A 55673-nucleotide genomic window follows, 5' to 3' on the forward strand; every position below is an offset into this window, starting at 1 on the left:
AACCCCGAAGGGGCGGCCGCCAGGCCGGGCTTGACATCCGGACCACAGCCCCCACAATCCACCAAACCACGGGGATGACCCCCACCACAACACAACAACATCAGTAACACGCACCTTGAAAACTCAAGAGTGAAACCACAAAAGCGAGCCGGGAGTCGGCCGAACCCGCGACACAACGTCAACGAGGACGAGGCAGATGTTTGGCGATGAACAACCCATCGGCAGACACGCAGACCTCGCCCCCAGCTGTGATCGAACCACGGGTAAAGATCTTCCGTCCGTCCACATCGGTCTGAACCCCTGTGACGGTCAACGGCTCGAACAGCGGAGTCGGCCGGTGGTAGCGCAGTGTCAACTCCGCCGTCATACCGGAGAGCCCGGCCCAGTGGTTGGCCACCCCGAGAGTGTGGTCGAGGATCAACGCCGAGATTCCGCCGTGCACATGACCGGGCGGCCCCTGGTACGGCAAACCGAGCGTCAGGACTCCACGCACCGAGCCGTCGGACTGACCGGTCAGCTGCAGCGGCGGTGCGATCGCGTTCTCCGGACCGGTCACGGGATCGTGGCGGGTCGTGCCCTCCCCCGCCCACATGTCCACCATCCGCTCGTTCATCGCCGGTGCGTGCGCGTCGAGGTGGTCAGCCGCGGAGTTGAGCTGGTCGGCGATCCGGCTCATCTCCGCCGTCGATCCGCTTCCGGCGCGCAACAGCGACGCGATCACCCGACGGGCTGCAGCGACCGCCGCGTCGACGCCGTCCTGGTGCGGATCGGCGGTCAGTTCCTGGGCCGCGGTCATGCCGTCACCTCCGCGGTCGCGTGGGTCAGCACCGGTGCGCCGTCGCGCTCCGGGCACGTCGAGCGGAGCGCGAGTCGATCGCTCTCGCGCCACACCTCGGTTCGGATGGTTTCGCCGGGCAGCAGCGTTCCGGCGAATCGCGCGGAGAACACGCGCAGACGGGTGGCGTCGCCGTCGAGCAGTCCGTCCACGATCGCCTTCGCGACCAGTCCGTAGGTCGCCAGGCCGTGCAGGATGGGCCGCTCGAAGCCCGCTGTGCGGGCGAATCCGGGATCGGCGTGCAGCGGGTTCATGTCGCCGTTGAGCCGGTAGCGCAGCGCCTGATCCGGTGCGGTGGGCGAGTTCAGCACCGCGTCCGGCTCGCGTTCCGGCAGTGCGGCGGAGACCTCCGGGCCGGGGTCACCGCCGAAGCCGCCTTCGCCGCGCGCCCAGATCTGCATGGTCGTCGTCCACAGCGCCGCACCGGTGTGGTCGACCGCGGTCGATTCGAGCACGATCAGCGCCGCTCTTCCCTTGTCCCGCACGGCGGTAACTCGGTTGCTGACCGTCGCCGTGCCGGATGCCGGGAGCGGGCAGTGCACTTCGAGTGCTTGGCCGGCGTGCAGGATCTTGCGGAGATCGACGTCGATACCGGGCAGCGCCAGGCCCGGTGCGCCGCGGTCACCCGCGGAGATCCCCTGCCCGGCCACCAGTGCGAAGGTGGGCAGCACCTGGAGGTTCGCCTCGTAGGTGTAGGGCAGTTCCGGTTCGACGTCGGCGCGGGCTCCGGCGCCGAGCGAGAGGTGGTAGAGCAGCACATCGCGCCGCGTCCACGCGATCTCGCGCGTCGTGGGTGGGGCCGCCAGCGCCGCGGCTGGGTCGATCGCCATCTTCGCGTTCTCTCCTGTGTCATCGGGTTTCGCGCCGGGTGTCGATCTCGCGCGAAATCGACCGTCACCCGGGTGCGCGTCGATTTCGTACGAGATCGACCAGGCTCCGGGGGACGGCCGGTGGGGCGGGGTCAGGGTTTGGGATGGGGTTCCGGGTCTCTGGGCAGGCCGAGGAGCCGTTCGCCGATGATGTTGAGCTGGACCTCGGTGGTGCCGCCGGCTATCGACAGGCACCGGGTGTTGAGGAACTTCCAGGTCGCGGTGGGGGCACCCGTGTCCGGGCGGTGGTGGTCGGCGTGCAGCGCCGCCGGCCCCTGCCACTCCATGGCGGTTTCCCACACCTGCTGGACGTGCTCCACCCCGAGGAACTTGGCGATGGAGGACTCCGCGCCGGGCTGTTGCCCGCTCAGCGAGCGGATCGTCTGGCGCAGGCCGAGCAGCGCGCCCGCTTGGGCGTCGGCGAGGATCTGCCCCAGCACCGCGAGGCGGTGGTCGTCCGCTCGTGCGGCCGCCAGTTCCAGCAGCGCTTCGCCGCCCGCCCCCAGCGAGGAGTCCTGGGAGAGGGCGACCCGTTCGTTGGCCAGGGTGGTGCGGGCCAGCTTCCAGCCGTCGCCGGGCCGGGCGACCAGCATGTCGTCGGGCACGAAGACGTCGTCGAGGAACACCTCGTTGAACAGCGCCTCGCCGGTGAGCTCGCGCAGCGGTCGGATGGTGATGCCCGGGCTGTCCATGTCGAGCAGGAAGTAGGACAGCCCCTTGTGCTTGGGCGCGTCCTGGTCGGTCCGGGCCAGCAGGATGCCGTAGTGCGCCTCGGTGGCCATCGAGGTCCACACCTTCTGGCCGTTGATCTTCCAGCCGCCCTCGACCTTCTCGGCCCTGGTGGCCAGGCCGGCCAGGTCGGATCCCGCGCCGGGCTCGGAGAACAGCTGGCACCAGGTGATGTCCCCGCGCAGGCTGGCGGGCAGGAACCGGCGCTGCTGCTCCTCGTCGCCGTGCCGGATCAGCGTCGGCACCACCCAGTTCCCGATCACCATGTCGTGCGCCCTGATCTGCGCGGTCCGCATTTCCTCGGCGATGGTGAGCTGCTCGACCGCGTCGGCACCGCGGCCCCACGGTTTCGGCAGGTGCGGCGCCGTGTAGCCGCGCTCGGCGAGGTAGCCGATCCGCTCCTCCTCCGGCAGCGCAACGGCTTCGGCGAGCTCGGCGCGGACCGCCGCCCGGATCTCCGCCGCCTCCGGTGGCAGGTCCACCGTCACCTCGCGGCGGACACCGCCGAGCGCCAGCCGCGCCACCCGCTGGTGCCAGTGCGCGGTCGAGCCCAGCAGCAGGCGCGAGGTCTGCGCACGGCGCAGGTGGAGCCCGGCGTCGTGCTCCCAGGTGAACCCGATGCCGCCGAGGACCTGGATGCAGTCCTTCGCGGTGCTGAACCCGGCCTCGACGCAGGTAGCTCCCGCGACCGTGGCGGCAAGGACCACTTCCTGCGCCGCATCCCGGGCGTCGTGCGCGCGAGCCGCGTCCCAGGCGCAGGCGCGCGCGGCCTCGGTGCGGGCCAGCATCCGCGCGCAGCGGTGCTTGACGCCCTGGAACTGCCCGATCGGACGGCCGAACTGCTCGCGCACGCCGGCGTATTCCGCGGCTGTCGCGGTGCACCAGTCGGCGATGCCACAGGCCTCGGCGGCGAACAGGATCGCCGCCAGGTCGTGGGGCCGGTCGGCCGGGATGTCGAGGACGTCCGCAGCGGGCACGGGCACCCCGGCCAGCGTCACGGTGGCGAGCCGCCGGGTGAGGTCGTGGCTCGGTGCCTCGCTCACCTCGACCGCAGAGCCCGGCAGCACCACCCAGGAATCCGCACCGACCCGGAGGACGAGCACGTCCGCGAGGTGTGCGCCGAGCACCGGCACAGCGGATCCGGACACGAGCAGGCCGCCGTCTTCGGCGCGCTCGGCGGTGAGGCCCTCGCCGAGTCCGACCGCGCCGGTAGCCGAACCGTCGGCCAGCACCGCCAGGTGCTCGTGGTGCCCGGCCTCCAGCAGCACCGCGCTGGCGAGCACGGTCGGCAGGAACGGTCCCGGCGCCATGTTGCGGCCGAGTTCCTCCAGGACGACCGCGAGTTCGAGCAGTCCGAAGCCCGCGCCGCCGACAGATTCCGGCAGGTGCAGTCCGAACAGGCCCTGCTCGGCCAGCTGCGCCCAGAACGGCGGCAGCTGCTCGGTCTTCGCATCGACCGCGGCGCGCACCTCGGTCTCGGTGATGTGCCGTCCCGCGAAAGCCCGCACCGAGTCCCGCAGGTCCCGGTGCTCTTCGCTCAACCCCAAGGTTTCCCGTGCCATCTCAGATCCGTTCGACGATGGTTGCGGTGGCGTGCGCGCCGCCGGCGCACATGGTGATCAGCGCGGTGGAGCGGTCGCTGCGCTCCAGTTCGTGGACGGCCTGGGTGATCAGCCGGGCACCGGTGGAACCGACGGCGTGGCCCAGCGCGATCGCACCGCCGTTGACGTTGACCTTGTCCATGTCGGCCTCGTGCACCTGCGCCCACGACAGCACGACGGAGGCGAACGCCTCGTTGATCTCCACCAGGTCGATGTCGCCGAGCTTCATGCCCGCTTTCGCCAGCACGTGCTCGGTCGCGCGCACGGGACCGTCGAGGTGGTAGTACGGGTCGGCCCCCACCATCCCGGAGGCGACGATCCGGGCTCTCGGCCGCAGGCCCTCGGCTTCGGCCCGCTCCCGGTTCATCAGCAGCACGGCCGCCGCCCCGTCGCTGATCTGCGAGGAGTTGCCCGCGGTGTGGATGCCGTCGGGGATGACCGGGTTGAGCCCGGCCAGCGCCTCGGCCGTGGTGTCGCGCAGGCCCTGGTCGCGGGTCACTTGGCCGATGGGGATGAGCTGGCCGTCGAAGCGCCCTTCCGCCCAGGCGGCCGCCGCCTTCCGCTGGGAGGCGAGGCCGAGCGCGTCGGCGTCGGCGCGCGTGATGCCGCGGTGGCGCGCGATCCGCTCGGCGGCGGTGAACTGGTCGGGCAGGTCGATCGTCCAGGAGTCCGGCACCGGCAGCCCGGTGTCCGGGGCCAGCGCCGCGCCGAGGAAGACGCGGCTCATCGACTCCACGCCGCAGCCGATCCCGATGTCGATGGTGCCGCCGGCGATCAGCCCGGCCACCAGGTGCACGGCCTGCTGGGACGAACCGCAGGCGCAGTCGACGGTGGTGCACGCGGTGCCGTGCGGCAGGCCCGCGTGCAGCCAGGCGTTGCGGGTGACGTTGTTGGACTGCTCGCCGACCTGGGTCACGCAGCCGCCGACGACCTGGTCGACCTGCGCCGGGTCCAGTCCGGCTCGCGCGAGCACACCTCGCTGGGCGTGCCCGAGCAGCTCCGCCGGGTGCAGCCCGGACAGCGCGCCGGAGCGCTTCCCGACCGGTGTGCGACCGGCCTCGACGATGACGGCTTCGGGCATCTGCTCCCCTCCTTCGGGTGCGAGGCGGCGAAACCCCGCACTACTAGAATTCGTTATCCATCGCATCCAACCGGCTTTTGACGTCGTCTTGCTGCGTCATACCCACTCAGCGGGACAGCGCAGGATCGAAAAAGAGAACGAATACTAGCTTCGGGCGGCAGTCGATCGTCGGACGAAGGAGGACGCGATGGGTGGCAGCACGCTGGAGGGCCGCACCGCGGTCGTGACCGGTGCCGGGGCCGGGCTCGGGCGCGCCGAAGCGCTCGCGCTGGCCGCGCAGGGCGCCAACGTGGTCGTCAACGACATGGGCCCGGCGGCGGACGGCGTCGTGGCGGAGATCAAGGCCGCGGGCGGCGACGCGGTGGCGGTGACCGGTGACGTCGGCGAGTGGGCAACCGGTGACCGGCTGGTGGAGGCGGCGGTGGACACCTTCGGCAGCCTGGACGTGGTGGTGAACAACGCGGGCGTCCTGCGGGACACGATGCTGTTCAACCTCACCGAGCGGGACTGGGACGACGTCATCCACGTGCACCTCAAGGGGCACGCGTCGGTTTCGCGCGCGGCGGCTGTGCACTGGCGCAACGCCAGCAAGGCGGCGGGCGGCCCGGTCTACGGCCGCATCGTGAACACCACGTCGGAGGCGTTCCTGTTCGGCGCCGCCGGGCAGCCGAACTACTCGGCGGCCAAGGCGGGCATCACCGCCCTGACCCTCTCCAGCGCGCAAGGGCTGTCCCGGTACGGAGTGCGCACCAACGCGATCTGCCCGCGGGCGCGCACCGACATGACGGCCCACGTCTTCAGCGCCGACCCCAGCGGCGGTGAGCTGGACATCCTGGCCCCGGAGCGGGTCGGCACCTTCGCGGCCTACCTGGCATCACCGGCGGCGGAGGAGATCAACGGTCAGGTCTTCGTGGTCTACGGCGACATGGTGGCGCTGCTGGCCCCGCCCACGGTGGAGCGGAAGTTCACCGCGGCGACGGGGGCCTTCAGCGTCGACGAGCTCGACGACAACCTCACGCCGTACTTCTCCGGCCGGAAGCCGCACCAGACCTACGCGGCCTACAGCGTCGCGGAGCTGGACACCACGGGAATCCAGAACATCGCATCCCGCAAGTGACCGGCTAGGCGTTGGAGCGGGCGGCGAGGAGGAGACCGCAGGCCAGGCGGATCTCCTCCTCCACGTCGGCCATGGACAGGCGGCCGTTGAGCGCCGAGCTCAGCATTCCGTACCAGCACTCGATGACCAGGCTCACCAGGCGGATGTCCCGGGCCGTCGGGCTTTCGATGCCCAGCATCCGCAGCACCGCGTCCTGCATCAGCTTGTCGATGCGGATCGCTTCGTTGACCGTCGCGGCGTTGGCCTGGACGTTGGACTGCATCATCGCGCTGGCCAGCAGCGGGCGGCTCAGCAGCTTCCGGCTGGAGCGCAGCAGCAGATCGCACACCGCCTCGACCGGGTCCTGGCCTGGCCGCGGCGGGCGGGCCAGCCCGTCCAGCTGCTCCACCTGCTCGGCCATCACGGCGGTGAACAGGTGCGTCTTCGAGGGGAAGTAGCGGTACAGCGTGGCGATCGCGACGCCGGCTTCCTTCGCCACGTCCTGCATCTGCACGCGGTCGAGCCCTCGCTCGGTGGCGAGGCTCGCGGCGGCGCGCAGGATCCGGCGCTGGCGCGCCTTCTGCTCCTGCGAGCTGGGCTCCGCGGGCGGCCTGGCCTCGGCGATTCTGGGCACCTGTTCCCCCTCGGTCGATCCGGTTGCGCCCTGATTGTGCGGGTCGCCTGGTCGCCGTCCTGGCCAATTTACCGCTCACCGGGACGGGCCGCGCCGCCCGCCGCGTCCTGTGCTCAGACCAGCGTGTCCTCGACGGGCAGGTCGAACTCCCCCTTGCCGTACAGCGCGAGCGCGCGCTGCGCGTCGTTGGCCACGTGCACGCTGCCCGCGTGCGCGTCGCGCCAGGCCCGTTCGACCGGGTTGCCCCGTCGCAGCGAGTTCCCGCCCGCGCTCTGGAAGAGCAGGTCGATCGCCCCCACCGCGCGCTCGGTGGCGCGCACCTGGTCACGGCGGGTGCGCAGCCGCAGCTCCGCCGGGATCTCCGCGCCGCGCAGCGCGTGCTCGTAGAGCTCGGTGATGTTGCGGTCCAGCTGCAGGACCGCCGCGTCGATCTCCGATGCCGCGCGCGCCACCGCCACCTGCGCGCCCTGGTCCTCCACGAAGCGGCCACCGCCGAGGCTCAGCCGCACCCGATCGCGCATGGTCGAGACGTAGTTCGCGTAGCTGCCCGCCACCACACCGACGACGGGTGCCGCGACAGCCGTGGTGAACACAGCACCGAACGGCATCGCGTACAGCGGTCCCCGGTTCACCGCCCGGCCGGGGCCGCGCAGCTGCGCGATGTCGTAGTTGCGGACGATCCGGTGGTCGGGCACGAACGCCTTGTCCACGACGACGTCGTTGCTGCCGGTGCCCCGCAAGCCCACCGGGTCCCACACGTCGAGCACCTGGAAGTCCTCGCGGGGCACCAGGACGCTGAGGAAGTCGACCGGCCGCCCGCCGTCGCCGACGACCAGTCCGCCGAGCAGCGCCCAGCTCGCGTGATCACAGCCGGAGGCGAAGCTCCACCGGCCGGTGAGCACGCATCCGCCGTCGACTGCGCGGAGTCGTCCGATGGGTGCGTACGAGGAGCAGATCAGCACGTCCGGGCCACCGGCCCAGACGTCTTCCTGGGCTTCGCCGGGGAACAGGCCGACGTGCCACGGGTGCACGCCGAGCACCGAGAGCACCCAGCCGGTGGAGCCGCACACCGCGGACACCTCGCGGACGGCTTCGTAGAACTGCGCCGGATCGCCTTCCAGGCCGCCGAACCGCGCCGGTTGCAGCATCCGGAAAGCACCGATCGAAACCAGGTCGGCCACCGTCTCTTCCGGCAGCCGCCGGGACTCCTCCGCATCGCGAGCGCGCTCCGCGATCGCCGGTAGCACCTCGCGGATCCGTTCCAGCACGTCGGTCACGCTCCCCCGCCTCTCCGTGTTTTTCAGTGGTGGTTGCGTTCTGGATTGATCTCACTTTTTGCGGTTTCTTGGGGCTGGGTTGATTCACGGTCCCCTGAGGTGCGGTTGAGCAGCACTCCAGCTGGCACAAGAGATGTCACGCCGCCATCGTGCGGCCCGGTCGGACACCAGGCCGCTGGGAGGTACCGGTGAGTGGGATCACCGGCAGTTCCGGCCGCCGCGGGCACCTAACTTCGCCGCCAGACCCGCTGCCCACCGGAAGGGACGACGAGCATGACCGCTGTGGAGGTTAGGCAGATCGAGGTGGACCAGGCGCCCACCCGGTTCGCCCGCGGCTGGCACTGTCTCGGGCTCGCCGACGGTTTCAAGGACGGCAAGCCGCACACGGTGCACGCGTTCGGGCAGAAGCTCGTCGTCTGGGCCGATTCCGGCGGTGAGCTCAACGTGCTCGACGCCTACTGCAGGCACATGGGCGGTGACCTGTCGCAGGGCGAGGTCAAGGGCGACGAGATCGCCTGCCCGTTCCACGACTGGCGTTGGGGCGGCGACGGCCGGTGCAAGGGCATCCCGTACGCGCGCCGGGTTCCGCTGCGGGCGCGGACCGCGGCCTGGCCGACGCTGGAGCAGGACGGCATGTTCTTCGTGTGGAACGACCCGGAGGGCAATCCGCCGCCACCGGAGGTGGCGATCCCGCGCATCCCCGGCGCCACCGACGACGGGTGGACCGACTGGCAGTGGTACTCGATCACCATCGACGATGCGCACTGCCGCGAGATCGTGGACAACGTGGTGGACATGGCGCATTTCTTCTACGTGCACTACTCGTTCCCCACGTACTTCAAGAACATCTTCGAGGGCCACACCGCCACCCAGGTGCAGAACGGCGTCGGGCGGGAGGACGCGCGCCCGCAGGAGACCGGCAGCGGCGCGCCGAAGATGCTCGGCAACACCTCGGTGGCCGCCTACCACGGCCCGTCGTTCATGATCGACGACCTGACGTACCACTACAGCGACGGCGACGTCGAATCGGTGCTGATCAACTGCCACTACCCGGTCACCGCGAACTCGTTCGTGCTGCAGTACGGCATCATCGTCAAGCGCTCCGACCGGTTGCCGGACGCCGATGAGACGGCCCGCCGGATCGGCGAGTTCATCAAGATCGGCTTCGAGCAGGACGTGCAGATCTGGCGGAACAAGACCCGCATCGACAACCCGCTGCTGTGCGAGGAGGACGGCCCGGTCTACCAGCTGCGCCGCTGGTACGAGCAGTTCTACGTCGACGTGGCCGAGGTGACGCCGGAGATGGTGGACCGCTTCGAGTACGAGATCGACACCACCCGCCCCAACGAGGCCTGGCGCCGCGAGGTCGAGGCGAACCTGGCCGCCGCGGGCGGGAACGCCTGATGGTGGTCCGCGCGGACGGCCGGTTGGCCGATTCCCCCATGCGTCCCGTGCGGTGCGAGGCCTGCGGTGGTCAGGTCGAGGTCCGCAAGAGCAGCTGGGACCAGACCAGCATCCAGTGGCACGCCGATTCGCTGCGCGCCTGCGGCGAGCGCCGCGCCGCACGCCCCGGGGCCGGGCCGAACGGCCAGTTCTTCAGGGGCTGCGCGGCGTTGCGCGATTCCGTGCGCGCGGCGGCGGCCCGAGGTGAGATCCCGATCCAGGTGGAGGACTGACGTGCTGGACTCCTACGGCCCGTGGGCGGTGATCGCCGGTGGCTCCGAAGGCGTGGGCGCCGCGTTCGCCCGTCAGCTCGCCGATGCCGGGATCAACCTGGTGCTGATCGCCCGAAAACCCGGACCGCTGGCCGAAACCGCCGCGCAGGTGCGGGCCTCGGGTGTCGAGGTGCGCACCCTGGAGCTCGACCTGCTCGCGCCGGACGCCCTGCGGACCATCCGGTCGGTCACCGACGACCTCGACGTGGGCCTGCTGATCTTCAACGCGGGCGCCAACAGCTACGGCCACGAGTTCGTCACCGGTGATCTCGACCGGGTGCGCGAGGTGATCGATCTGAACATCACCGCGCAGCTCGCGCTCACCCATCACTTCGGCGCGCTGCTGAAGCGGCGGGGACGCGGCGGGGTGCTGCTGGTCGGCTCGATGGCCGGTTACCTGGGGCAGGCGCAGATCAGCGTCTACTCGGCGGTCAAGGCGTTCTCGCGGGTCTTCGCCGAGGGCCTGTGGCTGGAGCTGCGGGAGCACGGCGTCGACGTGCTGGAGCTGGTCCTCGGCGTGACCCGGACTCCGGCGATGGAGCGTGCGGGGCTCAACTTCGACATCCCCGGCCTGAACGTCGCCGAGCCCGATGACGTGGTCCGGGAAGGCCTGGCGCAGCTGGCGCACGGGCCGGTGCTGGTGGCCGGCGGCAACGCCGACGCCGCGGTGAAGCGCAGCGGCCCCGACCGGGCCGCGCTCGCGCTCGGTGCGCACGAGGCGTCGAAGCGCCTGCTGCCGAAGCCCTGAGCAGCCGGTGCGGGGACACCACCAGATCCCCGCACCGGCCCCATCCGTCCTCAGTGGACTATTCACCCAGGCGCATCACCAGGTTTCCCCGGCGGACGTCGCGCTCTCCTTCGACGGCCTCGCGCAGCACGCGGCCGACCTCGACGAACCCGGCTTCGCGGCCCAGCCGCGCCAGCTCGCCGGCCGGCCACTGGTAGGCCGTGGCCACCTTGTGGTCGAACGGCTCGACCGGGCCGTCCCCGGCCTCGAAGAACCCGAGCAGCAGGTGGCCGCCCGGCGCCAGCACCCGGCTGAACTCGGCGAAGAAACCGGGCACCTCCTCCGGCAGCGCGTGGATGATCGAGAACCAGGACACGATGCCGCGCAGCTCGTCGTCGGCCAGGTCCAGGGCGTCCATCGAGCCGACCTCGAACCGCAGGTCGGGGTAGGTCTCGCGGGCGATGTCGATCAACGCCGAGGACAGGTCGATGCCGAAGACATCGAGGCCCAGGTCGCGCAGGTGCGCGGTCACCGGGCCCGGTCCGCAGCCGAGCTCGGCGACGGTTCCGGGCGAGCCCGCCCGCACGTGCTCGGCGAACGCGGCGAGCGCCGCCCGGTCCAGCGGCAGCCTTTCGAGGTCGTCCCTGGGGAGATCGGCGTAGAGAGCGGCGACGGCGCTGTAGGCGTCCGCCGCCGCACGGGAAGTCGAAGAAGCATCGGTCACGACCGAGGACCGTAGCGGTCGGGTCCGACGGCGAAAGCGCCGGATGCCCGCGCGAGGCCCCGGCTCACGCTCCGAGGTGAACGCCGCGAGCTGGAGGGTCAGATCATCGAGCGCAGCGGGCCGTGGGGCGGTTCTACGCCTAGCTCTGTCAGGGCCGACACGTGGAAGACCGCGCCCGGGACGTGGATCGCGTGCACCATGCCCATGTGGCCGTCGCGCCAGAAGCGTTGGATCGGGTTGTCCATGCGCAGGCCGTTGCCGCCGGAGCGGGCCACGATCTCGTCCATCGCGCGGACCGCCCGCCAGGCCGCCGAGACCTGGGTGCGGCGGCTGACCGCGCGCTCGCCGAAGGAGATCTCGGCGCCCGCCGCCACCTTGTCGTGGATGCGGGAGACGTTGTCCAGCAGCGCGACGCGGGAGGCGTGGATCTCGGCCGCCGCCTCGCTGATCGCGTAGAGCACGTACGGGTCGTCCTTGACCTTGGTACCGGTGATCTGCACGCGTTTGCGCTGGTAGGACAGGTGATGTGCCAGCGCGCCCTCGCAGATGCCGATCACCGCCGCGGTGATGCCCAGCGGGAACGCGGTGGTGAACGGGACGTGGTAGGTCGGGTTCGTCAGGCCGGCGTCCTTGGGCGCCGAGCCGTCGAGCATCTTGCTGAACGGGATCACCCGGTGCGCCGGGACGAAGACGTCCTCGACGACGATGTCCTTGCTGCCGGTGCCGCGCAGGCCCACCACGTCCCAGGAGTCCTCGACGATCCGGTAGGCCGATCGCGGCAGGATCACGTGGTAGGACACCGGAGGCTTGGCCACCTCGCCAGCCGCATCGCCCAGGAAGGCGCCGAGGAAGATCCAGTCGCAGTGGTCGGTGCCGGAGGAGAACTGCCAGTGCCCGCTGAAGCGGTAGCCGCCGTCGACCGGCGTGAGCACCCCCATCGGCGCGTACGGCGAGGCGATCCAGGTGTCGTCGTCGCCTCCCCAGATCTCCTCCTGCACCCGTTCGTCGGCCATCGCCATCTCCCAGGGGTGCACGCCGACGATCCCGGCGACCCAGCCGGTCGAGCCGTCGTGGCCGGCCACCTTCATCACCGCTTCGGCGAATTCGGCCGGGTGCGCCTCGGCGCCGCCGTAGCGGGCGGGTTGCAGCATCTTGATGACGCCGGTCTCGCGCAGCACCTTGGCGGCCTGGTCGTCGAGCCTGCCGAGACGCTCGTTGGACTCGGCGGCAGCGGTGATCTCCTCGGCTCGTTCCTCGACGGCCGTCAGGACGGGGTGCGGCATCAGCTGGCCCTCGATTCGGTGTCGGCACCGCGACCGGCGAGGTCCACGGCGAGTTCGATCAGCTGGTCCTCCTGGCCGCCGATCAGGTTGCGCTTGCCCGCTTCGACGAGGATGTCGGCGCCGGAGACGCCGTACTTCGCCGCGGCCCGGTCGGCGTGCTTGAGGAAGCTGGAGTAGACGCCGGCGTAGCCCATGGTCAGCGAGAGCCGGTCGAGCAGGCACTCGCCGTCCATCACCGGCCGGACCACGTCCTCGGCGGCGTCGATGATCTTCATGGTGTCCACGCCGGTGCGGATGCCGAGCTTCTCGGCGACCGCGACGAAGGCCTCCACCGGCGTGTTCCCGGCGCCGGCGCCGAAGCGGCGGGTGGAGCCGTCGATCTGGGTGGCCCCGGCGCGCACCGCGAGCACCGAGTTCGCCACTCCCAGGCCCAGGTTCTCGTGGCCGTGGAAGCCGACCTGCGCGTCGTCGCCGAGTTCGGCCACCAGCGCGGCGATCCGGTCGCCGGTGTCCTCCAGCACCAGCGCGCCCGCGGAGTCCACGACGTAGACGCACTGGCAGCCCGCATCGGCCATGATCCGGGCCTGCTCGGCGAGCACCTCCGGCGGGCGGCTGTGGGCCATCATCAGGAAGCCGACCGTTTCCAGGCCCAGTTCCCTGGCCAGCCCGAAGTGCTGGACGGAGACGTCGGCTTCGGTGCAGTGCGTGGCGATCCGGCAGATCGCGGCACCGTTGTCCGCCGCCGCCCGGATGTCGTCCTTGACGCCGACGCCGGGCAGCATGAGGAAGGCGATCTTCGCCCGTTCCGCCGTGTCCACCGCGGTCTTGATGAGTTCCTGCTCGGGGGTGCGGCTGAAGCCGTAGTTGAACGACGAGCCGCCGAGGCCGTCGCCGTGGGTGACCTCGATGACCGGGACCCCGGCGCCGTCGAGCGCGGCCACGATGTCGCGGACGTGCTCGGTGGTGAACTGGTGCTGCTTGGCGTGCGATCCGTCGCGGAGCGAGGAATCGGTGATCCGGATCATCGGAGTCCTTCCTTCGCGAGGATCCGCTGGGCGAAGCCTTCGCCGACGCGGGTCGCCGCGGCCGTCATGATGTCGAGGTTTCCCGAGTACGGGGGCAGGAAGTCACCGGCGCCCTCGACTTCGAGGAACACCGCCACCCGCGCCATGCCGCCGTTCACAGTGGACGGATCGTCGAACTGCGGGTCGGCGCGCAGCCGGTAGCCGGGCACGTAGCTCGCGACGTCGGCGACGACTTGGTGGACCGATTCGGCGATCGCGTCGCGGTCGGCGTCGGCCGGGATCGCGCAGAACACGGTGTCGCGCATCAGCATCGGCGGTTCGGCCGGGTTCAGGATGATGATCGCCTTGCCGCGCCCGGCGCCGCCGATCTCCTCGATGCCGCGGGCCGTGGTGATGGTGAACTCGTCGATGTTCGCCCGCGTACCGGGGCCGGCCGACGGCGATGCCACGCTGGCCACGATCTCGGCGTAGGCGACCTCGACGACCCGCGAGACCGCTCGCACGATCGGGATGGTGGCCTGCCCGCCGCAGGTGATCAGGTTGACGTTCGGTGCGTCGAGGTGGGCGCCGAGGTTCACCGCGGGCACCACCGCCGGCCCCAGCGCTGCCGGGGTCAGGTCGATCGCCTGGATGCCCCGCTCGGCGTACCTGGGCGCGTTCTCCCGGTGCACGTGGGCCGAGGTCGCCTCGAAGACCAGGTCCGGCCGCTCGTCCTGCGCGAACAGCCAGTCGACTCCTCCGGCCGAGCTGATCAGGCCGTTCTGCCGGGCGCGCTGCAGGCCGGGGCTGTCGGGGTCCACGCCGATCATCCAGCGCGGCTCGATGCTCTCGGAGCGCAGCAGCTTGCACATCAGGTCGGTGCCGATGTTGCCGGAACCCACGACGGCTGCGGTCGCCTTGGTCACTGTTCGTCCTCTCAAGTCTGACGTGTGCTCGAACGGTGCCAGCTGCCGCGGGGCGGCACCCGCGCTCCTCCCGCTGACCGGGACTTCCTTCCGCAGCAAGCGAAAACCCGTGGCGCCACGAGCTTCCGGCCGCTCACCGGGGTCAGGGCTCGTAGGTCACCTTCAGCCGGTCGGTGAGCGGAATCGCCTGGCAGCCGAGGATGAGGCCATCGGCCCGGTCGTGCTCGTCGAGCACTTCGTTGCGCTCCAGCTCGACCTCGCCGTCGAGCAGCACGCACGCGCAGGCGCTGCACGCTCCTTCCCGGCAGGAGTACGGCGCGTCCAGCCCGGCCGCGAGCAGCGCGTCGAGCAGTTTGCTGCCCCGCGGCCACGCCACGGTGCTCGTCCGCCCGTCGAGCGTCACCTCGACCTCGCTCACCGGCCCGGTCCCGGTCGGGGCTTCGGGTGCGGCGAACGGATCACCGGTCAACGAGGTGAAGCGTTCGACGTGCACCCGGGCTGTCCCGAGCGCGTTCAAGGCCTCGACCGCCAGGTCCATGAAAGCCCCTGGCCCGCAGACGAATGCCTCACGATCGGCGTAGGGGCGCAGCAGTCCGCGGAGTGCGGCCGCGGTCGGCGTCCCCTGCACGGATTCCAGCCAGTGCACGACGGTGAGCCGGTCGTTGTCGCGCCCGAGCGCCGCCAGCTCGTCGCGGAAGATCACCGAGTGCTCGTCGCGGTTGGCGTAGAGCAGGGTGATCCGGCCCTGACCGGTGTGCAGCGCCGATTTGAGGATGGAGAGCACCGGGGTGATCCCGCTGCCCGCGGCGACCAGCAGCAGATCGGTGTCCAGCGATGCGGGCGTGAAGGTGCCGGCCGGGCTCAGCACGTCGAGCACGTCGCCCGCGACGACGTTGTCGCAGATCCAGTTCGAGCCGTAGCCGTCCTTGGTGCGCTTGACCGTCACCTTCAGCTCGTCGTCGCAGGCCGGCGAGCTGCACAGCGAGTAGCAGCGGGCGGCCCCGCCCGGGATCCGGATGGTCAGGAACTGCCCGGGGCGGTAGCCGAACTCCTCGGCGGGCCGCTCCAGGACCAGGGTGTGCGCGTCCGCGGTCTCCCGGACCACCTCGACCACCCGCAGCTGCCACATGGTGCCTCCCACCGGTTCAGAGCTCGCCGGTGCGCAGGACCGGGTTGTCGTAGCTCGGTTCGGTCATCTCGTGCCCAGCTCCCAAGGACTTCCGGGGTTTCGCCGGTGCAGGTTAGGCGCGATCGCGCGGAATCCGGGGCGCGAACTCCCGATCAGCGGGATCGCGGCCGACCGCGCGGGCCCCGGCCGGAAATCGCTTCCCGCTCAACGGGATGCCGGATCGGTGATGTCGGCAGCGCACCTACCGTCGGTCTCGTGAATCCCCATCTGCCCACACCGCTGGAGATGCGCCGCGCGATGGGTTCCTTCGCCAGCGGCGTCACGGTGGTCACCGGGTGCGACGCCGGTGAGCCGGTCGGCTTCGCCTGCCAGTCCTTCGCCTCGGTCTCGCTCGACCCGCCGCTGGTGCTGTTCTGCGCCGATCACCGGGGCCGCACCTGGCCGCGGATCCGCAACGCCGGGCGCTTCTGCGTGAACGTGCTCGCCGAGCAGCAGACCGACCTGTGCGACCGGTTCGGTTCCAGCCGCGGCGCGAAGTTCGAGGGCTTGTCCTGGCAGCTGTCCCGGTGGGGCAGCCCGGCGCTGCCGGGTGTGCTCGCGCGGGTGCACGCCCAAGTGCACGAGGTGCACGCGGCCGGGGACCACGACGTGGTGATCGGCGGCGTGCTCGAACTCGAGACCCCGGTGCAGGACCGCCCGATGGTGTTCTTCCGCGGTGGCTTCGGGATCGCTCCGGAACTGGTGCTGCCAGAGAGCTGGGACTGGGCTTAAAGCCAGTCTCCGGAACCCGCCGCCATCATCCGGTCCAGCGTCGCGCTCGACCAGGTCCGCTCCGGCGCGACGACGTGCATCTGCCGCCACGAGCGGGATTTCGGCACCGGCGGGTGGAGCACGTCGGAGACCTGCCGGGCGGCGTCGACGACCAGCGGCGCCACCTTCTCCAGCGGCGTCTGGACGCGCCCCACCAGCGAGATGCTGCCCACCGGGCCTTCCGGGCCGCGGACCGCGACCGCCGCGCAGGCCAGCGAGCGGACGCACTCGCCCCGCTCGAAGGCCAGCCCGCGGCGCCGCCGGATGCGGTCGAGCTCCTGGTGCAGGGTGCAGAGGTCGGCGATGGTGCGGTCGGTCAGCCTGCCGATGTGCTCGCCGAGCAGCTCGTCCACCGCTTCCGGTTCGAGCCACGCCAGCATCGCCTTGCCCAGCGCGGTCGAGTGCGCCGGGGCCCGGCCGCCGACCCGCGAGGGCACCGACTCCGCGAACCGCCCGCCCACCTTGTCCAGGTAGCGGATCTCGCCCCCGTCCAGCACCGCGAGGTGAACGACCATTCCAGTCCGCATCTGGAGGTCGTGCAGCAGCGGTGCCGCGGCGTTGCGCAGCTCGCCGTGCGCGTTGGCCCGACCGCCGAGGCTCAGCGCCCGGCGGCCGAGCGAGTAGCCTGCCGCGCTGTGCTGGAGCCAGTCCAGCCGGACCAGCTGGTCGAGGATGCGGTGCGCGGTTGACCTCGGCAGATGTGTTCTCCGCGCGACGTCTTCCAGGGTGAGCCGGACCGTGCACCGCTCGAAGGAGTCGAGGATCAGGGTCATCCGCTCCACCATCGAGGGCGGTAGCTCGCGACGCGGGGCGGCGGGAATGGCAGGGACGGTCATGGTGCTCCCCTCAGCCCGGTTGACGAAGGGCAAAACTGAAATGAATTCCACCCGACTTCCCGACGGTAGCAGCGCCGCGCCCGAGGCGGAACCCTCGCACCGGAGTTTCGGTCCCAGCGGTTCTCCCGATGACCGGGACGGGCCTGGAGTTCGGCCGGCCGCTCGGCTAAACCTGGTTGTCGGTTCCGGCGAGGAGAGGTCTGCGGATGAGGATCGGCATCGTCAGCCCGGTGGTGACCCGGGTGCCCGGGGCGCATTCGGAGTGGGAGCGCACCGCGGGCGTCGACGACCTCGGGCGGATCGCCGAGACCGCCGACGACCTGGGCTTCCACCACCTGACCTGCAGCGAGCACGTGGCCGTGCCCCGGGAGGTGGCCGAGCAGCGCGGTGCGACGTACTGGGACCCGCTGGCCACCTTCGGATACCTGGCCGCGCGCACCAGCCGGATCCGCTTCGTCACGCAGGTCCTGGTGCTCGGCTACCACCACCCGCTGGAGATCGCCAAGCGCTACGGCACCCTCGACCGGGTGGCCGGCGGCCGCCTGGTGCTGGGCCTGGGCGTCGGCAGCCTCGAAGAGGAATTCCAGTTGCTCGGCGCGGAGTTCGCCGACCGGGGCTCCCGGGCCGATGACGCGCTCGCCGCGCTGCGCGCGAGCCTGTCGCGCCGGGAACCGGAGTACCACGGCGAGCACTACGACTACGCGGGCTTCGTCGTGGAACCGCACGCCGTGCAGGACCGCGTGCCGTTCTGGATCGGCGGCCGGACGCTGCGCTCGCTGCGGCGCGCGGCGACGCACGGCGACGGCTGGGTGCCGTTCGGGCTCACCAGCCCGCAACTGCGGGAGATGCTGGCGAAGGTGGATCTGCCCGCGGGCTTCGAAGTCGTGCTCCCCGCAGGCGAGGTGCTCGATCCGTCCGGCGACCGGGCGGCGGCCGAGGCGGCGCTGGCGCGGGCGCGCGATGCGGGCGCGACGCTGGTCGGCGCGCAGCTGCGGGCGCGATCGGTCGAGCACTACTGCGAGCAGCTCGAAGCCCTGGCCGACATCGACTGAGCGGAGGCACCGATGGCCGAGCAGCCCACCGAACTCGCCGAACTGGCGGCCCGCCTGCGGAGGCTGGAGGACCAGCAGGAGATCGCCCGCCTCATCGCCAGCTACGGCCCGCTGGTCGACAGCGGCAGCGCCGATGCCGTGGCCGACCGCTGGGAACCCGACGGCGCCTACGACGTCGACGAGCTGTCGATGAGCGGCCGCGACGAGATCACCGCGATGGTCGCCGGGCCGCGGCACCAGAGCTGGATCCGCGGTGGCTGCGCGCACTTCCTGGGCCCGGCGCACGTCACGGTCGAGGACGACGAGGCGGTCGCGGTCGGCCACTCGCTGATGATCGTGCACCGCGACGGCGAGTTCGTCGTGCGCCGCGCCACCGCCAACCGCTGGCAGCTGCGCCGGGGCCCGCGGGGCTGGCGCGTGACCCGGCGAACGAGCCGGGTCCTCGACGGCCGCGAGGAGTCGCCCCGGCTGCTCGCGGCGCTCGGCATCGACGAGAAGCACCGCAGCGAGGAGAACCGATGAGCGACCGTGACGACATCGCCGAACGACTGGCCGAGCTGGCCGCCGCGATCGACGCCCGCGACTGGGATTCGGTCCGGGCGGCCTTCCTCCCGGACGCCCGCGGCTACGGAACGGACGGAGCGGAGGAGATCGTCCGCCAGGTCAGCGGCCACCTCGGCGCCTGCGGCCCCACGCAGCACCTCATCGGCAACCACCGCATCACGGTGGACGGCGACACCGCGCGCTCCCTCACCTACGCCCGCGTCTACCACTGCGGAGCGGGCGCGATGGCCGGGAAGTTCTTCGAGTGCATGGGCGAGTACGACGACCGCTGGGTGCGCACGCCCGAGGGCTGGCGGCTGTCCTCCCGCGACTTCGACATGCGCATCTTCCTGGGCGACTTCGGAGTTTTCGGCCCAGCGGCTTCCTGACCGCTCTCGGTGAGCGGGACCACACCGAACACTCCTCAGCCGGGTGGCTAGCGTCCGGCACGTCCTTCCCCGGGCAGCACGCTCGGTCGCGATTCCCCTGCTGCCGAGACGTTTTCGACGCTCCCGCCGCTCGACTCGATGAGGAGTCACGATGGATCAGGCATCTCCACGGCAAAGACCGGCCTCCACCGGATCGGACGCCGACGGCGAATCCGTTCGCCAGGACCGCTCCACCGCGCAGAACTGGGCGATCGTCGCTCTCCTCGTCCTGCTGGTCGAGATAACCGGCCTCACCTACACGATGGTCACCCCGGCGCTGTCGGAGATCGCCGCCGCCTACCGCTCACCGGACATCTCCTGGATCGTCACCGCCGTGACCCTGGTCGGCGCGATCGCCTTCGCGGTGTGCGGGAAGCTGGGCGACGTCCACGGCAAGAAGGCGGTCGCGCTGGTGTGCTCCGCGGTGTTCGCCGTCGGCACCGCGCTGTGCGCGACGGCCCCGGTGCTACCGCTGCTGATCGCCGGGCGCGCGTTGCAGGGGTTCGGGCTGGCCGTGCTGTCGCTGGCCTACGGGCTGGTCCGCGACGTGCTCCCGAAGCGGCTGATCCCGATCGCGCTGGGCTTCATCGGCACCGGCATGGGCGCCAGCGCGATCATCGGCCCGGTCATCAGCGGGCTGCTCGTCGAACCGTTCTCCTTCCGCGGCATCTTCTGGTTCCAGTTCGGCTACGCGATCGTGGTGGGCCTGCTGGTGTGGCGGTTCGTCCCGGAGAGCGGGCTGCGCGCCCGGGTCGGCGTGGACTGGATCGGCGCGGTGCTGCTCGGGTTCGGCGCGCTGGCCTTCCTCTTCGGCGTCGGCATGATCAAGAGCGCCGGCTGGTCATCGGTGCCGGTGCTGGGCGGGATCGGTGCGGGCGCGGTCCTCATCGCGGGGTGGTTCCGCTACGAGCGGCGCGCCGCCGATCCGCTGGTGCGCATCGAGCTCCTCGCGCAGCGGCGGGTCGGGTTGCCGCTGCTGGCCAACGGGTGCGTCCAGTTCGCGCTGGTCGGCAACTCGATGCTGGTCCCGATGTTCGTCATGTCGGCCCCGGAAGGCGGTTTCGGGTTCGGCGCGTCGGCGCTGGAGGTGGCCGGTTTCCTCGCCGCGTCGGGTGTGTCGGCGATGGTGGCGGGCCCGGTCAGCGGGCTGATCTCGCGACGCTTCGGGCCCCGCGCCGGCATGACGTTCGGTGCTTCGGCGCTCGTCGCCGGGGCGACCCTGATCGCGTTCGCGCACGACACCGCGACGGCGGTCCTGCTGGCCCAGCTGGTGTTCGGGGTCGGCATCGGCTCGGCGTCGGCGGCGCTGCCGAACGTGCTCGTGCACGCGGTTCCGGCCGACGTCCAGGGCGTCAGCGGCGGAATGCTGAACCTGGTGGGCAGTTTCGGGAGTTCGATCGGATCGCAGGTGCTGATCGTGCTGCTCCTGCTGCCCGGCGCTGGTGCCCACTACGCCGAAACCGGTTTCGTGCTGGCCTTCCTCGCCACCGCCGCGTGCGGCGCGATCGCCCTGACCAGCGCACTGCTGATCGGCCCGCTCCGCGACCGGCGATGACCGGGTGCGGGCTGCGGTTCCCGCAGCCCGCACAGCCGGCTAGAAGACGCCCGGCCCGCGCAAGGTCGCATCGGCGCCACCGTCCACGTAGATCACCTGGCCGGTCATGTGCGTGTTCCCGGTGCTGATCAGCCAGCTCAGCGCGGTGGCGATGACGGCGGGCTGGGCGTAGCCGTTCAGCGGCATCGGCACCGCCCGGTCCATGACCGCCTTCATCTCCTCGTCCGCGACGAGCGGTGCGACCATGGGGCTGAGCACCACGCCCGGCGCCACGGCGTTGAGCGGGATGCCCGCACCGGCCCACTCCTCGGTCACCGCCGCGCGGCGCAGCCATTGCGCGAGAGCCGACTTCGACGACGGGTAGAGCCGGTTCCCGGTGCCGTTGGCGACCGCCGCGCGGGCGAGTTCCAAGGCGGCGGGCTCGTCGTCCCGCAGGCAGGCGTCCACCACGGCCTGGTCCACCGGCTGGGTGCCCGCGATGGAACCGACCACCGCGGCCCGCGGGTTCGGCGCCGCGGCGAGCACCGGGCGAAGGCCTTCCAGCAGCCGGACCACGCCGAAGTGGTTGACGCTCACGGTGACCGGGTCGGGCGCCGAGACACCGGCGCACGCGACCACTCCGTCCAGCGGCCCGGCGCCGATCCCGGCCACCGCCCGAGCACGTCCGTCCTCAGTGGAGAGATCGGCCCGGACGTCGGCGTCCTCCCGGTCGACGCCGATGACGGTGTCGCCCTGAGCTCGCAGCACCTCCACCAGCGCCTTGCCGATGCCCGATGCCGAGCCCGTCACTGCGATACGACGTGTCATGCCTGCCCCGCCTCGCTGTCCCGCCTCTCCGAGATTTTCAGTGGTGGTTGCGTTCGGTGTTGTTCTCGCGTTTGGCGGTTTCTTGTGGCTGGGTTGCATCACGGTCCCCTGAGGTGCGGTTGAGCAGGACTCCTGCCCCTTGTTGACACAAGGGCTCTCACGGCTCGCAGCTCATCTGCGGCTGCGCTGGCCTCATGCCTAGCCGAGCACCGTACCGGCGCAGTCCGGCCGTACCGGTGAGTGGGATCCGCGCACCCGCCGGCGGTTTCCGGCGCGTTGTCTCTGGCGCGACGCCATCGGCCCGCACAGGAGGAACGCCCGTGAACCGGTTGTCCCTGACCACCTTGCTGACCGCGCTGCTCGTGGCTGGTTGCTCCGCGGGCACCTCTCCGGAACCGGCGCGCGGCACGTTGTCGAGCTCGGTTCCGCTGGAGCACGAACGGCTGCCCAGCGCGCAGAGCGAATGGCTGATCACCTACACCTCCGAAGGCGCCCGCGGCGAACCCGTCACCGTCTCCGGAACCGTTTCGGTGCCCGCCTCGCCGCCGCCGCGGCAGGGCTGGCCGGTGATCAGCTGGGCGCACGGCACCACCGGCACCGCCGATGTCTGCGCACCGTCGGCCGACCGGCCGGGCGGACCGGCGCACGGCTACGTCGGACTCGCCGACCAGACCCTGGACCGGTGGGTCGCCGCGGGCTACGCGGTGGTGCAGACCGACTACGAGGGACTCGGCACGCCCGGCGAGCACCCGTACCTCAACGGGCCGAGCGCGGCGAACGCGGTGGCCGACATCGTCCGCGCCGCACGCCAGGTCGCGCCCGGCATCGGCTCGGACTGGTTCGCGATGGGGCACAGCCAAGGCGGTCACGCCGCCCTCCACACCGCAGCGGCCGACCAGCGGGACCTGACGCTGCGCGGTGCGGTGGCCATCGCGCCGGGCGGCTTCCAGAGCAGCCGGACCGCCGCGTACTTCCAGCAGCAGTCCGACGAGCGCAGCGTCCGGGCGGCGCTGCCGTTCCTGCCCACGCTGATCATCGGGGCCGCCGCCGCGGATCCCGGGATCGTGCCGGAGGACCTGCTCGACGAGCAGGCCCGGCCGGTGCTGGACGCGGCGCGCCGGACCTGCCAGGACGGCGTCCGCGAGGCCGCCGCGACGGTCAGCGCGGACCGCGTCTTCCGGGACGGCGCCGACCTGGGCGGGCTCACCGCGTACCTGAAGTCGCAGGAACCGGAAGGCCTGGCGCTGCGCGTCCCGACGCTGGTGCTGCAGGGCAGCGCGGATGCCCTGGTGGCCGCACCGGGCACCGCGAGCCTGGTCGAAGCGCTGTGCGGCCGCTCCTCCGCGATCGGCTACGAGGTCTTCGACGGCGCGGACCACCGCCAAGTCCTCGCCGCTTCCCAACCGGCCGCCCAGCGATTCACCGAAACGCTCCTCACCGGCGGACAACCGCAGAGCTCCTGCCCCCGGCCGTGACCCGGCGCCGAGCCCGCGCGTCGCGGACAATCGGCCCCGGCAGGAGCCGCGAATCCAGCGCGAACGGAGGTGACGGCGTGAAGGCGATCGCCCTCGACGAGTACGGCGGGCCGGACGCCCTCCGGCTGACCGATCTCCCGGAGCCGAAGGTCGCTCCCGGCGAGGTGCTGATCCGGGTGAAGGCCGCCGGCGTCAACCCGGTGGACTGGAAGCTCGCCGCGGGCGGCCTCGACGGCCTCCTGGAGACGCACTTCCCGCTGATCCCGGGCTGGGACGTGGCCGGGGTCGTCGAGCGGACGGGCTTCGACGTCGAGGAGTACGCGCCCGGCGACGAGGTGTACGGCTACATCCGCAAGGACACCGCCCAGCACGGCGGCTACGCGGAACTGGTCTCCGCGCACCTGCGCATGCTGGCCCGCAAGCCCGTCGCGCTGTCCTGGGAGCAGGCCGCGGGCGTTCCGCTCGCCGGGCTGACCGCGCACCAGGCGATCGACCGGGTCGGCCTCGGCGCAGGTGACACCGTGCTGGTCCACGCGGCGGCGGGCGGGGTCGGTTCGCTCGGCGTCCAGATCGCCGTGGCGCGCGGCGCCCGCGTGATCGGCACCGCGAGCGAGCGCAACCACGACTTCGTGCGGCAGCTGGGCGCGGAACCGGTGACCTACGGGCCCGGGCTCGCCGACCGCGTGGCCGAGCTGGCGCCGGACGGCGTCGACGCGGCGCTCGACTTCTTCGGGGCCGACGCCGTCGACGCATCGCTGCAGCTGCTCGAGAAGCCGGAGCGCCTCGCCTCCATCGCCAATCCGGAGGCCGCGGCGAAGGGCGGCCACTACGTCTGGGTCCGCCCCGACTCGGCGGGCCTCGCGAAGCTCGCCGGGCTGGCCGACAGCGGACAGCTGACCGTGCACGTGCACCAGGTGCTCCCGCTCGCCGAAGCAGCGGAGGCCTGGCGCCTGAACCAGCTCGGGCACACGCGCGGCAAGCTCGTGCTCTCCACCGAAGATCTCTGAAGCGCTGCCCGGAAGGCCCGCCGCCGTGCAGGTCGAGTGCGGTGAGCCACAGCGGCGTGCGGTCCGGATACCCCCGGGGGTACCTTCGGAGGCATGCAGATGAAACCCGAACTGCTCGGCGACGCGCTGACGCGCCTGCGGCGCGCTCAGGGGCAGCTGGCGAGCGTCATCGAGTCGATCGAGGACGGCGACGACTGCGCGGCGGTGCTCACCCAGCTGGCCGCCGTTTCCCGCGCCCTCGACCGCGCCGGCTTCAAGATCGTGGCCAGCGGCATGCGGTACTGCCAGCAGGCCAGGGAGGACGGCGAGGAGCCGCCGATGACCGAGCAGGAGCTCGAACGCCTCTTCCTCGCCCTCGCCTGACCCCGCCCGACCCGAGCACACCACCCATGTGCCCATCGCATACCCCCAGGGGTATCGGAGGTGAAACGCCGTGACAGCACTCCCCCGGCTCCACGTCGAGGTCGTGGAGACCTCCTCGCTGGGCGACCGCAGCTACCTCGCCACCGACGGCCACCGCGCCGTGGTGATCGACCCGCAGCGCGACGTGGACCGCGTCCTCGCCGCCGCCGGGCGCGCAGGTGCGCGGATCGCGCTGGTCCTCGAAACGCACGTGCACAACGACTACGTCTCCGGCGGCCTGGAGCTGGCCCGGTTGACCGGAGCCGAGTACGGCATCGCCGCGGCCGACGAAGCGCCGTTCGCGCACCGCCCGCTGCGCGACGGCGACCTGCTGGAGGTCACCGACCGCCTCCGGGTGCGCGCGGTGGCCACGCCCGGGCACACCTTCCACCACCTGTCTTACGTGCTGGAGGACGCCGGGGAGCCGGTCGGCGTGTTCACCGGCGGCTCGCTGCTCTACGGCACGACCGGCCGCACGGACCTGCTCGGCGAGCAGCACAGCGTGGAGCTCGCCCGCCACCAGCACCGGTCGGCGCGCAAGCTGGCCGATCTGCTGCCCGCCGGGGCGCAGATCTGGCCGACGCACGGGTTCGGCAGCTTCTGCTCGGCGACGCAGGCCAGCGGCGACTCCTCGACCATCGGCGAGCAGCGCGCGGCGAACCCCGCCCTGTCGCTGGCCGAGCAGGACTTCGTCGAGACCACCCTGGCCGGGCTCGACGCCTACCCCGCCTACTACGCGCACATGGGCGCCCGCAACATCGCGGGCCCGGCGCCGCTGGACCTCCGCGCACCGGCCGAGGCGACTCCCGGCGAACTGGCCGAGCGCCTGCGGCGCGGCGAGTGGGTGGTGGACCTGCGCTCCCGCAAGGCCTACGTCGAATCCCACCTGGCGGGCACCGTCAGCCTCGGCCTGGACGGCCCGATGGCGACCTGGCTGGGCTGGATGATCGAGTGGGGTTCGCCGATCACGCTGGTCGGCGAGTCCGGTGAGCAGATCGCCGACGCCCAGCGCGAGCTGGTGCGCATCGGCATCGACCAGCCCGCCGCGGCCGCGACCGGGCAGCCCGCGCAGCTGGCCACCGACACCGCGCAGCTGGTGAGCACGCCGACGGCCACGTTCGCCGAGCTGGCCGCCGCGCTGGGCGGCGATCCCGGCGGGCTGCCGAGCGCCGACGTCGTGCTCGACGTGCGGACGAACAACGAATGGCGCGACTCGCACGTCGACGGCGCCGTGCACATCCCGCTCTACGAGCTGGCACGACGCGTCGACGAGGTTCCGGCCGGTTCGGTGTGGGTGCACTGCGGCAGCGGCTACCGCGCCACGGCGGCGGCCTCGCTGCTGGAATCCGCCGGCCGCACCGCCGTCGTCATCGACGACGCCTTCGCCGCCGCCCGATCCTCCGGCGTCGTCCTGACGTCCTGAACCGGCAAGAACCGCACGAGAAGGAGAACCATGACCGGCCCGTTAGAGTCCGCAGTGGATGTCGCCGATGCCCGGGAGCTGGTGCGCTCCGCACCGCGAACCCGGCTGATCGACGTGCGCACCCCCGGTGAGTTCGCCGCGGCGCACATCCCGGGATCCCACAACGTTCCGCTCGACGTGCTGCGCGCGCACCACACCGAGCTGACCGCCGAGCACTCCGACCCGGTGGTGCTCGTGTGCGGATCCGGTGTCCGGGCCGAGGAAGCCCGCGGCCTGCTCGCCGCTGCGGGATTCGCGAAGCTCACCGTCCTCAAGGGCGGCATCGGTGCTTGGGAGACGCAGGGTGCCCCGGTCTCGCGCGGGCGCGGGAAGTGGGCGATGGAGCGGCAGGTCCGGCTGGCCGCGGGCTCCCTGGTGCTCGCCGGTGTCGTGGGCAGCGTCGCCGCGCCGAAGCTGAAGTGGCTGGCCGGTTTCATCGGCGCCGGGCTCACCTTCTCCGCGCTGAGCAACACCTGCGGGATGGCCCGGGTGCTCTCGCAGCTGCCGTACAACCGGACGCCGGAGCAGGACGTGCCGTCGCTGCTCGCGGCCCTGACGTGATGCTGCCTGCGATCGTCTTCGGCGTCGTGATCGGCCTTTCCACCGGGCTGCTCGGCGCCGGTGGTTCCATCCTGGCCGTTCCGGCACTGGTGTACGGCGTCGGCCAGCCGCTGAGCACCGCGGTTCCCACCGCGCTGGTGGTGGTCGCGGCGTCGGCCATCGGCGGCCTGTGCTCCCGCAGCCGGCTGCGGCTGGTGCAGTGGCCGGTGGCGCTGGTGTTCGGGGCCGCCGGGATTCCCGGCACGATCGGCGGCGCGGCGCTCGGCCGGTCGCTGCCGCAGGACTGGCTGATGCTGGGCTTCGCGGCGCTGATGGTCGTCGTCGCCTCGCGCATGTTCCGCGGCAACGACCGCACCGGCGCCCCGGACGGGAACCTGATGCCGAAGACGGCGGCCGCCGGGGCGGGAGTCGGTGTGCTGACCGGGCTTTTCGGCGTCGGCGGCGGATTCGTCATCGTGCCCGCGCTGACCCTGCTGCTCGGCCTGACCGCGCAGCAGGCCATCGCGAACTCGATGGTGGTGATCACGATCAACTCCATCAGCGGGCTGATCGCGCACTCCGGCTCGGCGGCCCAGCTCGACCTCGGCGTGCTGGTGGCCTTCGCGGGCACCGCGATGCTGGTGTCGATCGCCGCCGCCCGGTTCTCCGGGCGGCTCCCGGCGAGCACCGTCCGCCGCGCGTTCGCCTGGGCCGTGCTGGCCATCGCGGCGGGCGTGGGCATCTCGTCGCTGATCGGCCTCGCGGCGTAGCGCGGTCGTGAGTGCGCAACGGTGTTCGAACGCCGTTGCGCACTCACGACATCTTTCACCCGCAGAGCATCCGGGCCGGGTTGGTGCTGGTGAGCGCTTCGACCCGGTCGACGCCGAGCGCGCGCAGCTGCTCGGCGAAGATCGTCGGGACGTAGGCGAAACCGTTGCCGCCGTGGCGCGTCCACATCTGCTTCAGGAAGACGTCGTGGCTGAGCAGCACCTGGTCGCCGTGACCGGCCGCGACGAGCGCGGCCACGCCTGCCGCGGTCGTCGCCGTCGACGGCGAGGCGCCTTCCTTCGGGAACGTGATGTCCATGCCGATCATGTCGAACTCCAGCCACACCCCGCGCTCGGCCAGCCCGAGCTGGTACGCGGTGTCCGCGGCCGACGGGTCCAGGTGCGAGAGCACGACGCGATCCGGGGCCACGCCGATCTCGCCGAGCACCACGTCCAGCACCTCGCCGCCGCGGCGCTGCCAGCCGGGCAGGTGGATCATCAGCGGGACCCCGGGGTGGTCGAGCTGGGCCAGCGCCGCAGCGCGCAGCGAGGCCCGCTCCGCCGGCGTGAAGTCCGGCGACACCCCGATCTCGCCGATGATCCCCGGCCGGGCGCGGTGCTCGCCGACACCGCCGGTCAGCTCCTCGCCGATGCTCGCCGCCTGCGCCTCGACCGCCCGGGCCGCGATGCGCTCGCCCTCGAACTTCTCCAGGTAGGAGCCGCAGCCCATCACGATGTTCAGGCCGGTGCGGCGGGCCACCTCGACCAGCTTGTCGGGGTCGCGGCCGATCGCGGCGCTGGAGGTGGCGTCGACGATGGTCCGGCCGCCCACCGCCTGGAAGGCCGCGATCTCGCCCAGCACGTCGGCCACCGGCTTGGCGGCCAGGTTGTCCGCGCAGCAGTACGGGTCGTGCCGCAGCGCCCACGCCGCCCCGGCGTCCACCGCGCGATCCGCCAGGAACTCGCTGAACCCGTAGCTGGGTTCGTCGCGCACCCCGGACAGGTCGTTGAAGAGGTGCTCGTGCGGCAGGACCAGGCCCAGCTCGGCCGCGGGCACCGGGCCGGTGACGGTCTGCACGGCGCCGGTCATCGCGGGCCGTCCGCGGTGCGCGAGGGGATCATCCCGATCCCGGCGGCGATCAGCGCGAGCACGGTGCCGATCACGGTGGCCAGGTGGATCGGGTGCCCGACCGAGGGCACCACCAGGTCCAGCAGCAACGAGCCGACCAGCTGACCGGCCACCGAACCGAGCCCGAGCAGCAGCAGTCCGAGGCCGCGCACCAGCAGCGCCATGAAACCGATGGACAGCAGGCCCAGCACGCCGCCGGTGTACATCCACCACGTCGGCGGCAGCGAGAACTGCCCGGTGCCCAGCGCCAACCGGACCAGCAGCCCGGCGAGCAGCACCACGAACCCGACCAGGAAGTTGAACGTGATCGAGACCAGCATCGAACCGGTCTCCCGCGCCACCGCGGCGTTGCCCGCCGGCTGCCACCCGGCCAGCAGGCCCGCCACGAACGGCAGGACGGCCAGCGCGATGGCGTGCGGCACGTGGAAGTTCGGCGAGATGGTGACCGCGGTGGCCGCGACGGCCAGCAGCGCACCGAGGCCGCGGGTGACCGAGATCGGCTGCTTGACCGTGGCCGTGACGCCGATGCGGTCGCAGATCACCCCGGAGATGACCAGGCCCGCGATCAGCGTGATCTGGAAGACCGCGACGCCGAGCACGCCCACCGAGACGCCCTCGGAGAGCACCACCGCGCCGCCGCACAGCCCGGCCAGGTAGTTCCACCAGCCGATGCGCTTGCTGCGGATCAGGCGCGGGATGCTCAGCGCCTGCTCGCGCGTGGCGGGTCGCGCGAAGACGATCACCAGCATCAGCACCAGGCCGCTGCCGAAGGAGATCACGGCGGCGCTGTTGCCGTCGCCGACGGTCGCGCCGAGCGCGCCGTTGACCGCGGACTGCATCGGGCTGAGCATGCCTGCCAGCACCGTCAGCAGCACCAGGACGGTCGTGGTGGCGCCCCGGGCCGCCCGGCCGGACGCGGCGGGCGGGCTCAGCTCAGGAGCGGGCGTGTTGGTCATGGCGGTGCGACTCCCTTGTCGTCCTCGCTGGGTTGCTGCGGATTGCTCTGGACGAGTCCTGCCGCACGCGGCCGGCAGGGCCCGGGTGGACTACCGGTCGCCGGCCAACCAGGTGACCGCCTGGTCGAACAGCCGACGGTACCCGTCCCACTCCAGGAACTCGGCCGGCGCCCAGTGCGGCGAGATGTCCGAGGCGAAGGCGAGGGTGCGGCCCGCGCCTTCGGTGCGCACCGCCAGCAGCGGCCGCGAGTCGACGGTGGCGAGCACGGTCGCGTCGGGCTTGGCGGTCAGCTTCTGGTAGCCGAGCAGGACCGGCCACTGCTGGTCCAGGCCCGCGGTGACCGGGTGCTCGGTGCCGGTGAGCTCGCCGAAGACGCCTTCGGGGCTCTCCACCCGGTCGTCGTAGGGCAGGATCTGCACCGGCAGCACCTCCTCGATCGGCGTGTCGTGGAAGTTCGCCTTGCCCTGGAAGCCCTGGAAGCTGAGGTAGCCGCCGGCCATCGCCAGCCCGCCACCGCCGCGCACCCACTCGGCCAGCAGCTTGAGCCGGTTCGGGAACCGGCGCCCCTGGTTGAACACCTGCGGGTGCAGCAGCAGCGAGTTCGCGCCGATGTCCGACAGGATCACCACGTCGTACTCGCCGAGCTCGTCGAGCGACGCGGGGAAGTCCGTCGCCACCAGGTGCGACGGCAGGTGGACCACGTCGTGGCCCGCTCCGCGCAACGCGGCGAGCAACGCCTCGGCGCCGATTTCGAGCTGGGCTCGGTCGATGGCGTCGAAGCCCTTGACGTCGGTGGTCCTGGCCACCCAGGACTCCCCGGCCAGCAGCACGCGGCTCAATTCCGCCTCCCCGTTGGAATCGTGTTGCGCAAATTTTGCGCTCCTTGTTGCGCAACGTAATCCGCACCGAACCGCGCCGTCAAGAGCCCACCTGCGCCGACTTGCCGATACACTGCGCCCAGAGCACACGACGGAAGGGGCGGGGATGACGTTGACGCGCGTTGCGCAACGTGCGCAAGTGTCGACCTCGACGGCGTCGCGATACCTGCGCGGCCAGCTGAAGGTGCAACCCGAGACCGCCGCGCGGATCGACGCCGCCGTCCGGGAGCTGCACTACGAGGTGCGCCCGGCGGCGGCCGCGGACGGCGCGCGCGAGCACGCGCCGGTCATCGCGCTGATCGTCCCGGAACTGGCCAACCCGTTCTTCGCCGCGCTGGCCGAGGAGATCGCCACCGCGGCCGCGGTCAGCGGCGCCTCGCTCGTCATCGGCGTCACCGGCAGGCAGGCGCAGCGCGAGGCCAAGGTCAGCGACTTCGTCGCGGGCACCGAGGACATCGACGGGATGATCTACGTCGGGATGCACCGCGAGAACCCGCGGCTGCTGCAGGCCATCTCCGACGGGCTGCCGGTGGTCGTCCTGGACGAGGAGATCGCCAACACCAGCGGCGTGGACACCATCGGCGTGGACAACTACGGCGGTGCCTACCAGGCCACCGCCTACCTGGCGCAGCTCGGCCACCGGCGCATCGCGCACATCGCCGGGCCGCGCGAGCTGTCCACCACCCGCGACCGGCTGCGCGGCTACCGCGAGGCGATGGAGCACGCCGGGCTGGAGGTCGACGAGGCCCTGATCCTGCACGGCCCCTACACCGAGCAGTTCGGCGCGAGCACCTTCCCGTACCTGACCGGCGCCGCGCAGCCGCCCACCGCGGTGTTCATCGGCAGCGACATCGCCGCGGTCGGCGTCCTCGGCGCCGCCGAGCTGCACGGCCTGAGCATCCCCGAGGACCTCTCGGTGGTGGGCTGCGACGGCATCCGGGTCGGCGAATGGCTGCGCCCGAAGCTGACCACCCTGCAGCAGCCCGTCGCCGAACTGGCCCGCGGCGCGCTGGAACTCGTCCACGCCCGCATCACCGATCCCGGCGGCGGCACCGTGCGGCGGAACCTCCCGCTGCAACTGGTCATCCGCGGTTCCGCGGTCCCGCCCCAGCACTGATCCGGAGGACCCGTGCCCGATCCCATCGAGCTCGCCCAGCAACTGATCCGCCTCGACACCCGCGCGGCGGGCGAGAAGGCCGCCGCCGAACTGCTCGCGCCGCTGCTGACCGGGGCTGGCTTCGCGGTCACCATCGACGAGCCGCGGCCCGGCCGCGCCAACCTCGTCGCCCGCTTCGGCACCGGCACGCCGATCACCCTCACCGGGCACCTCGACACGGTTCCCGCCGACCCGGCCACCTGGTCGTTCGACCCGCACAGCGGCGAGATCGACGGCGACCGGCTGCGCGGCCGGGGCAGCAGCGACATGAAGGCCGGCGTGGCGGCGATCGTCGCGGCCGCGGTGCAGGCCGCCCGCACCGCTCCCGATGACCTCTCCGCGCAGCTGGTGTTCACCTTCGGCGAGGAGACCGGCTGCGAAGGCGCCGCCCTGCTGCCCGAGCTCACCCCCAGCCCCGCCTTGCTGGTGGCCGAACCCACGGCGAACCGGATCGTGCTGGGGCACAAGGGAGTCCTGTGGTTGCGGCTGACCGCGCACGGCCGCAGCGCGCACGGATCGCGCCCGGAGCTCGGTGAGAACGCGCTGGCCGCGCTCGCCGAAACGGCGGTGCGGATCCACCGCGACGAGAGCTGGCCGGTCAGCCCGACGCACGGCCCGGCCACCGTCAACGTCGGCTCGTTCCACTCCGGCGTGCAGCCGAACCTGGTGCCCGACCGCGCCGAAATGGTGCTCGACATCCGCACCACGCCGGAGTTCACCGCCGACGACGCCCGCACCGCGATCGCCGGACTGGCCCTGCCCGGCACCGAGATCACCGCCGACCTGGACCTCCCGGGCGTGGCGACCAGCGCCGAAGACCCGCTCGCCGGAGCGATCGTGGCGGCGCTGCACCCGGAGAACCCCGACCAGCAGCCGGAATACGCCACCTACTTCACCGACGCCTCGGTCCTGGCCCCGGCGCTCGGCTCCCCCGCGGTGATCGTCTACGGCCCGGGCGACCCCGACCAGGCCCACGTCAGCGACGAGACCTGCTCGGTCGCGGCCACCCGCGAAGCCACCGAAGCCATCACACGCCTGCTCACCACCGTCCGCTTCTGACCAGGGTCGTGAGCGCGCAACAGCGCTCGAACACTGCTACGCGCTCACGACCTCAGCTCGCGCTTGAGGATCTTGCCGGTCGCGGTCATCGGCAGCGAGTCGACGAACTCGACCAGCCTCGGGTACTTGTAGCTCGCCAGCTGTTCCCTGGACCACGCGATGAGCTCGGCTTCGGTGATGCGCGCGGTGCCCTCCCGAATCACGAATGCCTTGATCTCCTCGCCGCGGCTGTCGTGCGCGACGCCGACGACGGCGGCGAGGGACACGGCCTCGTGGCTCATCAGCACCTCCTCCACCTCCCGCGGGTAGACGTTGAACCCGGAGCGGACGATCATGTCCTTCGCGCGGTCGACGATGTAGTAGAAGCCGTCGGCGTCCCGGCGGGCGAGATCGCCGGTGCGGAACCAGCCGTCGCGCACGACCTCGGCGGTCGCCTCCGGCCGCGCGAAGTAGCCCTTCATGACGTTGTGGCCGCGGATGGCGATCTCGCCGGTTCCGCCGACCGGGTTCCACTGCTCGTCGACCAGCTCGACCTCGATCCCCCACACCGGAAGCCCGATCGAACCGGGCCGCGGGTCTTGCCCCGGCGGGCTGAAGATGGCCAGCGGTGAGGTCTCGGACAGGCCGTAGCCCTCGTGGATCCGGACGCCGAAGCGCTCCTCGAACCGCGTGTGGATCTCCACCGGCAGCGCTGCGCCACCGGAGATGGCCAGCCGCAGGTCCTTCGCGCCGGAGCTCCCCCGCGCGCCCAGCAGACCCCAGTACATCGTCGGCACGCCCGCGAACACGGTGACACCCTCCCGGGCCATCATTTCCAGCGCCGCGCCTGCTTCGAAACGCGGCATCAGAACCATCTTCGCGCCGACGGAGAACGCCGCGTTCATGTTGATGCTCTGCCCGAAGGAGTGGAACAGCGGCAGCGCGACCAGGTGCGTGTCGCACTCGGCGGGTGTGCTGTCGAAGAGCTGGTTCGCGGTCAGGGCGTTGAGCACCATGTTGGCGTGGCTGAGCTCGGCGCCCTTCGGCTGTCCGGTCGTGCCGCTGGTGTAGAGGATCACCGCGGTGTCGGTCGCTTCCCGAGCCACCGCGGCGAACTCCGCGTGGTGGTCCAACGCCCGGGTCAAGGTCTCGGTCCCCTCGATCGGGGAGGCCGACTCGGGATCCGCGGTGATGATGAACAGGTTCGCGCACGCCGGGGCGCGGGCCGCGGCCGCACTACCGCTCTCACCCGTCGGCAGCCCCGGGGAACCTTCGAAGCAGAAGTACGCCCGGGCACCGGAATCGTTGAGGTGGTAGGTGATCTCCCGTTCCTTGAGCAGCACGTTGAGCGGTACGACCACCGCCCCGGCCTTGAGGATCCCGTAGTAGACGGCGACGAACTCCGGCAGGTTCGGGCAGGTGATCGCCACCCGGTCCCCGGGCCGGATGCCCCGCGACACCAGCAGCCCGGCGACCCGGTCGGCAAGCGCGCCGACCTCCGCGTAGGTCAGCCGTCGATGCCCGCACACCAGCGCCTCGCGATGCGGATATCTGCGGACGGAGTCGTCCAGGAACACGGCCAGGTTCAGCACTCGGATCTCCTAGGTGCGGTTGCGGTTCAGTTCTCGCCCAGTTCCCGGACGTACTCTTCGGCGGGCGGCCACGGGCCGTACCCCGCAGCCGGGTTGAGGTGCCCGACGGCGCCGGCGTCCACCAGTCGGCTGCCCCAGTCCCTGGCCAGGTCCGCCACCTGGGCCAGGCGGGCGAGCGGATCGTTAGTGCTGGCCACGACGATGCTGGGGAACGGCAGCGGTTTCCGCGGTACCGGAAGCCAGCCGTTGTCGCTCAGCTCGTCCGGTGCCGGGTAGCCCTCGGGCAACGGCGACTCGAAGTCGGGCGGCGTCGCCAGCAGAGCACCCCGGACCGGCCGGGAGTGCTGCTGCGCCCAGTGCACGGTGATCATCACGCCAGCGCTGTGCGCGACGAGGACGACAGGTCCGGTGATCTCCGACAGCACGCGGTCGAGTGCCGCGACACGGGCCGCCCGGCTGAGCTTGTCGTGTTCGAGCGGCGGCACGGTGCGGGTGTTCGGCAGCTTCCCGGCGAGGTGGGTCTGCCAGTGCTCGGCGACGTGGTCGCGCAGGCCCGGGACGATCACCGTGGTCGGGGTCTCGTGGTCATTCAACTCCTGCTCCATTCTCGCGCTCTGGGAGCGCGTTGGTCGAGTGCCGCGAGTTTCAGCAGCGCGGCCGGGTAGCAGCGCCTGCCGATCAGCAGTGCCGCGATGGCTCCGAGGTAGGCCAGCGGGGCGAGCTGGAGCGCGCCCAGCAGGCCGAGGCCGTCGGCCAGCAGGCCGATCACGAACGGTCCCGCGGCCAGCCCCAGCAGGCTGTTGGCCAGGGTGAGCGATCCGAATCCGCTGGCCCGCACCGAGGCGTGGGTCAGGTTGGCGACCATCGCGGTGGCGGGCCCGGACGCCCCGGCGGAGAAGAACGCGCCGCATCCGATCATCACCAGCTGGAAAGTGCTTTCCTGGAGCTGGAAACCAATGCCCAGCAGGACCGCGGCCACCGCGCCGTAGCCGATCGAGGTGGTCCACCTGCGCTCCGGGCGCCGTCGGCTCACCCGGTCCGTGATGGCGCCGCAGACGATCATCCCGGCGCCGATGAGCAGGACCAGAACCGCGGCGACGCCACCGGCCTGATCCGGGCCCATGCCGTGGTAGCGGTTGAGGTAGCTGGGCGTCCAGGCCAGCAGCACGGCGGCGACGAACATCTGCAGCCCGCTGCCGACGTAGGCGGAGAGCACCGAAGCGTTGGAGAACAAGCTGGAAAGCGGCGCCCGGTCCGTCTTCGGCTCCTCCGGCCCGGACGCGCGCTGGTAACGGTCCAGCTTCTGCTGGGTGACGGCGAACCGGAACAGCACGACGAGGACCAGTCCGATGGCGGCCATGAACGCCAGCGCCCAGCGCCAGCCGAACTGGACCGCGATGATCCCGCCGAGCGCGACGCCGATCGTGGAACCGAACGAGCCACCGGCCATGAACGCGCCACCCAGCGTGGCGCGGACGTGGGGCGCGAAAACGCTGAGCACCACAGCGATTCCGACGCTTCCATAGGCGGCCTCGCCCACTCCGACGAGGAATCGCGCACCGAGCATCTGCCCGTAATCCGCGGCGATCGCGCATAGCAGCGTCGCCACGCTCCAGACCACGGCCATCAGCACCAGGCTGCGGACCCGCCCCCACCGGTCGGCGAGGATCGACAGCGGGAACGTGAGCAGGCCGACCATCATCGCCACCACGCTGGTGAGCGAGGCGAGCTGGGAGTCCGACAGCCCCCACTCGGCTTTCAGGAAGGGGAACACCGCGCTGAGGACCTGCCTGGACATGTAGTCCGACAGCAGCAGCCCGAAGGTCAGGGCGAAGACGATCCACGGGTAGATCCGCGATCTGGCGGTGGTTGTCCGGCCGGGCAGCTGCGGAGCGGACGGAGCGTGCGACTTCATTGTCACTCCTCGACTGGCTCTTGCCTGCGATGTCCCCCTGGTGGAGCGCCGGGGCGCGGATCCCGGTGGGGCTCCGCGCCCCGGCTGTTACCCCCTGGCGCCCGGTGGGTGACCGGCGCTAGGCGTGGTGGGTGAAGCCGACCTGGCCGGGCTTGCGGTTCGGGGCGAACCCGACCTTGGCGAGGGTTTCCTCGGCATCGGCGTAGGTTTCACCGATCCGGTAGATCTCGCGCGCCTCCTTGCCGGTGGCAACCTCGCGGCCGAGCTCGCCCGCGATGCGCACCAGCTGCTGGATCTGCTCGACCGAGGTCTTCTTCTCGCCCTTGCGGCCCCAGATGGTGTCCTCGTTGCCGCACCGGACGTGCAGCCCCATCGCGATGGCCATCGCGTTGACCGGAAGCACGCTGCGCATCAGGGTTTCCAGCGTCAGCACCGCGCCATCGGGGCAGCGCCGGATGAACTCCAGCATGTTGTACGGGTTCGGGCCGTCGAAGCCGCCGCCGATGCCGACCCAGGTGACCATGAACGGTCCGGCGTAGGCGCCGCGGCGCATCAGTCGTTCGACGGTTTCCAGCTGCGGGATGCTCGCCAGTTGGAAGTGCGGCTGGATTCCGGCCGCCCGCAGCCGCTTCAGGTGCTCCTCGACCCAACCCGGGCCGGCCGGCACGAACATCTCCCGGTAGGCCTCGGCCACCGCCGGGCGGGTCAGCGAGGTGCCCGCGATGTCGTCGGCCGTCATCAACTCCATGATGTTCATCTGGTTGGTGTTGATGGCGATGGTCACCTGGTCCGGGGCCGGGTCGAGCTCGGCCAGCATGTGCCGGGTGTCGTCGCTGAGCCACTTGGCTTCCGCGCCCTCGCCTTCCGGCGCGAAGGAGATCGAGCCGCCGACCTGCAGGATCATGTCCGGGACGGCGTCACGCAGCATGCTCAGCAGCTCGTTGAACTTGGACAGCCGCTTGGAGCCCTTGCCGTCGAGTTCCCGCACGTGGATGTGCAGCACGGTGGCACCGGCGTTGTAGCAGTCGACCGCCTGCTGGACGTGCTCGTCCATCGTCAGCGGCAGATCCTCGCGGAAGTCGTCGGGCTCCCACTCGGGCCCGTAGGGAGCCGCCGTGATGACGAGCTTCTCCTGATTCTCCGGGAACAGCGAATCGTCGTGGAAGTGCATGCGTTCTTCTCCTTCTCCGGATGGCGGTTCGAGATCTCGGCGGAGGTCAGAACGGCCGGTCGCCCGTGATGCCAGCGCGTTCCATCTTGCGGACCGCGGGCCAGTAGTCCTGCACCGCGTAGTGCTGCGTGGACCGGTTGTCCCAGATCGCGACGCTGTTCTCCGTCCACCGCCAGCGCACCTGGTACTCCGGGATCGCCGCCTGGGCGACCAGGTAGTTGAGCAGGTTGCTCGCACCGGGGGCGTAGTCGCTGCCGAAGCGGACGTTCTCCGGCGTGTGGTAGTTGACGAAGTGCGTGGTGAAGGCGTTGACGAACAGGATCTGCTCGCCGGTCTCCGGATGGGTGCGCACCACCGGGTGCTCCGCGTCGGGATAGCGCGCCTTGAGCTGGTGGCGCTCCTCGACGGTCATCGCGGCGCCGAAGCTGGCCTCGATGCTGTGCCGTGCCCGCAGTCCCGCGATCCGCTCCTTGACGTGATCGGGGAGCTTCGCGTGAGCCTCGGCCATGTCGACCCAGATGGTGTCGCCGCCGACCGCCGGGCCTTCGACGCACCGCAGCACGCAGCCCATCGGCGGCTCGGCACGCCAGGTGGCGTCGCAGTGGAAGGCGTTCTCGTAGTGCTCGGCCGGGCTGTCGAGATCCTTGTAGATCCGCACCAGCCCCGGGTGGTCCGGATCGCTCCCGGCCACCGGGTGGTCTTCGAGCGCACCGAAGCGCTGGGCGAAGGCAACGTGCTCGGCGCGGCTGAAGTCCTGGTCCCGCAGGAACAGGACCTTGTGCCGGAGCAGCAGTGACCGCAGCTCGGCGAACAGCTCGTCGTCGCGGGCCACCTCCCCTAGGTCGACGTCGAACAGCTCGGCGCCGATGGTGCAGGTGAGCCTCTCGTGCTTGATCCTGGTAGTCGAGACCGCACTGGACATGGCAGTCAGTTCCGCCTCTCCGCGATTCATGGTGGTGACGTTTTCGGGGTGATCTTGCGTTTTCGAGGTTTCTTGTGGCTGGGTTGCGTCACGGTCCCCTGAGGTGCGGTTGAGCAGAACTCGGGACCACGGCTCAGGGCTGTTCCCGCCACGGGGTGGTTCAGAGCGAGAAGACCGAGGATCCGGCGCTGCGGCCCGATTCCAGGTCTCGGTGCGCCTGCACCGCGTCTTCGAGGGCGTAGCGCTGGTTGATCCCGATCCGGATCCGCCCGGTCGCGACATGGTCGAACAGCTCGCTCGCCAGCTCGGCGCGCTCAGCCGGATCGGCGATGTAGTCGGCGAGCGCGGGGCGGGTGACGAACACCGAGCCCCGGACCGCGAGCTGCATCGCGTCGATGGGCGGTACCGGGCCGGAGGCGGTGCCGAAGCACACCAGCAGACCTCGGCGGGCCAGCGAGTTGAGCGAGCTCTGGTAAGTGGCCGCGCCGATGCTGTCGTAGACGACCGGGACTCCCGCACCGCCGGTGATCTCCCGGACCCGCTCGGCGACGTCCTCGCGCTTGTAGACCACCACGTGGTCACAACCGTGGGCCCGCGCGACCGCGGCCTTCTCGTCGGTCGAGACCGTGCCGATCACGTTGATCCCCAGCAGTTTCGCCCACTGCAGGAAGATCAGTCCCAGGCCACCGGCTGCGGCGTGCAGCAGGACGGTGTCGCCTTCGCGCAGCGGGTGGATGCGGCGCAGCAGATAAGCCGTGGTGAGCCCGCGCATGGTCATCGACGCGGCCGTGTCGAAGCCGATCTCGCCCGGCAACGGGATCAACGACCCGGCTGGCATCACGCGCTCGGTGCTGTAGGCGCCGAGCGGGCTGCCGGTGTAGGTGACCCGATCTCCTTCCCCCACGTGCCGCACCCCGTCACCGACGGCCTCGACGACACCGGCCGCTTCCACGCCCATCCCCGAGGGCAGGAGCGCAGGGTAGAGACCGGTGCGGAAGTAGGTGTCGGCGAAGTTCAGTCCGACCGCGTGGTGGCGGACCCGGACCTCGCCCGGTCCGGGATCGGCTACTTCGACCTCTTCCCACCGCATGACCTCCGGCCCACCGGTCCGGTGGAAACGAACGGCCTTCGCCATGACCTTCTCCATCCTGGCCGGGCGCTCAGGCGAACCGGCCACGTCGTGGTGTTCCTCCGGTCAGTTCCCGGGATCGACGATGTCCCGCGGTTCCACTCCGCCACGTCCGCGCGGAGCGCCGTACCCGCCTGTCCCCCAGGTGAATTCCGCTGGCAATCGACGTCCGTCGTGGAGCGTCAGCCACAGTCGGCGCGGGAGTTCCGCCACGGCCGAATCGGAGTGCGCGTGGAGCACCGAGTAGTTGTTGAACAGCTGGATGTCGCCCGGTTCGGCGTCGACGTCGAACCGGACCTCCTCCGCGAGCTCGTCGATCAGGTCGAACAGCGCCACGTCGGCAGGTTCCAGTCGATCCGCACCCGGGAAGCGCTGTGCCGACTCGATGTCCCGGCGCGCGTAGCGGAAGCTCAGCTTTCCCTCGTGCCAGCACGCCAGCGGAACCGAGCGGTACGGCGGTTCGCCGGGAAGCTGCTCACCCCAGCGGTCGAACGGGAACCGCCGGTACATCCTCTCGACCAGACCGGGATCGCGTCGGAGCACCTCGTTGTACAGCGCCGCCGAGCTGACGACGGTGCTCCGCCCGCCCGAGCCCTGCAGCGCCACCACGTCTGACCCACCGGTCCGGAGTTCCCGCTCGCACCGGACGCGGGCGAGCTTGCGGCCGAAGGCGTCCTGCGAGACCGGAACACCCAGGTGCTGGGCCATTCCCCAGAAGATCGTGTTGATCTCGGCCACGTCGTAGCGACCTACCGGAATGCCCTTGAGCACCGCGAAGCCGCGCCCGCACTCCAATTCGCGTGCGATGCGCTGAAGCTCGAATCCGAGCGTGGGAAGGGGGAACCGGTCGAGGGTGAGGTTCAGCAGCGAAATCCCGTACTTCCGCACCGTGCGCAGCGCGAACTCGATCTCACCGAGGTGGGCCGGGGCGAGTTCGAACTGCCACTCGGCGCCGAGATCAGCCGGTTTCCACGCCGCCCGGCACGGCTCGCGCAGCACGTCGACGGGAGCGGGCTGCACCGCGGCTTCGGCCATGACGTCCTCCATCCGGATCGGCTGTGATGGAAGCGACATTAGGCGTCGGCAACGGCGTGGGCTTATCCTCCGGGGACGGAATGCTTATCATTTCGGGACATCGCGGAGGGCTGTCATGAAGCCACTGGCTCGCTACGCAGCGCTGAACAGCTACGTCGAGGTCAGCCGTGCCCTGGGCATCGAACCGGCGCGGATGATGCGGGAGGCCGGGCTCGACCCAGCGGGCATCGCGGTGCAGGACCGGTGGATTCCGGCCGCGGCCGTCGCACTGCTCCTCGAACGCTCGGCGGGGGTCTCCGGGCACCAGGACTTCGGACTGCTGCTGGCCGAACGCCGCCGCTTCGCCAACCTCGGGCCGCTGAGCCTGGTCATCCGCGAGGAACCGGACGTCCGCAGCGCGCTGACGATCCTGCTCCGCCACGAGCACATGTACAACGAGGCGCTGCGGATGCGGATGGCCGTGCTGAACGGGCTGGCAACGATCCGCGTCGCGTTCGAGCTGGGCGATCAGACCGAGACCAGGCAGGCGGCAGAGCTCGCCCTGGGCACCTTGCACCGGCTGCTGCGCGGCTTCCTCGGGCCGCTCTGGCAACCGGTCGCGGTCTGCTTCGCCCACCGCGCACCGGCGGATCCCACCACGCACCACCGGGTCTTCGGCTCGGTGCTCAAATTCGAGCAGGACTTCAACGGGATCACGTTCTACGAGCACGACCTCGACGCGCCCAACAAGATGTCGGATCCGCTCATGCGCACCTACGCCTACCAGTTCCTTGATTCGCTGGAGACGCCGAAGGACACCTCAGCGCTGGAGCGGGTCCGGGAACTGATCGAGCTTTTGCTGCCCACCGGCCGGTGTTCGGTCGAGCAGGTCGCACGCAGCCTCGGCGTGGATCGCCGGACGGTGCACCGGCAGCTCGCCGACGCCGGGGAGACGTTCTCATCGCTCCTGCAGGCGACGAGAGCAGAGCTGGCCGGGAACCTGGTGGGCAACCAGCGCTATACCTTCACCGAGATCGCCGAACTGCTGTCGTTCTCCTCACCGGGCAACTTCTCGCGCTGGTTCCGCACCCACTTCGCCTGCAGCCCCGGTCAGTGGCGGGCCCGGCACCGCGCCTCCGGCTGAACGGCGAAGCGGGCCGCTCCCGGTGGGAACGGCCCGCTCGGCGCTGGTGTCAGCGGCGCACCTTGCCGATCTCCTCGCGGAGCACGTCGGGGCGGTCGCTGATGATGCCGTCCACCCCGCGGTCGATCAGCGTCCGCATCAGCGGCGCGTCGTTGACGGTGTACGGGTTGATGCTCATCCCGTGCGCGTGGACCGCCGCGATGTACTCCGGCGTGGCCTGCGCGTGGTTCGGGTTGACCTGGTCCGAGTAGGTGGCCACCTCGGCGAGCTCGGCCTCGGACGGCGCGCCCAGCACGCCCACCTGCACGCCCGGCAGCAGGCCGTGGAAGTCGCGGATGAAGCCCCAGTTGAAGCTCTGCACCACCAGGTTGCGCGCCTTGTGGTCGGGGCGGACCCACGACGGCCGAGCGCTGAGCTCATCGGCGATGCGCTCGGTGATCCCCGGGTACAGCTCCGGCGACTTCGCCTCCAGCAGCAGACCCGACGGCCCGCGCTGCAGCACGTCGAGCACCTCGGCCAGCGTCGGGACGCGCTCACCGGCGAACTCCGGGGCCTTCCACGAACCGGCGTCCAGGGTGCGGATCTCGGCGAGGGTGAAGTCGGAGATCCGCCACGGCCCGCGGTCCGGGAACTTCTGCTCGGCGTCGGTGGTGCGCTCCAGCGTGTTGTCGTGGACGACGACCAGTTCGCCGTCCTTGGTCTGCTGGACGTCGATCTCGACCAGGTCCGCCCGCATCCGGACCCCGAGCCGCACCGCGGCGAGGGTGTTCTCCGGCGCGTACGCGGATGCCCCGCGGTGGGCGATGGTGGCCACGTCGGTCTTGGCGGCGGTGGCGACGGGCGCGGCGACCACTGCGGGTGCCAGGCCGATCGAGGCCACCAGTGCGGCTGCCGCGGCAACCACGGTCCGGCGCAACATGCGAACTCCTCGTCTGCTTTGTCCGAAACGTCGATCAGATCCTGAACACCGCAACCGTCGACCGCGTGATCACCGCCGGTCCAACGGGTGTCCCGGGCATGAACCTTCGACCTCGCGAGTACACAGTGGACCAATCAGGACACCTTGCGCACTCGGTCGATCACCAGAGGTCATCGCGCGCGGCCCCGCCATCGGCTCCGTTTCCACTGTTCAGTACCCGTGAGTGTTTTGTGGTGCTATAGCACCACAAAACACTCACGGGCCACCAGCGGCAGAAACGGCGCGCGAAAAGGCGATTTCGCGCCCACGCGGCGGTCGTCAGCGGAGGAGGCCGTCGCGGAGGGCTCGGAGGACCGCGTTGGTTCTGTCCCTGGCCGCTAGTTTCAGCAGGATCGTGGAGACGTGGTTCTTCACCGTTCCGTCCGCCAGGTTCAGGGCCGCCGCGATCTCGCGGTTGCTGTAGCCCTCGGCCATCAGGCGGAGGACCTCCAGCTCCCTGCCGGTGAGTTCCTGGATCGCCACCGGCGACTCCGCGCCCACCGGTGCCGGGGCGTCCTGGATCGCGCGCAGCAGCCGGTCGGTGATGGACGGGGCGATCAGGGTTCCGCCGTCGGCCAGGGTTCGCACCGCTCGGGCCAGCTGCTCGACGGTGACGTCCTTGAGCAGGTAGCCGCGGGCTCCGGCGCGCAGGGCGTCCAGGACCAGGGTGTCGTCGTCGAACGTGGTGAGGATCAGCGCCGGGACCGCGCACGCCCGCTCGCGGAGGCGCTCCAGGGTCCAGATCCCGTCGTGGCGCGGCATTCTCAGGTCGAGGAGCACCACGTCGGGTTCCTGCTGCTCGATGACGTCGAGGGCCGCCGCGCCGTCGTCGGCCTGGCCCACGACCTCCACGCCGGCCAGTTCCAGGAGCGTCACGATGCCCTGGCGGACCAGGGTCTGGTCGTCGACGACCACCACCCGCGTCATCGGGCGGGCACCCATGCCGCCACCCGGAAGCCGTTGCTGCCGTCGAACTCGGCCTCGCCGCCCGCGTTCGCGAAGCGCTCGGCCAGGCCGCGCAGGCCGTTGCCGGGCACCACCGGCGACGCGCCGCGCCCGTCGTCGCCCGCGGTGAGCCGCACCTTCGTCCCGTCGCGTTCGACCAGCACCCACAGCTCCTTCGCACCGGAGTGCCGGAGCGAGTTGGTGACGATCTCCTGGACCGCGCGCACCAGCACCGTCGTCTGCTCCTCGTCCACTTCCACCCCGGCGGCCACGTCGACCGCCACGTCCAGCCCCGGCACCGCCCTGCCGACCTCCGCGAGCGCGTCGGCGAGCGAACCCGCCGGGGCCGCGCGGATCTCGCCGACCGTCGCGCGCACGTCCGAGAGCAGTGCGCGGGCCACGGAGTTCGCGCGCTCGACGTGCTCGCGCCCGGCCGCCCCGTCCCGGTGCCGGGCCGCTTCCAGCTCCAGCGTCAGCACGGTGAGCTGGTGGCCGACGAGGTCGTGCAGTTCCCGGGCGATCCGCAGCCGCTCGGTCGATCGCGCCGACTCGCCGAGCAGCACCGTCGCGGCCTGGAGGTCGACGTGCGCCTCGGCCAGTTCCCGGCGCATCCGCTTCTCCCGGCCGATGGCCAGCACGCTGAGCACCGCGGAGACCTGGATCAGCAGGTAGAACCCGCCGGCGATCCACAGGTCCGCGGCGCCGAGGTCGCGCACCACCATGCTCGCGACGATCACCGCGGTGTTGAGCAGCACCACCGCGAAGTTGGCCCGCATGCCGACGACTTCCGGCCCCAGCGCCGCGATCACCACCAGCAGCACCGGCATCAGCCCGGCGTCCGGCGCGGTCAGCACCGTCAGCCAGGCCAGCCCGGTGGCCGCGGCGAAGCAGCCCAGCCGGACGTTCCGGCGCTCGGAGCTCAGCATGAACCACACGGCGACGAAGACCGCCGCGAACGCCGCTGTCCACACCGGACGGGGCAGCGCCGGGTCCACCGCGCCGACGAGCACCGGAAGGCCCACGCCCGCCGACACCAGCAGCATGGCGATTCCGGACCAGCCTTCCGCACCGAGACCTCGCATCGCGCCAGCCTACGGTCGGCCGAGATCGCGGGCAGGTGCCGAAAGTCATGGTCCTGATCACTGACCAGCGGCACATGTGCGCACCCGCCCGCCGTTCCTAGCGTCAGCGACATGACAGGCAACCCGGCGGTGCTCGTCGAGCACCTGCACAAGCGCTACCGCGACAACGTCGCCGTCCAGGACGTGTCGTTCTCCGTCGGGGCCGGGGAGGTGTTCGGCATCCTCGGCACCAACGGGGCGGGCAAGACCACCGCGGTGGAGATGATCGCCGGGCTGCGCGCCCCGGACAGCGGGCGGGTCCGGGTGCTCGGGCTGGATCCGCGGCGCGACCGCCGCGCTCTCCGGCAGCTGCTCGGCGTCCAGCTCCAGGAGGCCCGGCTGCACGACTCGCTCACCGTCGCCGAGCTCGTCGAGCTCTACCGCAGCTTCTACCCGGATCCCCGCCCGGCGGGCGAGCTGCTGGAGATGGTCGAGCTCACCGCCAAGCGCGGCACCCGGTTCGACCGCCTCTCCGGCGGGCAGCAGCAGCGGCTGTCCATCGCCCTGGCCCTGGCCGGGCGGCCGAAGGTGGTCATCCTCGACGAGCTGACCACCGGGTTGGATCCGCGCGCCAGGCGCCGCATCTGGGCTTCCATCTCCTCGCTGCGCGAGGAGTCGGTGATCCTGGTCAGCCACGCGATGGACGAGGTGGAGGAGCTCTGCGACCGGGTCGCGCTGCTGGAAGCCGGGCGGCTGATCGCGCTCGGCCCGCCTGCCGAGCTGGTCGCGAAGTCGGGGACGAGCAGCCTCGAAGAGGCATTCGTCGCGCTGACCGGCCACCACGTCGAGGAACAGGAGGAGGCGGCATGACAGCCCATGTGTCATCAACGCCAGCCCTGCCCAACCGCACCCCAGGGGACCGTGACGCAACCCAGCCACAAGAAACCACCACAACGCAAGATCACTCCCAAACGCAACCACCACTGAAAAACGCGGAGAGGCGGGACAGGGCATGACCGAGCACCGGGTCGGGCCGCGGGCCTGGGCGATGCTGATCCGCAGCGAGTTGAAGATGGTCGTGCGGGACACCGCGGGGCTGATCGTGCCGATCGGCATGCCGATCCTCATCCTGATCATGAACGCCGCCGGTGCGGGCGGCGAGGAGGTCGGAGCCGGGCTCACCGCGCTCGAAGCGTTCGTGCTGCCGCTGGTGCTCACCATGGTCATCGCGATGCTCGGCCTCATCAACATGCCGAGCTTCCTGGCGATCTACCGCAAGACCGGGATCCTGCGCAGACTCGCCGTCACCCCGGCGTCACCGCTGATGGTGCTCGTCGCGCAGGTCGTCGTCAGCCTGGCCCAAGTGCTGATCGGCACCGCGGCAGCCCTCGGCATCGCGGTGCTGGCCTTCGGCGCGCAGCCGCCGCGGAACCTGGGTGTCGCTCTCGGCGTGCTCGCGCTGTCGGTCGCGGCGATGTACGCGCTGGGCATGGTCGTCGCCTCGGTCGCGCCGACGCCGAACTCCGCCATCGCGATCGGCCTCGTCCTGTTCTTCGCGTTCGGAGCGCTCGGCGGCATGTTCGGCGGAACGGCCGGGCTCGGCGACACCGTGGCGCAGATCGGTCAGGTCCTGCCGTTCGGCGCTAGCGTCCAGGCGCTGGCCGCGGCGTGGGCCGGGCAGGCGGTCGCAACCTCCAGCCTGGTGAGCCTCGCGGTCACCGCGGTGCTCGGCACCACCGCCTCCGCGCTGCTGTTCCGGTGGGACCGCTGACCGCGGCGGGGTGAAGGGCACCTTTCACCCACTTACTTGGCGAAAGGTGCCCTCCACCCCTCCCCTGATCAGGGTTCGTCGTGCGCCGGGGCGCCATCGCGCCACTGCTCGGTGGCGTCGATGTTGGCGGTGGCGCTGCGGGCGGCCTGGGCCGCATCGCCCGCGCGGAGGGCGTCGAGCAGCTCCTCGTGGCCGCGGTGGTCCGCACCGTCGAACCCGGGCGCGTCCCAGTGCGCGGTCATCGAACGGCGCAGGGCGGGGCCGAGGGCGGTGTAGAGGTTGTCCATCAGCGCGTTGCCGCTGCCCGCAGCAACGCGCTGGTGGAAGGCGTAGTCGGCTTGGACCCACGCGTCGCGGTCGCGGTTCTCCCACGCGGTGGCGCGCTGTTCCAGCAGCTCCCCGAGGTGGGCGAGCTCTTCCGGGGTGATCCGGGTGGCGGCCAGGCGGGCGGCTTGGGCGTCGAGGGCTTGGCGGACTTCGAGCACGTCGCTCATCTCGCTGTCGAGGCGTTGGAGCGCGCCGGAGAGTTCGCTGGTGGCCCGCACGTAGGTGCCGTCGCCCTGCCTCGCCTGGAGGAGCCCGGCGTGGCTGAGGGCGCGGGTGGCCTCGCGCAGCGTGCCGCGGGCGATGCCGAGCTGTTCGAGGAGCTCCGGCTCGGGCGGGATGCGCTGCCCCACCGGCCACCTGCCGGAGGTGATCTCGGCGCGCAGCTGCTCGATGACGTCGTCGACCAGCACCGAGCGACGGTTGGAGGTCAGAGCCACGCGGACGTCCTTCCTGGTGGGGTGAGCAAGCTCGCCCCACCAGCCTAGCATTAAAGATTAGACGTCAAACGTCAGATGTTTTACGTTCGTCGCATGGTTTCCCCCACCGCACGCTCCCGCGCGGCCTGGCTGACCGCGGCCGGGGTCGTGCTGATCGCGCTCAACCTGCGCCTGGCCATCAGCAGTTCCGCCGCGCTGCTGGAACAGCTCCGCACCGAGCTGGAGTTCGGCCCGCTCGCGACCTCCCTGGTCCCGACCCTGCCCACCCTGTGCTTCGCCGCCGTCGGCGCGACCAGCGCCATGCTGGCCCGCCGGACGGGCACCGAACTCGCCATCCTCGTGGCGCTGGCAGCCCTCTGCACCGGCCTCGCGATCCGCGCGGTGCCGCACACGTGGGCGCTGCTGACCGGAACGCTGCTCGGATCGGCCGGGCTGGCGTTGTGCAACGTCCTGCTGCCCGCCGTGATCAAGGCGCACTTCCCCGGCCGCGTCGCACTGCTGACCGGGGTCTACACCACGACGATGGCGCTCGGTTCATCGCTGGCCGCCGCAGCGGCAGTGCCCCTCGCCGAGCTGGCGGGCCACCCTTCCCTGGGACTGGCCGCCTGGCTCCTTCCCGCGCTGCCAGCTCTCGCGGTGTGGGCGCTGCGGCCGGTTTCCCGGCAGATCGCCCCGCGGCGCTCCGGCAGCGGCGCGGTCTCGGCGTGGGCCGCCGGGAGGAGCCGGTTCGGCCTGCTCGTGACCGCGTTCTTCACCCTGCAGATCCTCGCCAGCTACGTGGTGATGGGCTGGCTGCCGACCGTCCTGGCCGAGCACGGCATGAGCGCCGACCGGGCCGGAGCACTGCTGGGCCTGGCCTTGCTGGTGGGTGTTCCCTCGACGTTCGCGCTGATGCCGCTGACCCGGACCGCGCGGCGGCTCCGGCTGGCCTTCTGCATCGTCGGCTGCTCGCTGATGGCCGGGTACCTGGGCCTGCTGTTCGCACCGATGGCGCTGCCCGAGCTGTGGGCCGCGCTGACCGGGCTCGGACTCGGCGCCTTCCCGCTGGTCATGACGATCATCGGCACCAGCGGCCGCAGCGCGCGGGAAACCGCGGCGCTGTCGACGTTCTCGCAGAGCACCGGCTACCTGCTGGCCTCGGTCGGCCCGTTCGGCATCGGCCTGCTGCGCTCCGCCACCGGATCCTGGACCGCACCGCTGGTGATCCTGCTGGCGCTCGCCGCCCTCCAGCTGCTCACCGGCCTCGCCCTGACCACGACCTCCGCCCAGCCACAAAGGACAGATCACAACGAATCGGACAAACCGGCGTTGATTCGGTAGCCTGCGGTCATCGCGCGTTCGCCGAGCGGGGCGCGATGGCCGTGCTTACCCTGATCGCCGACAGATCAACAACGCCCGAACGCCAGCGGAGGGGCCGTGCTCGAAATCACCGCGCTGACCTGGGTGCTCACCGTCGCACTGATCATCGCGCTGCTGGCCGTCGACCTGGTCATGGCATGGCTGCGCCCGCACCGGGTGGGCTTCGCCGAGGCGACCGCGTGGTCGGTGGGCTACGTGCTGGTGGCGATCCTCTTCGGCGTCTGGTTCTCGATGCAGTACGGCGGCCAGTTCGGCACCGAGTACTTCGCCGGCTACCTCGTCGAGAAGAGCCTCTCGGTCGACAACCTGTTCGTCTTCGTGATCATCATGACCACCTTCGCGGTCCCGGAGGAGCACCAGCACAAGGTGCTGACCTTCGGCATCGTGCTCGCGCTGATCATGCGGGCGATCTTCATCGCGGTCGGGGCGACGCTGCTGTCGCTGTTCTCCGTGATGTTCCTGATCTTCGGCCTGCTGCTGATCTACACCGCGGTGCAGCTGTTCCGGCACCGCGACGAGGATCCCGACGTCGAGAACAACGCCGTGGTCAACGCCGCCCGCCGGTTCCTGCCGGTGTCCAACGAGTACGTCGGCGGCAAGCTGACCACGCGCGTCGACGGGCGGCGGATGGTCACGCCGATGTTCATCGTGCTGATCGCGATCGGCAGCGTGGACCTGCTGTTCGCGCTGGACTCGATCCCGGCGGTGTTCGGCGTGACCTCCGAGGCCTACATCGTCTTCACCGCCAACGCCTTCGCCCTGCTCGGCCTGCGCGCGCTGTTCTTCCTCGTCAAGGGCCTGCTGGAGCGCCTGGTCTACCTCTCGACCGGGCTGGCGCTGATCCTGGTGTTCATCGGCGCGAAGCTGATCCTGCACTGGGCGCACGTGGACATCGACGAGCGCGTCCCGGAGATCCCGACGTCGATCAGCCTCATCGTGATCATCGCGGTGCTGGCGGTCGTGACCGTGGCGAGCCTGATCAAGACCCGCCGCGACCCGACCGCCAAGGCGCACCCGGGCTCGTTGCGGGCGCACCGCTCCCCGGTGGACTCACCGGAGAGCACTACCGAGCAGTGATCACCCGGCCAGCTTCTTGACGAACCAGCTCACCGCGCGGTCGACGGCCTCGCGGGCTTCGGGATCGGCGCCGTGGTCCTCGAAACCGTGCTCGGCGTGCGGGATCTCGATGACCTCGAGGTCGGCACCGGCGTTGCGGGCCTCCTGCACGAACGCGTCCTGGGTGGGCACGAAGAACTCGAAGTCCTTGCCGACCCGCACCAGCAGCTTCGGCAGCTCGGGGTGCTCGGACACCGCTTCGACGGTGTTGAAGCGCGGCTTGTCGCCGGGCCAGTCCGGCGGCGGGGCCAGCACCGGGTAGGTGAATCCGACCGCGCGGAGCCAGGACGGTGCGGACCGCAGCCACGCGGCACCGATCGGGCCGCCACCGGAGAAGAACCACAGCGCGATGCGGTCGCTGTCGACCTCCTCCAGCTCCCGGACCCGCTCGACCACCGCGGCGACGTCGTCGGAGGCCTCCGGGTAGAGCTCGTCGGAGTGCAGGCGGTGGTTGAAGGTGATCCCGACCAGGCCGGACGCGGCGACCAGCGCGCCGTAGCGGATGAAGCCCTCCCAGTCGCGCGGGCGGGGTTCCATGTCCTCCGGCACCGGCCCGCCGTGCACGAAGATCACCGCCGGACGGGGCCCGGCGTGCGAATCGTCGGGGTGGTGGACGTCCATGACTTCGTCGCGGACTCGCCGGACCAGCTCGACATCGTGGAAGAACGGAACCTCAGTCATATCCGCATGAGATCAGATCCGGCTCGGCGGTGTCAGGTCCTTTCGCGGAACGAGGACGATCTTGCCCACCGCGTGCCCGTGCTCGACCTCCGCGAGCGCCGCACCGGCTTCGTCGAGCGGCCGGACCTGCTTGACCAGCGGGTCCAGCTCGCCCGCGAGGACCAGTCGCGCCAGCTCGGCGAGGACGGCGGTGCTGCGGTCCCGCACGACCGTCCGGCCACCCAGCTCGGCGACCAGCGGCTTGTCCGCCACCGACAGCAGCTTCGACCGGTCGGCGACCAGCTCGGCGACGGTGCGCAACGCCGCCCCGCCGACCAGGTCGAAGACGCCGTCGACGCCGTCCGGCGCGGCGGCCCGCACCCGCTCCAGGACACCGTCGCCGTAGGCCACCGGAGTCGCGCCGAACCCGGCGAGGAGCTCGTGCTTGGCCGGGCTCGCCACGGCCACGACCGAGATCCCCCGCGCCCGCGCGAGCTGCACGACCGGAATCCCCACTCCGCCGCCGGCGCCGTTGACCAGCAGGGTCGCGCCGGGTCGCAGGCCGAGGTCGTTCAGCGCGTCATGCGCGGTCCCGGCCGCGACCGGCAGCACCGCGGCCGCCTCCGGCGCCAGCCCGGCGGGCCGCGGCGCTGCGAAGGACGCGGTGACCACCGCCTGCTCCGCCCAGCCGCCGACCATGCCCGGACATCCGCCGAACACCTCGTCACCGACCGAGAACCCGGTCACCCCCGAACCGAGCGCAGTGACCGTTCCGGCCACCTCGCGCCCGAGAACCGCGGGCCCGGCGACGCCGTAGGAGCCCTCGCGGAGCCGCCAGTCCCCCGGGTTCACGCCCGCCGCGCGCACCCGCACCAGCAGCTCGCCCGGACCGGGCGCGGGCACCGGCAGGTCGAGGAAGCACTCCTGCTCCGGACCGCCCACTTCGGAGAAACCGTAAGCCCGCACACCAACTCCTCATCGCCGGAATCCGGATCCGACCTTACCCGCACCGGTGAATTCCGCGTCCGGCGGCGAAAAGCAGCGACCGCCGCACCTGACCATCCACAGAGGACAGCAGGGTGCGGCGGCCGCGGCAGGCGAGTTCAGCTCACCGGGACGGACTGCTGGATCGGGGCACCGGTCTTCTCCCGGACCTCGGCTTCGGTGACGCCGGGAGCCAGCTCGACCAGGCTGAGCCCGTCCGGGGTCACGTCGAGGACCGCCAGGTCCGTGACGATCCGGTTGACCACTCCGGTCCCGGTCAGCGGCAGCGTGCACTTCTCGACGATCTTCGGCGAGCCGTCCTTGGCGACGTGGTCGGTGAGCACCACGATCCGGCGGGCACCGACGACCAGGTCCATCGCGCCGCCCATGCCCTTGACCAGCGCACCGGGGATCGTCCAGTTCGCCAGGTCGCCGTTCTCGGCGACCTGCAGCGCGCCCAGGATGGCGATGTCGATGTGCCCGCCGCGCATCATCGCGAAGGAGGCCGCCGAGTCGAAGTAGCTGGCCCCGGGGTTGATCGTGACCGTCTGCTTGCCCGCGTTGATGAGGTCGGGATCCTCCTCCCCCTCGTAGGGGAACGGGCCGAGGCCCAGGATTCCGTTCTCGCTCTGCAGCGTCACCCGCACCCCGTCCGGGATGTGGTTGGCGACCAGCGTGGGGATGCCGATGCCGAGGTTGACGTAGTCGCCGTCGCGGAGTTCGGCGGCGGCGATGGCCGCCATCTCTTCACGAGTCCAGGTCATGGTTGCTCCCAGGGAGGATGTGCGGGTGAGGACTAGTCGGCCGCGGGAACGCGGGGCCGCACGGTGCGCTTCTCGATGGCCTTGACGCGCGGGACGGCCTGGACCAGCCGGTGGACGTAGATGCCCGGTGTCACCACCACCTCCGGGTCCAGGTACTCCTCGCTGAGGTGCTCGACCTCGACCACCGCCACCTTCCCGCAGGTCGCCACGACCGGGTTGAAGTTCCGCGCGCTCGACCGGTAGACGAGGTTGCCCGCCGGGTCCGCGGTGTGGGCGTGCACGAGCGCCACATCGGCCACGATCGCCCGTTCCTGCACGTAGGTGTGCCCGTCGAACTCCGCGTGCGGCTTGCCCTCGGCGACCGGGGTCCCGACGCCGGCGCGGGTGTAGAACGCGGCGATTCCGGCGCCACCGGCGCGCATCCGCTCCGACAGCGTGCCCTGCGGCGCGAACTCCACGGTCAGCGTCCCGTCCAGGTACTGCTCGGCGAACAGCTTGTTCTCCCCCACGTAGGAGGCGATCACCTTGGCCACCTGCTGGTTCTCCAGCAGCAGCCCGAGCCCCTTGCCGTCCACGCCCATGTTGTTGGAGACCACCGTCAACCCGGTGACCCCGCTGTCCCGGACGACCTCGATGAGATCGTTCGGGTTGCCGCACAGGCCGAACCCGCCGACGGCGATCGTCATCCCGTCTTCGAGCACCCCGGCCAGCGCCTCGGCCGCACTCGAGCGCAGCTTGGACACCTGATCACCTCTCCATCGGTCCGCTGGACGAACAGCAGCAGTAAAGAATCGTACCCCCGTTCACCGCAAGAAACCGGGATCGATCACCGCTGAATCGTTCGACCGGCGACCGGGCTCAGCACGATGCGTTCACTGGGTGAACGCTATGGTGATGGCAATCAGCAATCTCCGCGCCAACCCGAGCCCCGCCCAACCGCACCTCAGGGGACCGTGGCGCAACCCAGCCACAAGAAACCCCCACGACGCAAGATCACTCCCCAGCGCGACCACCACTGAAAATCCCGGAGAGGCGGGACAGCACCATGAGCAGCAGCTCGAACTCGCACCTGGTCGGCCGGGTCGGCGCCGTGCTCCGGGCGCTGTCGGCGGCCAACGAGACCGGCGCCGCCACCGTCGACCTGGCCAGGTCGACCGACCTCCCCCGGCCGACCGTGCACCGCCTGCTCAGCTCGCTGGCCGAGGAGGGCTTCGTCGACCGCGACCGGCGCACCGGCCGCTGGTTCCTCGGCCCGGAGCTGTACCTGCTGGGGCAGACGGCGGGCCACCGCTACGACGTGACGCACCACGCCCGCGCGAGCGTGCACCGGCTGGCCGCCAAGACCGGCGAGAGCGCGTTCTTCTCGGCGCTGCGAGGTGCGGAGACGGTGTGCCTGCTGCGCGAGGACGGCGACTTCCCGATTCGTTCGTTCGTGCTCTACGAAGGCGCCCGGTTCCCGCTCGGCGTGGTCTCCGCGGGCCTGGTGATCCTCTCGTTCCTCGACGACGCCGAGGTCGACGCCTACCTGGAGCGCACCGACCTGACCGCCCGCTGGGGCCGGGCGCACTCCCCCGACGCGATCCGCGCCCGCATCGCCCGCACCCGCCAGCACGGCTACGCCGTCAACCCGGGTCTGGTGGTGGAGGGCAGCTGGGGCATGGCGGCGGCGGTGTTCGACCGCGACGGCCAGCCGGCGTGGGCCCTGACCTTGACGGGCATCGAAACCCGCTTCCGCCCGGACCGCCAACCGGAACTGGGCGCCCTCCTCCTCCACGAAGCCCACACCCTCACCCGGACCCTCGACACCCCCGGCTTCCGCTGAACCCACGATTCGGGAGGGCGCACATGTCCGCGTTCGGGCAGGACGATCAGATCGATCGGCTGCGGCAAAGCATTTCCCACCTCGTCGGCCTGGACGGTCAGCACGGAGGAGCGGAGCTCGCGCCGCTGGCCGCGCGGTTGTTCCGCGCGGCAGCTGCCCGGCTGGCGGTCGGCAACCGCGAACCATCCGCCGGACGAGACCTCGCTGCGGTCACCGCGGAACTCGGCGAAGTGGCGGGCTGGCTCGCGTTCGACTCGATGCACTTCGACGCAGCTCGAACGCTGAACCTCGAAGCCCTGCACCTGGCGCGCTCGGCCGGGGACCGCAGCATGGAGTTGTTCATCCTCGGGAACATCGCGATGCAGGCTCAAGAGGTGCAGCAACCGCGTGCGGCTCTTCGCACGGTTCAGCTGATGGAAACGTTCAAGCTCTCCCCGCGGCTACGCGTGATGACCGATCTCCGCCGGGCACGCGCCGCCGCCGACCTGGGTGACGACCGCGCATTCGCGGTGCTGAGACGCGCTCAGTCGGATCTGTCCGACGGCGTGCACCGCACGGACCCGGAATGGTCCTGGTGGGTCACCGATCTGGAGCTCGAGGTCCACGCAGGCGGCATGTGGCAAGCCTTCGGCCGACCGGATCGCGCGGTGGAATGCTACGCAACGGTGGTGGTATCCACCGCCGAACGCTACCGGTGGGCCCGCTTCATCGCCGGAGCGAACCTGCTCAGAGCGCTGGTCGAGCTGTCGGACTGGCGAGAGGCGGAGAGCACCGCGACCCAGCTGCACGACCTCGTCGGCCAAGTCTCGTCGGCCAGAGCGGGCGAACGAATCCGCACCGCAGCGAGGACAGCCCGCCGCAACGGAGCGCCCTCCTCAGTGGACGACACCCTCACCAGCCTGGCGCACCGGACTGCGGCTGGACCTCCAGGAGAGCGGCAGCGCGGGAACGGCCTGCCGGTGCGCCCCCGCAACGCACCGGCAGGCCCGCCTGCCTCGCTGCTGCCTTGATCCCTTTCAGCACCAAGCTCTTTCAGGAATCAGATCAAGCCAGTCCGGCGAGGACGGTTTCGACGATCTTGTCGCGGGACAGGCCGTAGCGGTCGTGGAGCGTCGGCAAGGCGCCCGCGGCGAGGAACTCGTCCGGGAGGCCGATCGGCACGACTCGGCGGGACAGGCCCGCGCGGACCGCCGCGGAGGCCACCGTTTCGAAGAGGCCGCCGACGACGGTGTGGTTCTCCAGCGTCACGACCAGGCGGTCGGTGTCGACCTCCGCCAGCACGGTTCTCGCGTCGAACGGCTTGATAGTCGGGGTGTGGACCACGGCGACGTCGACGTTGTGGGCCGCCAGTTCTTCGGCCGCTTGCAGGGCTCGCATGGTCATCAGGCCGCTGGAGATGAGCACGACGTCCCGGCCGCCGCGCAGGACCGCCGCCTCGCCGAGGCGGAAGCTGTAGTCGTACTCGTCGAGCACCGTCGGCACCTTGCCGCGCAGCAGGCGCAGGTACGTCGGGCCGTCGCTGGCCGCCAGCTGCGGGACCGCCTGCTCGATGTCCACCGAATCGCACGGGTCGACGATCGTCAGGTTCGGCATGCCGCGGAAGATCGCGATGTCCTCGGTGGCCTGGTGGCTCGGGCCGTAACCCGTGGTGAGGCCCGGCAGGCCGCCGACGATGTTGACGTTGAGGCCGGGTTCGGCGATGTCCAGGCACAGGAAGTCGTAGGCCCGGCGGGCGGCGAAAACGCTGTAGGTGGAGGCGAAGGGCACCAGCCCGACCTCGGCCATCCCCGCCGCCGCGCCGAACAGCAGCTGCTCGGCCATGCCCATCTGGAAGAACCGGTCGGGGTGCGCCTCGGCGAAGACGTGCATGTCGGTGTACTTGCCGAGGTCCGCGGTGAGCCCGACGACGCGCTGGTCGGACTCCGCCAGCGCGGCCAGGGCGTGCCCGAACGGTGCGCTGCTGGTCCGCTGCCCGGGGTCGGCGAAGGACGCGATCATCGCCGAGGTGGTGAGCCGCTTCGGCTTCGTGCTGGTCGTCACTTGGCTGCTCCCTCGTGTCCGGCGGCCAGCTGTTCGCGGCACAGCTCCCACTCGTCGGCGTCGATGCGCA

The 55673-nt window shown here is 71.1% G+C and carries 57 protein-coding genes (1 of these 57 running past the window's edge); 24 read left to right on the top strand and 33 right to left on the bottom strand.

The window, feature by feature from the left end:
• Positions 1 to 178: 178 nt before the first annotated feature.
• From OU416_RS36720 to OU416_RS36735, 4 genes are all read right to left on the bottom strand, one after another.
• Positions 179 to 796 (bottom strand): PaaI family thioesterase, encoded by a 618-nt coding sequence (locus OU416_RS36720; RefSeq protein ID WP_270931696.1) that lies wholly within the window; start codon positions 794 to 796, stop codon positions 179 to 181.
• The gene (locus tag OU416_RS36725; protein WP_270931697.1) at positions 793 to 1665 is read right to left on the bottom strand and encodes a MaoC/PaaZ C-terminal domain-containing protein; all 873 of its coding nucleotides are present in this window, start codon (positions 1663 to 1665) and stop codon (positions 793 to 795) included. Before OU416_RS36725 ends, OU416_RS36720 begins: the two co-directional genes overlap by 4 nt.
• Positions 1666 to 1796: 131 nt before the next feature.
• Positions 1797 to 3995, bottom strand: a complete 2199-nt coding sequence (locus OU416_RS36730) for an acyl-CoA dehydrogenase (protein WP_270931698.1) — start codon at positions 3993 to 3995, stop codon at positions 1797 to 1799.
• A gap of 1 nt (position 3996) precedes the next feature.
• The gene (locus OU416_RS36735; RefSeq protein ID WP_270931699.1) at positions 3997 to 5115 is read right to left on the bottom strand and encodes a steroid 3-ketoacyl-CoA thiolase; all 1119 of its coding nucleotides are present in this window, start codon (positions 5113 to 5115) and stop codon (positions 3997 to 3999) included.
• 187 nt (positions 5116 to 5302) lie between these two features.
• On the opposite strand from OU416_RS36735, the gene OU416_RS36740 reads away from it, so the two are divergent.
• The gene (locus OU416_RS36740; RefSeq protein ID WP_270931700.1) at positions 5303 to 6232 is read left to right on the top strand and encodes a 3-oxoacyl-ACP reductase; all 930 of its coding nucleotides are present in this window, start codon (positions 5303 to 5305) and stop codon (positions 6230 to 6232) included.
• Positions 6233 to 6236: 4 nt separating this feature from the next.
• On the opposite strand, the gene OU416_RS36745 is transcribed toward OU416_RS36740, so the two are convergent.
• Complete coding sequence (locus OU416_RS36745) at positions 6237 to 6845, bottom strand: TetR family transcriptional regulator (protein WP_270931701.1); 609 nt, start codon at positions 6843 to 6845, stop codon at positions 6237 to 6239.
• 113 nt (positions 6846 to 6958) lie between these two features.
• Positions 6959 to 8122 carry a 3-hydroxy-9,10-secoandrosta-1,3,5(10)-triene-9,17-dione monooxygenase oxygenase subunit gene (gene hsaA / locus OU416_RS36750; RefSeq protein WP_372907253.1) on the bottom strand — a complete coding sequence of 388 codons (1164 nt, stop codon included), beginning with the start codon at positions 8120 to 8122 and terminating at the stop codon, positions 6959 to 6961.
• A gap of 273 nt (positions 8123 to 8395) precedes the next feature.
• Here hsaA and OU416_RS36755 point away from each other — a divergent pair, with 273 nt between their 5' ends.
• The 3 genes from OU416_RS36755 to OU416_RS36765 are packed head-to-tail and all read left to right on the top strand — an operon-like array spanning position 8396 to position 10585.
• On the top strand, positions 8396 to 9526 hold the full coding sequence (locus OU416_RS36755; RefSeq protein ID WP_270931702.1) for a Rieske 2Fe-2S domain-containing protein: 1131 nt from the start codon (positions 8396 to 8398) through the stop codon (positions 9524 to 9526).
• On the top strand, positions 9526 to 9798 hold the full coding sequence (locus tag OU416_RS36760) for a ferredoxin (protein ID WP_270931703.1): 273 nt from the start codon (positions 9526 to 9528) through the stop codon (positions 9796 to 9798). Before OU416_RS36755 ends, OU416_RS36760 begins: the two co-directional genes overlap by 1 nt.
• Position 9799: 1 nt before the next feature.
• Entirely contained in the window at positions 9800 to 10585 is a 786-nt protein-coding gene (locus tag OU416_RS36765; RefSeq protein WP_270931704.1) for an SDR family NAD(P)-dependent oxidoreductase, read from the top strand.
• A 58-nt stretch (positions 10586 to 10643) separates the two neighbouring features.
• On the opposite strand, the gene OU416_RS36770 is transcribed toward OU416_RS36765, so the two are convergent.
• From OU416_RS36770 to OU416_RS36790, 5 genes are all read right to left on the bottom strand, one after another.
• Positions 10644 to 11288: a class I SAM-dependent DNA methyltransferase gene (locus tag OU416_RS36770; RefSeq protein WP_270931705.1), complete on the bottom strand. Its 645-nt coding sequence runs from the start codon at positions 11286 to 11288 to the stop codon at positions 10644 to 10646.
• Positions 11289 to 11386: 98 nt separating this feature from the next.
• A complete protein-coding gene (locus OU416_RS36775) occupies positions 11387 to 12571 on the bottom strand; it encodes an acyl-CoA dehydrogenase family protein (RefSeq protein ID WP_270931706.1) in 1185 nt (394 codons plus the stop codon).
• Positions 12571 to 13596 (bottom strand): 4-hydroxy-2-oxovalerate aldolase, encoded by a 1026-nt coding sequence (dmpG, locus tag OU416_RS36780; RefSeq protein ID WP_270931707.1) that lies wholly within the window; start codon positions 13594 to 13596, stop codon positions 12571 to 12573. The genes OU416_RS36775 and dmpG overlap by 1 nt, the downstream gene beginning before the upstream one ends.
• Positions 13593 to 14501: an acetaldehyde dehydrogenase (acetylating) gene (locus OU416_RS36785; protein ID WP_270931708.1), complete on the bottom strand. Its 909-nt coding sequence runs from the start codon at positions 14499 to 14501 to the stop codon at positions 13593 to 13595. The genes dmpG and OU416_RS36785 overlap by 4 nt, the downstream gene beginning before the upstream one ends.
• A gap of 142 nt (positions 14502 to 14643) precedes the next feature.
• A complete protein-coding gene (locus OU416_RS36790) occupies positions 14644 to 15630 on the bottom strand; it encodes a ferredoxin--NADP reductase (protein ID WP_270931709.1) in 987 nt (328 codons plus the stop codon).
• Between the two features lie 255 nt (positions 15631 to 15885).
• On the opposite strand from OU416_RS36790, the gene OU416_RS36795 reads away from it, so the two are divergent.
• Positions 15886 to 16401 (top strand): flavin reductase family protein, encoded by a 516-nt coding sequence (locus tag OU416_RS36795; RefSeq protein ID WP_270931710.1) that lies wholly within the window; start codon positions 15886 to 15888, stop codon positions 16399 to 16401.
• Here the strand turns inward: OU416_RS36795 and OU416_RS36800 are convergent.
• On the bottom strand, positions 16398 to 17276 hold the full coding sequence (locus OU416_RS36800; RefSeq protein ID WP_270931711.1) for an IclR family transcriptional regulator: 879 nt from the start codon (positions 17274 to 17276) through the stop codon (positions 16398 to 16400). The genes OU416_RS36795 and OU416_RS36800 overlap by 4 nt on opposite strands.
• Positions 17277 to 17482: 206 nt before the next feature.
• Between OU416_RS36800 and OU416_RS36805 the strand changes: the two genes are divergently transcribed.
• The 4 genes from OU416_RS36805 to OU416_RS36820 all read left to right on the top strand — a co-directional run bounded on the left by OU416_RS36805 (position 17483) and on the right by OU416_RS36820 (position 20854).
• Complete coding sequence (locus tag OU416_RS36805) at positions 17483 to 18328, top strand: TIGR03619 family F420-dependent LLM class oxidoreductase (protein ID WP_270931712.1); 846 nt, start codon at positions 17483 to 17485, stop codon at positions 18326 to 18328.
• 12 nt (positions 18329 to 18340) lie between these two features.
• Positions 18341 to 18850 (top strand): nuclear transport factor 2 family protein, encoded by a 510-nt coding sequence (locus tag OU416_RS36810; protein ID WP_270931713.1) that lies wholly within the window; start codon positions 18341 to 18343, stop codon positions 18848 to 18850.
• Positions 18847 to 19260: a nuclear transport factor 2 family protein gene (locus tag OU416_RS36815; RefSeq protein WP_270931714.1), complete on the top strand. Its 414-nt coding sequence runs from the start codon at positions 18847 to 18849 to the stop codon at positions 19258 to 19260. The genes OU416_RS36810 and OU416_RS36815 overlap by 4 nt, the downstream gene beginning before the upstream one ends.
• 151 nt (positions 19261 to 19411) lie before the next feature.
• Positions 19412 to 20854 (top strand): MFS transporter, encoded by a 1443-nt coding sequence (locus OU416_RS36820; protein WP_270931715.1) that lies wholly within the window; start codon positions 19412 to 19414, stop codon positions 20852 to 20854.
• 39 nt (positions 20855 to 20893) lie between these two features.
• On the opposite strand, the gene OU416_RS36825 is transcribed toward OU416_RS36820, so the two are convergent.
• Positions 20894 to 21661, bottom strand: coding sequence for an SDR family oxidoreductase (locus OU416_RS36825; RefSeq protein ID WP_270931716.1), 768 nt, complete (start codon positions 21659 to 21661; stop codon positions 20894 to 20896).
• Positions 21662 to 21981: 320 nt separating this feature from the next.
• Here OU416_RS36825 and OU416_RS36830 point away from each other — a divergent pair, with 320 nt between their 5' ends.
• The 6 genes from OU416_RS36830 to OU416_RS36855 all read left to right on the top strand — a co-directional run bounded on the left by OU416_RS36830 (position 21982) and on the right by OU416_RS36855 (position 27317).
• Positions 21982 to 23136, top strand: coding sequence for an alpha/beta hydrolase family protein (locus OU416_RS36830; protein WP_270931717.1), 1155 nt, complete (start codon positions 21982 to 21984; stop codon positions 23134 to 23136).
• 77 nt (positions 23137 to 23213) lie between these two features.
• Positions 23214 to 24143, top strand: coding sequence for an NADP-dependent oxidoreductase (locus OU416_RS36835; RefSeq protein ID WP_270931718.1), 930 nt, complete (start codon positions 23214 to 23216; stop codon positions 24141 to 24143).
• 93 nt (positions 24144 to 24236) lie between these two features.
• On the top strand, positions 24237 to 24506 hold the full coding sequence (locus tag OU416_RS36840; protein WP_270931719.1) for a metal-sensitive transcriptional regulator: 270 nt from the start codon (positions 24237 to 24239) through the stop codon (positions 24504 to 24506).
• Between the two features lie 70 nt (positions 24507 to 24576).
• Entirely contained in the window at positions 24577 to 25968 is a 1392-nt protein-coding gene (locus tag OU416_RS36845; RefSeq protein ID WP_270931720.1) for an MBL fold metallo-hydrolase, read from the top strand.
• Positions 25969 to 25998: 30 nt separating this feature from the next.
• On the top strand, positions 25999 to 26568 hold the full coding sequence (locus tag OU416_RS36850) for a rhodanese-like domain-containing protein (protein WP_270931721.1): 570 nt from the start codon (positions 25999 to 26001) through the stop codon (positions 26566 to 26568).
• The gene (locus tag OU416_RS36855; RefSeq protein ID WP_270931722.1) at positions 26568 to 27317 is read left to right on the top strand and encodes a sulfite exporter TauE/SafE family protein; all 750 of its coding nucleotides are present in this window, start codon (positions 26568 to 26570) and stop codon (positions 27315 to 27317) included. Before OU416_RS36850 ends, OU416_RS36855 begins: the two co-directional genes overlap by 1 nt.
• A gap of 55 nt (positions 27318 to 27372) precedes the next feature.
• Here the strand turns inward: OU416_RS36855 and OU416_RS36860 are convergent, their stop codons facing one another.
• From OU416_RS36860 to OU416_RS36870, 3 genes are all read right to left on the bottom strand, one after another.
• Positions 27373 to 28404 (bottom strand): phosphotriesterase family protein, encoded by a 1032-nt coding sequence (locus OU416_RS36860; RefSeq protein WP_270931723.1) that lies wholly within the window; start codon positions 28402 to 28404, stop codon positions 27373 to 27375.
• Positions 28401 to 29399 (bottom strand): DMT family transporter, encoded by a 999-nt coding sequence (locus OU416_RS36865; RefSeq protein WP_270931724.1) that lies wholly within the window; start codon positions 29397 to 29399, stop codon positions 28401 to 28403. The genes OU416_RS36860 and OU416_RS36865 overlap by 4 nt, the downstream gene beginning before the upstream one ends.
• Before the next feature lie 90 nt (positions 29400 to 29489).
• The gene (locus OU416_RS36870; protein WP_270931792.1) at positions 29490 to 30230 is read right to left on the bottom strand and encodes a glutamine amidotransferase; all 741 of its coding nucleotides are present in this window, start codon (positions 30228 to 30230) and stop codon (positions 29490 to 29492) included.
• A gap of 154 nt (positions 30231 to 30384) precedes the next feature.
• On the opposite strand from OU416_RS36870, the gene OU416_RS36875 reads away from it, so the two are divergent.
• A complete protein-coding gene (locus OU416_RS36875) occupies positions 30385 to 31395 on the top strand; it encodes a LacI family DNA-binding transcriptional regulator (RefSeq protein ID WP_270931725.1) in 1011 nt (336 codons plus the stop codon).
• 12 nt (positions 31396 to 31407) lie between these two features.
• Positions 31408 to 32493, top strand: a complete 1086-nt coding sequence (locus OU416_RS36880; protein WP_270931726.1) for a M20/M25/M40 family metallo-hydrolase — start codon at positions 31408 to 31410, stop codon at positions 32491 to 32493.
• Positions 32494 to 32537: 44 nt separating this feature from the next.
• Here the strand turns inward: OU416_RS36880 and OU416_RS36885 are convergent, their stop codons facing one another.
• The 7 genes from OU416_RS36885 to OU416_RS36915 form a co-directional block, all read right to left on the bottom strand.
• The gene (locus OU416_RS36885; protein ID WP_270931727.1) at positions 32538 to 34064 is read right to left on the bottom strand and encodes a long-chain-fatty-acid--CoA ligase; all 1527 of its coding nucleotides are present in this window, start codon (positions 34062 to 34064) and stop codon (positions 32538 to 32540) included.
• Positions 34065 to 34090: 26 nt separating this feature from the next.
• Positions 34091 to 34657, bottom strand: coding sequence for an RBBP9/YdeN family alpha/beta hydrolase (locus OU416_RS36890; RefSeq protein ID WP_270931728.1), 567 nt, complete (start codon positions 34655 to 34657; stop codon positions 34091 to 34093).
• Positions 34654 to 35979 carry an MFS transporter gene (locus OU416_RS36895; protein WP_270931729.1) on the bottom strand — a complete coding sequence of 442 codons (1326 nt, stop codon included), beginning with the start codon at positions 35977 to 35979 and terminating at the stop codon, positions 34654 to 34656. The genes OU416_RS36890 and OU416_RS36895 overlap by 4 nt, the downstream gene beginning before the upstream one ends.
• A 118-nt stretch (positions 35980 to 36097) precedes the next feature.
• Positions 36098 to 37150 (bottom strand): BKACE family enzyme, encoded by a 1053-nt coding sequence (locus tag OU416_RS36900; RefSeq protein ID WP_270931730.1) that lies wholly within the window; start codon positions 37148 to 37150, stop codon positions 36098 to 36100.
• Positions 37151 to 37196: 46 nt separating this feature from the next.
• Positions 37197 to 38072: a TauD/TfdA dioxygenase family protein gene (locus tag OU416_RS36905; RefSeq protein ID WP_270931731.1), complete on the bottom strand. Its 876-nt coding sequence runs from the start codon at positions 38070 to 38072 to the stop codon at positions 37197 to 37199.
• A gap of 160 nt (positions 38073 to 38232) precedes the next feature.
• On the bottom strand, positions 38233 to 39207 hold the full coding sequence (locus OU416_RS36910) for a quinone oxidoreductase family protein (RefSeq protein ID WP_270931732.1): 975 nt from the start codon (positions 39205 to 39207) through the stop codon (positions 38233 to 38235).
• Positions 39208 to 39267: 60 nt separating this feature from the next.
• Complete coding sequence (locus OU416_RS36915; RefSeq protein ID WP_270931733.1) at positions 39268 to 40236, bottom strand: TauD/TfdA family dioxygenase; 969 nt, start codon at positions 40234 to 40236, stop codon at positions 39268 to 39270.
• A gap of 115 nt (positions 40237 to 40351) precedes the next feature.
• Between OU416_RS36915 and OU416_RS36920 the strand changes: the two genes are divergently transcribed.
• Positions 40352 to 41359 carry an AraC family transcriptional regulator gene (locus OU416_RS36920; RefSeq protein WP_270931734.1) on the top strand — a complete coding sequence of 336 codons (1008 nt, stop codon included), beginning with the start codon at positions 40352 to 40354 and terminating at the stop codon, positions 41357 to 41359.
• Positions 41360 to 41408: 49 nt separating this feature from the next.
• On the opposite strand, the gene OU416_RS36925 is transcribed toward OU416_RS36920, so the two are convergent.
• The 3 genes from OU416_RS36925 to OU416_RS36935 form a co-directional block, all read right to left on the bottom strand.
• Positions 41409 to 42278, bottom strand: a complete 870-nt coding sequence (locus tag OU416_RS36925; protein WP_270931735.1) for a glycerophosphodiester phosphodiesterase — start codon at positions 42276 to 42278, stop codon at positions 41409 to 41411.
• 318 nt (positions 42279 to 42596) lie between these two features.
• Positions 42597 to 43259 carry a response regulator gene (locus OU416_RS36930; RefSeq protein ID WP_270931736.1) on the bottom strand — a complete coding sequence of 221 codons (663 nt, stop codon included), beginning with the start codon at positions 43257 to 43259 and terminating at the stop codon, positions 42597 to 42599.
• Positions 43241 to 44344 (bottom strand): sensor histidine kinase, encoded by a 1104-nt coding sequence (locus OU416_RS36935; RefSeq protein ID WP_270931737.1) that lies wholly within the window; start codon positions 44342 to 44344, stop codon positions 43241 to 43243. The genes OU416_RS36930 and OU416_RS36935 overlap by 19 nt, the downstream gene beginning before the upstream one ends.
• A gap of 111 nt (positions 44345 to 44455) precedes the next feature.
• Between OU416_RS36935 and OU416_RS36940 the strand changes: the two genes are divergently transcribed.
• Positions 44456 to 45193 (top strand): ABC transporter ATP-binding protein, encoded by a 738-nt coding sequence (locus OU416_RS36940; RefSeq protein WP_270931738.1) that lies wholly within the window; start codon positions 44456 to 44458, stop codon positions 45191 to 45193.
• A 142-nt stretch (positions 45194 to 45335) separates the two neighbouring features.
• On the top strand, positions 45336 to 46094 hold the full coding sequence (locus OU416_RS36945; protein ID WP_270931739.1) for an ABC transporter permease: 759 nt from the start codon (positions 45336 to 45338) through the stop codon (positions 46092 to 46094).
• A gap of 68 nt (positions 46095 to 46162) precedes the next feature.
• Here the strand turns inward: OU416_RS36945 and OU416_RS36950 are convergent, their stop codons facing one another.
• Entirely contained in the window at positions 46163 to 46858 is a 696-nt protein-coding gene (locus OU416_RS36950) for a FadR/GntR family transcriptional regulator (RefSeq protein WP_270931740.1), read from the bottom strand.
• A gap of 93 nt (positions 46859 to 46951) precedes the next feature.
• On the opposite strand from OU416_RS36950, the gene OU416_RS36955 reads away from it, so the two are divergent.
• Positions 46952 to 48178: an MFS transporter gene (locus OU416_RS36955; RefSeq protein ID WP_270931741.1), complete on the top strand. Its 1227-nt coding sequence runs from the start codon at positions 46952 to 46954 to the stop codon at positions 48176 to 48178.
• A gap of 96 nt (positions 48179 to 48274) precedes the next feature.
• Complete coding sequence (locus tag OU416_RS36960; RefSeq protein WP_270931742.1) at positions 48275 to 49294, top strand: TerC family protein; 1020 nt, start codon at positions 48275 to 48277, stop codon at positions 49292 to 49294.
• On the opposite strand, the gene OU416_RS36965 is transcribed toward OU416_RS36960, so the two are convergent.
• From OU416_RS36965 to OU416_RS36980, 4 genes are all read right to left on the bottom strand, one after another.
• Positions 49295 to 50014 (bottom strand): alpha/beta hydrolase, encoded by a 720-nt coding sequence (locus OU416_RS36965; RefSeq protein ID WP_270931743.1) that lies wholly within the window; start codon positions 50012 to 50014, stop codon positions 49295 to 49297.
• A gap of 12 nt (positions 50015 to 50026) precedes the next feature.
• Positions 50027 to 50959 (bottom strand): NADP-dependent oxidoreductase, encoded by a 933-nt coding sequence (locus OU416_RS36970; RefSeq protein WP_270931744.1) that lies wholly within the window; start codon positions 50957 to 50959, stop codon positions 50027 to 50029.
• A gap of 137 nt (positions 50960 to 51096) precedes the next feature.
• Positions 51097 to 51741: a CoA transferase subunit B gene (locus OU416_RS36975; RefSeq protein ID WP_270931745.1), complete on the bottom strand. Its 645-nt coding sequence runs from the start codon at positions 51739 to 51741 to the stop codon at positions 51097 to 51099.
• A gap of 32 nt (positions 51742 to 51773) precedes the next feature.
• Positions 51774 to 52484: a CoA transferase subunit A gene (locus tag OU416_RS36980; protein WP_270931746.1), complete on the bottom strand. Its 711-nt coding sequence runs from the start codon at positions 52482 to 52484 to the stop codon at positions 51774 to 51776.
• Positions 52485 to 52786: 302 nt separating this feature from the next.
• On the opposite strand from OU416_RS36980, the gene OU416_RS36985 reads away from it, so the two are divergent.
• Positions 52787 to 53563, top strand: coding sequence for an IclR family transcriptional regulator (locus OU416_RS36985; protein ID WP_270931747.1), 777 nt, complete (start codon positions 52787 to 52789; stop codon positions 53561 to 53563).
• Between the two features lie 23 nt (positions 53564 to 53586).
• Positions 53587 to 54573: a hypothetical protein gene (locus OU416_RS36990; protein ID WP_270931748.1), complete on the top strand. Its 987-nt coding sequence runs from the start codon at positions 53587 to 53589 to the stop codon at positions 54571 to 54573.
• 34 nt (positions 54574 to 54607) lie between these two features.
• Here OU416_RS36990 and OU416_RS36995 read toward each other — a convergent pair whose 3' ends face one another.
• Positions 54608 to 55603, bottom strand: coding sequence for a transketolase family protein (locus OU416_RS36995; protein ID WP_270931749.1), 996 nt, complete (start codon positions 55601 to 55603; stop codon positions 54608 to 54610).
• A protein-coding gene (locus OU416_RS37000; protein WP_270931750.1) for a transketolase crosses the window boundary here: on the bottom strand, positions 55600 to 55673 show its 3' end. The gene runs 790 nt beyond the window's last position; the window shows 74 of its 864 coding nt (coding positions 791-864); its start codon lies beyond the right edge, outside the window — the gene reads right to left on this strand; its stop codon occupies positions 55600 to 55602. The genes OU416_RS36995 and OU416_RS37000 overlap by 4 nt, the downstream gene beginning before the upstream one ends.

The sequence above is a fragment of the Saccharopolyspora indica genome (assembly GCF_027853965.1).
GTDB lineage: Bacteria > Actinomycetota > Actinomycetes > Mycobacteriales > Pseudonocardiaceae > Saccharopolyspora > Saccharopolyspora indica.

Excerpts from the sequence above, each read along its gene's own strand:
- OU416_RS36955 (WP_270931741.1), top strand. The coding sequence starts at position 46,952 with ATGGTTTCCCCCACCGCACGCTCCCGCGCGGCCTGGCTGACCGCGGCC.
- OU416_RS36825 (WP_270931716.1), bottom strand. The coding sequence starts at position 21,661 with ATGACACGTCGTATCGCAGTGACGGGCTCGGCATCGGGCATCGGCAAG.
- OU416_RS36900 (WP_270931730.1), bottom strand. The coding sequence starts at position 37,150 with ATGCACTTCCACGACGATTCGCTGTTCCCGGAGAATCAGGAGAAGCTC.
- OU416_RS36915 (WP_270931733.1), bottom strand. The coding sequence starts at position 40,236 with ATGGCCGAAGCCGCGGTGCAGCCCGCTCCCGTCGACGTGCTGCGCGAG.
- OU416_RS36910 (WP_270931732.1), bottom strand. The coding sequence starts at position 39,207 with ATGGCGAAGGCCGTTCGTTTCCACCGGACCGGTGGGCCGGAGGTCATG.
- OU416_RS36755 (WP_270931702.1), top strand. The coding sequence starts at position 8,396 with ATGACCGCTGTGGAGGTTAGGCAGATCGAGGTGGACCAGGCGCCCACC.
- OU416_RS36985 (WP_270931747.1), top strand. The coding sequence starts at position 52,787 with ATGAGCAGCAGCTCGAACTCGCACCTGGTCGGCCGGGTCGGCGCCGTG.
- OU416_RS36975 (WP_270931745.1), bottom strand. The coding sequence starts at position 51,741 with ATGACCTGGACTCGTGAAGAGATGGCGGCCATCGCCGCCGCCGAACTC.
- OU416_RS36945 (WP_270931739.1), top strand. The coding sequence starts at position 45,336 with ATGACCGAGCACCGGGTCGGGCCGCGGGCCTGGGCGATGCTGATCCGC.
- OU416_RS36735 (WP_270931699.1), bottom strand. The coding sequence starts at position 5,115 with ATGCCCGAAGCCGTCATCGTCGAGGCCGGTCGCACACCGGTCGGGAAG.
- OU416_RS36920 (WP_270931734.1), top strand. The coding sequence starts at position 40,352 with ATGAAGCCACTGGCTCGCTACGCAGCGCTGAACAGCTACGTCGAGGTC.
- OU416_RS36850 (WP_270931721.1), top strand. The coding sequence starts at position 25,999 with ATGACCGGCCCGTTAGAGTCCGCAGTGGATGTCGCCGATGCCCGGGAG.
- OU416_RS36940 (WP_270931738.1), top strand. The coding sequence starts at position 44,456 with ATGACAGGCAACCCGGCGGTGCTCGTCGAGCACCTGCACAAGCGCTAC.
- OU416_RS36935 (WP_270931737.1), bottom strand. The coding sequence starts at position 44,344 with ATGCGAGGTCTCGGTGCGGAAGGCTGGTCCGGAATCGCCATGCTGCTG.
- OU416_RS36815 (WP_270931714.1), top strand. The coding sequence starts at position 18,847 with ATGAGCGACCGTGACGACATCGCCGAACGACTGGCCGAGCTGGCCGCC.
- OU416_RS36805 (WP_270931712.1), top strand. The coding sequence starts at position 17,483 with ATGAGGATCGGCATCGTCAGCCCGGTGGTGACCCGGGTGCCCGGGGCG.
- OU416_RS36720 (WP_270931696.1), bottom strand. The coding sequence starts at position 796 with ATGACCGCGGCCCAGGAACTGACCGCCGATCCGCACCAGGACGGCGTC.
- OU416_RS36905 (WP_270931731.1), bottom strand. The coding sequence starts at position 38,072 with ATGTCCAGTGCGGTCTCGACTACCAGGATCAAGCACGAGAGGCTCACC.
- OU416_RS36875 (WP_270931725.1), top strand. The coding sequence starts at position 30,385 with ATGACGTTGACGCGCGTTGCGCAACGTGCGCAAGTGTCGACCTCGACG.
- OU416_RS36860 (WP_270931723.1), bottom strand. The coding sequence starts at position 28,404 with ATGACCGGCGCCGTGCAGACCGTCACCGGCCCGGTGCCCGCGGCCGAG.
- OU416_RS36820 (WP_270931715.1), top strand. The coding sequence starts at position 19,412 with ATGGATCAGGCATCTCCACGGCAAAGACCGGCCTCCACCGGATCGGAC.
- OU416_RS36730 (WP_270931698.1), bottom strand. The coding sequence starts at position 3,995 with ATGGCACGGGAAACCTTGGGGTTGAGCGAAGAGCACCGGGACCTGCGG.
- OU416_RS36760 (WP_270931703.1), top strand. The coding sequence starts at position 9,526 with ATGGTGGTCCGCGCGGACGGCCGGTTGGCCGATTCCCCCATGCGTCCC.
- OU416_RS36740 (WP_270931700.1), top strand. The coding sequence starts at position 5,303 with ATGGGTGGCAGCACGCTGGAGGGCCGCACCGCGGTCGTGACCGGTGCC.
- OU416_RS36855 (WP_270931722.1), top strand. The coding sequence starts at position 26,568 with ATGCTGCCTGCGATCGTCTTCGGCGTCGTGATCGGCCTTTCCACCGGG.
- OU416_RS36895 (WP_270931729.1), bottom strand. The coding sequence starts at position 35,979 with ATGAAGTCGCACGCTCCGTCCGCTCCGCAGCTGCCCGGCCGGACAACC.
- OU416_RS36800 (WP_270931711.1), bottom strand. The coding sequence starts at position 17,276 with ATGACCGTCCCTGCCATTCCCGCCGCCCCGCGTCGCGAGCTACCGCCC.
- OU416_RS36790 (WP_270931709.1), bottom strand. The coding sequence starts at position 15,630 with ATGTGGCAGCTGCGGGTGGTCGAGGTGGTCCGGGAGACCGCGGACGCG.
- OU416_RS36775 (WP_270931706.1), bottom strand. The coding sequence starts at position 12,571 with ATGCCGCACCCCGTCCTGACGGCCGTCGAGGAACGAGCCGAGGAGATC.
- OU416_RS36930 (WP_270931736.1), bottom strand. The coding sequence starts at position 43,259 with ATGGGTGCCCGCCCGATGACGCGGGTGGTGGTCGTCGACGACCAGACC.
- OU416_RS36810 (WP_270931713.1), top strand. The coding sequence starts at position 18,341 with ATGGCCGAGCAGCCCACCGAACTCGCCGAACTGGCGGCCCGCCTGCGG.
- OU416_RS36725 (WP_270931697.1), bottom strand. The coding sequence starts at position 1,665 with ATGGCGATCGACCCAGCCGCGGCGCTGGCGGCCCCACCCACGACGCGC.
- OU416_RS36925 (WP_270931735.1), bottom strand. The coding sequence starts at position 42,278 with ATGTTGCGCCGGACCGTGGTTGCCGCGGCAGCCGCACTGGTGGCCTCG.
- dmpG (WP_270931707.1), bottom strand. The coding sequence starts at position 13,596 with ATGATCCGGATCACCGATTCCTCGCTCCGCGACGGATCGCACGCCAAG.
- OU416_RS36965 (WP_270931743.1), bottom strand. The coding sequence starts at position 50,014 with ATGACTGAGGTTCCGTTCTTCCACGATGTCGAGCTGGTCCGGCGAGTC.
- OU416_RS36840 (WP_270931719.1), top strand. The coding sequence starts at position 24,237 with ATGCAGATGAAACCCGAACTGCTCGGCGACGCGCTGACGCGCCTGCGG.
- OU416_RS36865 (WP_270931724.1), bottom strand. The coding sequence starts at position 29,399 with ATGACCAACACGCCCGCTCCTGAGCTGAGCCCGCCCGCCGCGTCCGGC.
- OU416_RS36990 (WP_270931748.1), top strand. The coding sequence starts at position 53,587 with ATGTCCGCGTTCGGGCAGGACGATCAGATCGATCGGCTGCGGCAAAGC.